Below are 57671 nucleotides of genomic sequence, written 5' to 3' on the forward strand. Positions count from 1 at the left end.
GGCCCAGCAAATAAATAATTCATCACACCGTCAAATTGTGTACCATCCAACCACTCACGGGAATCTCCCCAGACTTCCCCGACAATATAAGCATCAGGATTAATAGCTTTGACTCGTTCGCGAAACTCTTGCCAAAAACCAGGAGTTTTAATTTCAAACGGCACATCTAACCGCCAACCGTCAATACCAAATTTAAGCCAATATTCGGCGATTTCCATGATATATTCCCGCACTTCTGGGTTATCATGATTAAATACAGGCAACGCTCGATTATCAGCCCAACCTACATAGTTAGCGGGTAACTCGCCAGTGTACGGCGCAAGCGGCCAGCCTTCAATTTTAAACCAATTCACCCAAGGGGAATAAGGGCCATTTTCTAAAATGTCATGGAAAAAGAAAAACCCCCGACTGGCATGATTAAATACGCCATCGAGAACAACTTTCATATTTCTGCGGTGGGCAGCGTCTAGTAATTCTTTAAAGGCTGGATTACCCCCTAACATCGGGTCTACTTGATAATAATCATGGGTATGATAACGGTGATTGCTGGCAGATTGAAATATAGGTGTGAAGTAAATAGCATTAATGCCTAAATCTTGAATATAGTCTAATTGCTCCATAATGCCCCATAAATCACCACCTTTGTAACCTTGCAGTGTGGGCATTGCTTCCCAGTCTTCCCAACGTGCATTACGCAACAAGCGTTTACGGGGCTGTTGACTTCTGGCGAAGCGGTCGGGAAAAATTTGGTAGAATACAGCGTGTTTCACCCAGTCTGGTGTGTGTATTTGCATGATTTTTTCTTGATTGCTTTGATAATTATTGTGGCAAATTCTGAAATATTCGAGGTGTTAAGCAAAAAGGGAATAGGGAACAGGGAACGGTGAGGAACCAACCGTTTCCCGTTTCTGTGAAGCACTTGCTCAAGCCTTTGCAAGCCCCCACTTTTAAGCGGATTTAAATCACCTGCAAAACCTACACTGTTCCCGGTTGCCCGTTCCCTGTTCCCTTTTAAATGGTTTTGACCGAGCGATCGCCTACAATCAGACATAGGCGATCGCTGACTAATTATCGACATGGGCATACATCACAAGTAGGGTTTGTAAAATTCCTTAGACATAATCGTTGATCCCCCCTTACCAGCTGCTACATACAGTCCTAAACTGTAGGTGGGATTTGAACGGCAGTTGGGAGAAATCTTGTGAAAAAAGTCTTAGCAATTATCCTTGGAGGTGGTGCAGGTACTCGCCTGTACCCTTTAACCAAACTACGTGCTAAACCGGCAGTACCAGTGGCAGGGAAGTACCGCCTAATAGATATCCCTGTCAGTAACTGCATCAATTCTGAGATTTATAAAATCTACGTCCTCACACAATTTAACTCGGCTTCCCTCAACCGTCATATTGCCCGTACCTATAACTTCACTGGCTTCAGTGAGGGGTTTGTAGAAGTGCTAGCCGCACAACAAACACCAGAAAACCCCAATTGGTTCCAAGGTACGGCTGATGCGGTGCGTCAGTATATCTGGCTGTTGGAAGAATGGAATGTGGACGAATACCTGATTTTATCAGGAGATCACCTCTACCGCATGGACTATCGTCTATTTGTAGAACGCCATCGCGAAACAGGTGCGGATATCACACTCTCAGTTATCCCCATAGACGAACGCCGGGCTTCCGATTTTGGCTTAATGAAAATTGATAATTCCGGTAGGGTAATCGACTTTAGCGAAAAACCGAAAGGCGAAGCTTTAGCTAATATGCGCGTCGATACCACCATTTTGGGATTGTCAGCCGAACAAGCCAAATTGCAGCCCTACATCGCCTCGATGGGGATTTATGTTTTTAAAAGAGACGTTTTGATCAAACTTTTGAAAGAATCTTTAGAACGCACCGATTTCGGTAAGGAAATTATTCCTGATGCGGCAAAAGATTACAATGTTCAAGCTTATTTATTTGACGACTACTGGGAAGATATCGGGACAATTGAAGCATTCTATAATGCCAATTTAGCCCTGACTCGGCAACCATTACCGCCTTTTAGCTTCTACGATGAAGAAGCACCCATTTATACCCGCCCTCGTTATTTGCCACCAACCAAATTATTAGACTGTCATGTGACAGAATCGATAATTGGGGAAGGTTGCATTTTGAAAAACTGCCGCATTCAACACTCAGTGTTGGGTGTGCGATCGCGGGTAGAATCTGGCTCTATCATCGAAGAATCTTTAGTGATGGGTTCTGACTTTTATCAACCTTACGTAGAACGCCAAAGCAGTTTAGAAAAAGGTGAAATTCCCATAGGTATCGGTGGAGATACAATCATTCGCCGTGCCATCATTGACAAAAATGCCCGCATCGGTCACGATGTCAAAATTATCAATAAAGACAACGTACAGGAAGCTAACCGCGAAAATCAAGGCTTCTACATTCGCAGTGGCATTGTAGTTGTTCTCAAAAATGCTGTAATTCCCGATGGCACTATTATTTAGTTATTAGTCATTAGTCATTAGTCATTAGTCATTAGTTAAGATATTTAACTAGGGACTGTTGACTATGGACTCATGACTAAACTACTGTTGCTGATTGGTCTTCCTGGTAGCGGTAAGTCAACTTTAGCAAAACAAATACTCTCACAATGCCCCCAGATGCACCTAATTTCTACAGATGCTATCCGGGGGCAATTATTCGGCTCAGAAGCTATTCAAGGGCCGTGGCTGCTGATTTGGCGGGAAATTCAACGACAATTGCAACAGGCTATTGTTACAAATAAACCCGTAATTTTTGATGCTACTAACGCCCAACGCCGCCATCGTCGGGAAATTATCACCCTAGCCCGTGAAATAGGTTTTACTCACATTACAGGGTTATGGGTGAGAACTCCAGTATGGCTATGTTTAGCAAGGAATAAACGACGCGATCGCCAAGTCCCCGAAGACATTATCTTACGAATGCACCGCCAACTCCGCGACGCACCCCCCAGCCTCGAAGAAGGACTAGATAACTTAATTTCCTACCCCATCCCCAGTCAAGAGTCCCCAAAGTACGGTAATCGCCCTCATGCCATCAGCAACAACCACACTTGATTTTATTGATAATTTGTTAATTTAAAATCAGAATTATTTGTGCTTGGCATTATACCTAGCAAACACAGAATCTCACATCTTAGAAAAAAACTTAAAGAAAATCGCTACAGGAGGCTGGTAGATGGCTGCAACCGACTTCAAGGACTATTACACGATTTTAGGAGTTAGTAAAACTGCCAGTCCAGAAGAAATTAAGCAAGCTTTTCGGAAATTAGCCCGCAAGTATCACCCTGATGTGAACCCAGGTAACAAGCAAGCGGAAGCACGCTTCAAAGAAATTAACGAAGCTTACGAAGTTTTATCAGATCCAGACAAACGCAAAAAATATGACCAATTTGGTCAATATTGGCGACAAGTAGGTGAAGGCGGCTTCCCTGGCGGTGCTGGTGTCGATATGAACGGTTTCGACTTCAGTCAATACGGCACTTTTGATGAGTTTATCAATGAATTACTAGGACGCTTTGGTGGTGGTGCGCCTCGCGGTGGCAGACAAAGCTATTCTTATCGTACCTCTACAGGTAGACCAGGGGGCGGTTATAGTGGGTTTGGTGACTTCGGTTTTCAAGATGTTGGTGCAGCTGGTGCAGGTGGCGCAGCAGATACAGAAGCTTCTATTAGTTTGACATTTGGAGAAGCTTTTGCAGGTTGTCAAAAGCGGTTTAGCTTAGGTAACGAAACCATAGATGTTCGTATCCCAGCCGGCGCGAAATCCGGTACTCGTCTGCGGGTGCGTGGTAAAGGACAATTCAACCCCATGACTCAACAACGTGGCGACTTATATCTTAAGGTAGAATTACAGCCACATTCATTCTTCCAGATTGATGGTGATAATCTTGTCTGTGAAGTACCGATAACTCCCGATGAAGCTGCCCTTGGTGCGTCAATTGATGTTCCCACACCCGATGGTAGTGTAAATGTGAAGTTACCAGCCGGAGTGCGTTCTGGCCAATCTTTGCGTTTACGGGGTAAAGGCTGGCCTCTTTCTAGAGGTGGGCGTGGTGATCAGTTGGTGAAGGTGGCGATCGTTCCACCCAAAGAAATGAGCCAGCAAGAACGGGAATACTATGAAAAAATCCGGGCTATTCGTAGTTACAATCCCCGCAGTCATTTACAGCAAGTTAAACTTTAAAGTTCGGAAAGCTTCCCTAAAAATGTAGAGACGTTGCATGCAACGTCTCTACATACAACGTATTTTATCTGAGTCATTAACGGTAGGGCGATGCACTGGCCACAATCCAAATTCAGGGTTTGAGCAAATTCAGAACATTAGACCTCTTGCAAAAGTCATGATTCTAGCGTCTTTCTTTGCGTCTTTGCGCCTACCCTTCGGGAACGCCTAGCGGCGAATGCGTGAGGCAGAAAAATATTTATGCAAGAGGTCTATTGCCCACCTGACTTTAATTGAACATATTGAGTAAAGTTTCAATACTGGCATTGTGATCTAAAAACGAAAATAAATGCTTGTAGCGGAGTTTTCCTTCTTTATCTAATACAAACTGAGCAGGTAAAGGCGCACCTAGGGCTTGTCCTACTTGATAAGTGCGAAATACTCTGCAACTAGGGTCACTCAGCAAAGGCATTTTTAAGCCTAAGTCTCTCACAACTATTTGGCTTTGCTTTTCGTCTGTACTGGTAATCAGTAAAACCTCTATATCACGCTGTTTAAATTCCTCGTAGTTCTCATTTAAAGCTTTGATATGAGGAAAGCAAAAAGGGCAATATTGCTTTTCGGTAAAAATTCGCGTAAATGCTAGTAAAACAGGCTGCTTGCCGGAAAAATTCGCTAATTTTACTGTGCTGTTGTTGGTGATATCCGGTAATTGAAAATCTGGTGTTTTTACATCCAGCCTTAATTCATTACTAGCTGGAATCGGCAGAAAATTACGAAAGAAACGCTCGTTAAGTAAGCCACTGAAATCTGTTGAGGTTAACATAAATAATTCAAAATTAAAAATTATAAAACCACAGGTAAACACTGCCAATAACACTGATTTTATCTCTGTGTTCAGCTATGTTCATCTGTGGTATGGTTGATTTTCTGTCTGAAAATCTTACCAGCACAAAGGCAGATATCAAACAAAGGTTAGAAAGTTTTTAGCATAAACTTTGTTCCCTTTTGCCTTCTGCCCTACGGGTTCGCCACTTGCTTATGCCGGGAAACCCGTCCACCGCAGTGGCTCACTTCCTGCTTTTTTACACAGCAGCGAAGTAAACTTTAGACTTCACTGGGTCAGGTGTCATGGTTTTGTCGCCGGGTTGCCAACCAGCAGGACAAACTTCATCGGGGTGAGACTGCACATACTGAATTGCTTGCAGTGTCCGCAGGGTTTCATCAACGCTGCGACCAAATGCTAGGTTGTTGATGGTAGCGTGTTGGATAACACCATCTTTGTCGATGATGAATAGACCACGTAAAGCAATACCTGCGGCTGGGTCTAGTACGTTGTAAGCGGCACTAATCTCTTTTTTAATGTCGGAAACTAAGGGATAATTGAGGTCGCCAACACCACCAGACTTACGATCTGTTTGAATCCAAGCTAGGTGTGAGAATTCGCTATCAACGGAAACACCAAGCACTTCAGTGTTAATTTTCTTAAATTCTTCGTAGCGATCGCTAAATGCTGTGATCTCAGTGGGGCAAACAAAGGTAAAGTCTAGGGGGTAGAAGAACAATACAACATACTTACCACGATAGTCGGAAAGTTTGATTGTCTTGAATTCCTGATCCGCCACAGCTGTTGCTGTAAAATCGGGAGCTTGTTGACCAACGCGCAGGCTTCCTTCTGTTCCGTAAGTGATGGACATTTACTATGTTCTCCTTCAACTTATATCCGTTTTCTAGCGTTGGAGTCGGGGTCAGGTAAATCTTACCCCTCCACGCTCTCTCACAGTTTGATTACGATCTGTTACAAATATATCATACTCATAACGATTGTGAGTAGCAAATGGCAGATTTAGATACAAGAGAATGGTTGCTGACTAATGGCTTGGGTAGCTTTGCCAGTGGTACGGTGTCGGATGTGCGGACACGGACTTATCATGGTTGGCTATTTGTCGCCACAAATCCACCGGCTGGGCGTACCCTGTTGTTATCACACTTAGAAGCTAGCTTGGAAGTTGGCGGGAAAGTGGTTTCACTGGGGACGAATATCTGGGGGACAGGTAACATTGAGCCGAGAGGCTACAAACTGCTGCACAGTTTCGAGATTAACCCTGTTCCCCAATGGATTTGGGGTGAGAATGACTGGCAACTGAGCAGACAATTGCTGATGCCGCATGGGATGGGAGGGAGTAGGGAAGAAAATCAGGCGGGCGACTCCCGAATGAGTGATGGGCTACACCCGACCGGAGGTCATCGCCTATTAATTCAATATCGTTATGAAGGTAGACAAACGGCAACCTTAAGACTGCGCTTGCTGATAGGCGATCGCGACTTTCACAGTCAACAAACCGCGACTTCAGACTTACAATTTTCCCAACTGCTGGGACATCAACAAGTGTGTTTGCAAGCCATTAAATCGGGGCATTTTGGTACACCTTGGCAATTGCGTTGGACACAAGGAGAATATCGAGCAGATTCGGTGTGGTATTGGAATTACGAATTTCCCCAAGAAACAAAACGGGGATTAGGCGATCGCGAAGACCTCTACAGCCCTGGTTATTTGACCGTCACACTCAAACCAGGAGATGCAGTCACTCTAGAAGCACGCATCGGTTTTCCTGAGCAAACACCAGATATTCTTACCACCGATACCTTTGCCGCAGCTGTCGCCGCAGAACAACAACGACTATCTGAGATTTTTGGTTGGGAATTAGGGACTAGGGACTGGGGACTGGGGACTGGGGAAGCAGAAATGCCCAATGCCCCATGCCCCCTGCCCAATTCCCAATCCAAAATTTGGCGACAATTATTAAAAGCTGGTGATCAGTTCATCGTCTATCGTGCTTCAATTGCTGGGCCTACGGTAATTGCTGGTTATCACTGGTTTAATGACTGGGGACGGGATACCTTAATCGCCTTACCGGGTTTAACCTTAGTACCTCAACGCTTTGACCTAGCAAAAGGACTGTTACGCACCTTTGGGCGTTACTGTCGTTACGGTTTGATACCGAATGCTTTCCCTGATGTGGACAGTGAACCGTTTTACAACAGCATTGATGCGGCTTTGTGGTGGATTGAAACTTTAGGGCTTTACTTAGAAGCAACCCAAGACTGGCAATTTTTGTCTGAACAGTTCCCTGTAGTCCAACAAATCCATAAAGCTTTTTTAGCTGGTACACGCTACAACATCCAAATTGATGCTACCGATGGATTGGTGGGATGGGATGCCAGAGGTGTGGCTTTAACTTGGATGGATGCAATAGTAGAAGGAGAACCTGTCACGCCTCGACCTGGCAAAGCTGTAGAAATTAATGCACTGTGGTATTCTGCATTATGTTGGATGAGTAACTGGGCAGAATGCTTGAGCCAGTTACAAGTAGGTGATACGGCACGTTTAGCAAAGCAAGCAGGGCGTTATGCTGAACAAGCCCAACAGGTAAAAGCTTCTCTGCAAAAATTTTGGAATCCACAGTTAGGCTATTTGTACGACACCATTGATTTTGACGATCGCCGCCATGCTCAAATTCGCCCCAATGCTGTGATTGCATTGTCACTTTCCCATTGTGGGTTTACTCAACAACAAGGTCGTCAAGTCATAGATTTAGCAACTTATCGCTTGCTGACTCCCTATGGACTACGCAGCCTTGACCCAGCCGATCCACAATATATAGGTAAATATGAAGGTAACTCACAAACACGCGATCGCTCTTACCATCAGGGTACGGTGTGGACTTGGCTAATTGGCCCCTTTATCCGGGCTTGGCAGCGTTTTTTTCCCGAACAACCCCTACCTTTTGATTGGCAACCCCTTTTACACCATTTCCTGAATGATGGTTGCATTGGTTCTATTTCCGAAATTTTTGATGGCGACGCACCACACCAACCCAGAGGCGCAGTAGCCCAAGCTTGGTCAATCGCTGAAGTGATTCGTCATTTCAAATAGTGATTTGAGTGAGCAAAGGTTAATCCTAATTGCTCAACTCACAACTTTTAGCTGATTAATTTATAATATGGCTCAGGTCGGATTTGAACCAACGACCCCAGGCTTATGAGTCCCGTGCTCTAACCAACTGAGCTACTGAGCCTTGTTTTTCACACAATTCTTAATATAGCAGACAAATTTAGATTTGGCTAGTGTTTTGCTAAAAAAAATTTTGGGTTATCGATAGCCCAATTACATCATAACCTTTCAGCCTTGCTCAAAAAAACGCAGAGGGCGACCCCTCGGAGGTTACGCCGTAATTTTCGATTCAGTCGCTTATCCTGAAATTGGGGTCTTTAGCTTCCTTGCGGTTTCATTTCCCTGCTACCATTGCTGGTATCAACACATGATCAATAACGTGGATGACACCATTATCAGCCACGATATCTGTTTGGGTGATGTTGGTATCGTTTACCTTAATCACACCGTTAGTAGAATCAATCGCCAATACAGAACCTTCTAATGTTTCTGCTTCTTCTATCTGCACCAAATCCTCAGCCCTGACATCTCCGAAGGCTACATGATACGTCAAAACTTTTTTCAAAGTAGGGATATCTTTCTGTAGTGCATCTAAAGTTCCATCTGGTAACTTAGCAAAAGCTTCATCAGTAGGTGCAAATAAAGTGAAAATATCAGCACTTTTGAGGGTGTCTACGATTTGGGCAGTTTCAGCCAGTTGTAACAGCTTATTGAACTTGCCAACGTTGGCAGCAGTTTCCACAAGATTAGCCATAAGATGGGGTTAATTAATTAACTTCCTTACCCACTAAGTTATAAAGAGTTAAAAGTAATCAACCTCTATCAACAGAAAGGTTGCCAGCAATATCACCAAGTAGAACATTGATTGAGTGCTGCTAAACTAGGGTATGTCCCCAAGAACCAGTTACTATGCTCAAGCGTTCTAAGTTCGAGACAACCCAATCTCAGATTATGCACCGTGCTGAGGATTTAATTAGTGCAGCGTCTAATCGCTACCGCATTACGGTTCAGGTGGCAAATCGTGCTAAACGCCGACGTTATGAAGACTTTGATAGTGCGGAAGATGCAATGATGAAGCCAGTGCTGAGGGCAATTATTGAAATGTCCGACGAACTGACACAACCAGAAATCATTGGTGAATTATAAGCGGGTGTGAGAGAAGGTAGGATGAGCAAACATTTATCGTTAATTCATCCCCGACTCCATCCTTGGCAGACACTCACTGCTTTGATAGTGGTGAGTGTAATTGTTTTAGGTGCGGGCGTGGATAGATTTACACCAACTACACCCACTAATTTACTCAGTATTCAACCAGCACAAGCCCAAAGGATTAGTCCTAGCGATGTGTGGCAGTTGGTATATCAGCAATTACCGGACTTGCCCAAGGAAAACCAATACATCAGCAGAGAGTCTGGGAAGGTGGCTGAGAATAACACCTTGGCTAGTCGCTTGATTCGGTATCACATTTATATTAAAGAACGCGCCCCCAATTATCGCCTAGATTGGAAGCTGACTTTAGCTGATTATTTGGATGCTAACGAAGTGATGTATGAAAACACCTACCCAGGTAATGATACATTACGACAGAATCCCTTAGCAGGCGATCGCGCCACCATTAAACGCCTCACCCGCCAGCAAAGAAATGCGCTAGCACAAGTCCTTACCAACATCTTTAACCCCAGTCCTGATGGAACGAGTAATTAAAAGCGGTGATGGTTGGCGCATCGGTTGGAACCCCAATGCAGTTGAGTATCAAGGTTTAGTAGGTACTGATGACTGGGCGATAGAGTTAACCGCCGCCGAGTTAGATGTTTTTTGTCGGTTGTTGGCACAGCTAGCCGACACGATGAAACAACTCACAGCCGAATTAATGGATGAAGAAAAAATTGCCTGTGAAGCCGAAAGTGATTTATTATGGATGGAGGTGGAAGGCTACCCCCATCAATACAGTCTGCGCTTTATCCTGAATTCTGGACGTTGTGCAGAAGGTAAATGGCAAGCCTCTGCTGTACCTGGTCTGTTGCAAGCTGCTGGGATGCTAAAAGTTTTTTGAACTTACCCCTTGATTATCCTTCAGCTTTGCGTTATTATAGTAAATCGTGACCGGGGCGTAGCGCAGCTTGGTAGCGCGCCACTTTGGGGTAGTGGAGGTCGTGGGTTCAAATCCCGCCGCTCCGATTGATAAAATCCCTAACCTGCTAATCTTCATGAAAGATTGGTAGGTTTTTTCATGGCTTTGACTCTATGTTTACTTATTGTTGATTTTATGATGGGTAACATGAGTAATCAACCAGAATACAACATATAAGTAAAAGCTTTGTGTAGACTAAATTTCCCTATTATACACTTCCATTTTAGTCTGTTCTAGAATAGATAGTTATTAGGGCGCGTCAGAAGAGATGATTTGGCAAAAACTACCATATTTCCGGTATCTGATGCACCCTACTAATTTACTGATGAGTTACGCGCTAACTCTCAGATGAAGCCAAGGGAGTATTCTGTTCCTGTATTGGGTTTAAACCCAATTTTGTTGTTAATTAAAAAGAACTATAGCAAAACTGAATTGTGAAAATACCAGAAAATATCATAATTCCAGAAGAAAAGATTACCCGCTATCTTTTAGTTCCCCGGATAAAAGATGATAAATCAAAATTTTTAGCCCAAGCGGGATTTACACAAACTAACCCAGAAGAATTATTAACAGCTATTTGGCAACTCGCAACCACCCATGAAGTAGTAGAAGATATTACTAATGAATATGGAACGTTTTACACTATCGAAGGAAACCTACAAGGAGTAAATGGTCAAAATTTAGCAGTAATCACAGTTTGGCTACAATCAAAACATGGCAGCAACTTTCGCTTTATTACCCTAAAACCAAAAAAGGACTAAATTGGATGAAATTAGAACTATATCAGTATGTTGCTCTCAATTGTGATTTACCAGAATATAATCTCAAACGGGGCGATGTTGCTATGTTAATTGATTATGTGACTCATCCTCATGGTGGTGAAGATGGTTATGTATTAGAAGTCTTTAATGCAATAGGTGACTCTATCGCTGTTTTTACTGTTCCTATGTCAGCAGTACAAAAAATGCCTAGCGATGCAGTATTGGCTATTCGTCCATTAGCAGAGTTGAAATAGTTTCTTTAACAATCTATTAGAGTTTTTTATAAATTAATAAAAAAATATAATAGTGGCGTGGCAAGGCTAAGATAGTGAATTAGAAGTAGGTTGGGTTAAGCGCAGCACTTAACCCAACCTACTTCTATCTGTCGCCTATCAACTGTCGCCCATACTCTATTGACCTGTCTGCAAGTTAAAATCCTGTATGAAACTAAAAACTTGCGAGAAGAACTTATGCCACTAAAAAAAGGTAATATGGTGCGGGCTGTCCGTGAGAAACTAGAAAATAGTGTGGAAGCAAAAGCTAGTGATACTCGCTTTCCGGCTTATTTGTTTGACTCTAACGGTGAAGTGGTAGATATTAAAGGTGATTATGCCTTGGTGAAGTTCGGAAAAGTACCCACCCCTAATATTTGGTTACGTTTAGATCAACTGGAAGTGTCTGAATAAGCCTTTAGGCTGGGGATAAGTGCTGTTTATCCTTTGGTAGAATTTGCTTGCACTACAAAATTGTAGGGTGGATATCTTCCATCCTACATAGTGAATTTTCTAACTCTAGTGACAGGCGATCGCAATCCTAGCTGTTAACCTGAGTGGTGTAAAGATTGCATTGTCTAGCAGAATTATGTCTTCTTCTGTTGTCTCCCCTATTCTGTCTCGTTTACCGCGTGTCTCTATCATCGGTGCTGGTAGAGTTGGTAGCACCTTAGCGCAACGCATCGCTGAGAAAAATCTCGCTGATGTCGTATTATTAGATATTGTTCAAGGAATGCCTCAAGGTTTAGCTTTGGATTTGTTGGAAGCTAGAGGCATTGAGTTACATAATCGTGAAATTATAGGCACAAATGATTATACTGACACGGCTGGTTCACAAATCGTCATAATTACCGCCGGACTTCCCCGCAAACCAGGTATGAGTCGGGATGATTTGCTCAAAACTAACGCGAAGATTGTTGTAGAAGCAGCCAAGCAAGCGATCGCCTACTCTCCCGATGCTATTTTAATTATTGTCACCAATCCCTTAGATGTGATGACATATCTAGCTTGGGAAGCCACGGGTTTACCTCGTCATCGTATTATGGGTATGGCTGGGGTTTTAGACTCAGCCAGATTTGAGACTTTTATCGCCTTGGAGTTGGGTGTATTACCTGCTGATGTCAAGGCGATGGTGTTAGGTAGTCACGGTGATTTGATGGTTCCCTTGTCTCGTTACGCGACAGTTAATGGTATTCCCATCACAGAATTATTAGATGCAGATACAATTGAACGTTTGGTAGAAAGAACCCGCAACGGTGGCGCGGAAATTGTCGAATTAATCCAGACTGGTGGAGCATTTTTTGCGCCAGCTTCCGCTACGAGTGTGATGGTAGAATCGATTGTATTAAATCAGTCCAGGTTGTTACCTGTGGCGACATATTTGCAAGGTGAATATGGTTTAAAAGATGTGGTGATTGGTGTTCCTTGTCGCTTGGGTGCGGCTGGAATTGAGAGTATTTTAGAGTTAAATTTGAGTGAAAGTGAAAGAGAAGCTTTGCATATTTCGGCTGAATCTGTGCGGAAAAATATTGCGCGATCGCAAGAAATTTTAGGGGCAATAAGTTCTATATAGTAATAATTGATAAGCGTGATTGGTAGACGCGATTTATCGCGTCTTTACAAGGGGTTTATTGATGGTTATTCGTCGTCGTCTTCATCATCGTAGCGGCTTCTGCGGGAACGACGCATACTACCATAATCTTCTTCATCTTCTTCATCATAGCGGTCTTCACGGGAGGGTGGAAAGTTGCGATTATACTCCTCGTTTTCTTCGTCTTCTTCCCATTCTTCCCGATCTTGGCTTCCCCTACGTCCCCGATACTCCCGATAATCAGTGTCTTCCTCTCTTTCTTTGCGTCTTGAACCACCGATAAAATCCTTTGCTTTTCGCAAAAAATCATCTACCATAATCTCTTTCCTCCCTGAAACACAGGAGTAGGATACAAGTTAATTTTGAGAAAGGTTGTATTCACCCTCTGCTATGATGAGGCGATTTTTTTAGTCTTCCGTCCTACTTTTGAAAGAGTTTGCATTACTCCCCAGAAATAGATTTTTAGTTAGGTGATTTTGGCAGAAAAATAGTGAGCGATCGCCGCATTTTTTTATCTGATTGTCATTTTATATAAAATTTTCTGCCGTTTTAATACCATAGGCTAGAAACAATATTTCAAGAAAATATTTCATTACTGTATTTTAAATCACATAAAAGCTGCTTTGCTAGTTCTTGAATATTGCTGATTTTATTGAAAAATTGAGTTTTTTGATTAAATATGAAGATTTTCTTAATACCACTTACATAGACTATGTAAGAAAAAGCAAACTATAATGTGGTAATAATCAGTTAAATAGGCTACATCACATGGGTTCAGGCAAAGATAGTTTACAGAGTGCCAAAACTAAAACTCGTCTTCTGCTGGCTTTGTGGGATTTGGGAGGAACTCAGCAGGAAGTGAAGAAAGGGCAACTCAACAAACGAATTTTATCGAAGGGCAAGAAGGCGGCAGACTATCAGGCTGAATTTGAGGAATTAAGCAACCAGGGAGTGATCACAATTTCCAAGCAAGGATACTCTCTAACATCTCCCAAGGGTTTAGAGTTTCTGGGTGAGGCTTTGAGAAGTGGCGAGTTTAAGTTTGATGGCACTATTGTTGGTACTTGGGCAGCAAATGCGTTATTGAAGTGGATTAGCCAGATTGATGTTGCGGCAGTTAGCACATCTGCACCAGCTAATGGCAAGAGTGCGATCGCAACTTACGACGAGTTTAAATCAGTGGTACTGGAAGTCTACGACAAGTTGAACCAGAACTATAACTTTAATGATTTAGTGCCAATTTACCGCATCAGGAGAGAAATAGGCGATCGCGTTAGTCGTGAACATTTCAATGCGTGGTTGCTGGAAGTGCAAGCTAACGACATTTTTCAGCTAATTGCTGGAGAGATACCAGACTTCACTCCTGATAAAAGAGAAGATTCAATCACCATCGCTGGTGTAGGATTACGCTCTTACGCTAAACGCTTGAGCTAATCAGATTGATACTAAACCCTGTGTAGTGCCTCACACCCTAAAGAATCACTATGACGAATAACTCCACCTCTCCTATAGAAGCCGTCAATGCGGCCATTCACAGTCACAATCCATTTACCAATGCTGGGATTGTCAAAGAACAGGATATCTGGGGGAAGAAATCCCTAGACGTACCTACCTTAAATGCTCATGCTTCTGATGCGGTTTTTCAGGCGATTGAATTGGTGCGAACCAGCCAATCTAGTCATGATAAGGTGACTTCAATTGCCATAACTGCACAACAGGGAGTTGGTAAAACCCACCTCCTCAGTCGCATTCGTCATCAACTGGAAAAAGATGGTGGTGCTTTATTCGTCTATGCAGGTGGAAATAACTATACAGATTTAAATCTGATTAAGTATCAATTTCAGCAAACCTTGGCAGATAGTTTGAGCAAAACAGGTAGTCAGTCGGTTATGCAGTGGCAGGAAGTAGCAGCAGCCATAGCAAACGAAGTTAGAAGTGAAAATTCCCCCACTCCAGCAGACTTAGTTAAAAAATTTGACCAAGCCTATGCAAATAGTTTGGCTAAAAATAAAAACTTAATGAATGCTCTGCAAAAACAAGTTCTCAAAAACAAACCCAATGCAGATCCCTATATTCTTCGGGCTATTTTGTGGACGCTTTCAGAAACTCAAGCACCTTTTGCAATCAAATGGTTATCTGGCGAAGAATTAGCTCAATTCAACGCTGATGAATTGGGATTACCTAATCCTAGCAAAACAAATCAAGATAGAGAAGCTGAAGCTCTCAAAAATATTCAGCAAATCTTGAATTTGGTTAGTTTCTATAATCCAGTTGTAATTTGTTTTGACGAAATAGATGTTAAAAACAACTCTACGGATGATGGACTGCCTACAGAAAGTGTAATTGCTAATTTTGTCAAAATTATTCATGATACCCTTGAAAACTCTGAACTTAGTCAAGGTGTGGTTATTCTCACAGTAATGTTACCTGAAACATGGAGAGATAAAGTTAATTCAATTCCAGGGGGTACACCTGATAGAATTTCAAAATTTACACAACGAAAACCTATAGATTTAAAATACGTTAGTGGCGATTCAATGGTTGAATTAGTCAATGTTTGGTTGCAAGAGTTTTACGGAGCAAAAAACTTAATTCCTCCTCATCCACTTTACCCATTTGAAGAAAGTCAGCTAAGAGAATATGGCAAAGTAAGTAAACCAAGTGTCAGAGAAGCTTTGCGGTGGTGTGCAGATAACTTTAAGATTGATGAAGAACCTCTGCCATCTGAGCCATTAGAGAGATTTGAACTGGCATTCAAAAGGGAAAATGAGGCATATATTGGAGATTATCTAGAAGATAGTTCTCTAATTGCTGAAGCTCTATATTTTGGATTTGAGACTTTAAAAGGTCAGACTTTAGAAGGAGTATTCATTGAAGAAGTTATAAGAGATATCCAACCTAAAGCACACAATATGCCTAGCTCAATGGATAAAAAATTTATCAACTTCAAAATCATTGCTACTGAAAATGGCAGACAAGCAAAAATAGGTGTTTCGGTAATACAATACTCGCAACTTACATTAACAGCAGCATTAAAACGTTTAATTGACTATGAAACATTTGAACTAACTCGTGGTTGTTTAGTTCGTTCCCAATCTAAGATAGAACAAATGAAGAAGCACTCAGAAGCATATAAACTTCTGAACGAACTTATATCAGAAAAAGGTGGGGAACACGTCGATTTGATAGAAGAGCAAATTCGCCCGCTCATCGCAGTTTTAGGTGTTTATCAAAAGCAGCAGCAGTATCAATTAACAGAAGAGTTGATTTTTGATGTAATTGATAAAAACAAGATTACGTCTGATAATCTCTTGCTTCGAGAAATTTTAAGCAATCCATCTGGTGATATGCCTGCTGTTGATGATGAAGAAGATAATGAATTAATAGATGAATTATTTGGGTCTTTGAGTACAAGTGAAACAGACGACTCAGACGACTTAAGCGAGTTGTTAAGTTAAAAATGAGTGAATCAGTGAAGATTTATAATGCCTTATGTCTACCCGCCCCTGATGTTGAAGCTTTAATACAGGGGCGAATGATTGCTGCAATGCCTCGAAAGTTAATCAATTCGGGGCAGAAGTTTGCTTTATACCCCACAAGTGTATCGACTAATTTACTCCCTAATGAAGAACAATATCAATCATTTTTTTTACCATTTGCACAACAACTTATTAATAACATAGATGTTGAAAAAGCTGTAATTAAAGCTTGGGCGAGGTGCGAATGGTGCGAAATGCTTGATAAATCCAAATCATTAAAGTCTGTATCTTGTTTAACGATATGGACTGCACAGGCATTAGAGAAAATTCTTGCACAAAGACCTTATATTTTTTTGGCTTATTTGCGTGTATATTTGCTATCTGAACCTCTAGAGATTGCATTAGAATCTCAAAATCGTCAGTTTGTGGATTTACCTAACTCTCTAACTGTGAATGAAACAAAGCCAGTCTTGAGTGATTACATATTTATTCAACGCAAACAGCAACTAGAAAAATTAGAACCGCCACAGCATCCTGAATTAGAAGAATTACAGAGTGCTTTAACACAAATTTATCAGGTTAACCCAGCCGCTAAAGAATTAGAAGATGATATTAAAAGACTTCTTGGTTGGAGTAGTGAGAGTCAGCAAACTACACTAGATTCAGATTTAGTCTGGATTGAAAAAATTGCTGAAGTTGGCAATTCTAGCGACGGACATACATTTGAAAAATTAGTGCGTCGAGGTTTAGTAAAATTAGGCTTTACTGGTTCAGGAATAAATCCCGATGCAACGGGTGGTGCTGGAGGTATGGATTTTTATGCTGAAGCACCTTTCCCAATAGTTGGAGAATGCAAAGCTACTAAAACAGAGAAAGTTTCTGATGGTACACCTGCACAATTACTCAAAATAGGACGAAATCATCTCGGTAAATTCCAGTATGAACAAGCGATTAAATTAATTGTTGCTGCTGGAGATTTAACTAACTACGCTTTAAGAACTGCTACGGAAGAAGAAATGAATATCATTCGCCCGGAAACTCTACAAAAATTAGTTGAACTGCAAACACGCCATAAAAATTCTATCAATTTGTTAGAATTAAAAGATTATTTGCAACAAGCACCCTTTGGTTTAGCTGACGATAAAGTTCAGTCTTATATTGATCAAGTTGCACAAAATATTAAATTGCGATCGCACCTAGTCAACCTTGTTAAAACCTATCTCCAACACTCAGGTATAACCTCTGCTGGTGTTGACGCTTTACATGGTGCTTACTTCGGTTCAAATCCGCCACAGCCCCTAAAACCAGAAGAAATGCACGAAATTTTAATTGAACTTGCTTCACCCTTAACAGGCTATTTAGGCAGAATTAAAGGTAGTGATTGGACAAGCGATCGCTTTTACTATCTCCGCGATTTACCACTCAACTAATCATCTTAACCCAATACATCAAGACACAGCCTGTATTGATGTTTAACGTTGTGTCTACCAAAACTATCATTAATAAAACTTAACATAAAAAATGAGCGATCGCATCTAATTGTTTGTAGCTTTTTCAACTTTAGTTAATAAATTAAACGTACTATTGAGCATTTTTTATGCTGAGTTTTTGAGTAGTTATATTTACCAAAATCTGAAAAATAATACTGTCGATAACTAAGGATATACGGATTACACTGAAAATCAGAATAAATAAGCGTATTTTTAATTTTCAGGAAAAATGAATCATGTATTACCAGCTTTGGAATTTCTTTCTCAAGGAGCAAGAATATTTAACTTGGAAAGAAAAGATAAAAAACCATAGCCAATTCAATAAGTTTACATGGCAGAAAATCAAAGACTTTTTAGTATTTGTCGAGCAAAATGTCTGCATCAAACACCAACTAGGTGAAGCTTATAACCTTGAGGATTTTATTAACATTGCCAAACAAAACGGTTATATTTTAACTCCTGAAGAACTAGCTTGGTTTGTAGTGACAAGAAAGCAGATTTGGGAATTCCTTGATTTAGCACAAAAAACACCAGCACTCAAAGATAAATTGCTAGCAGCGAAAAACCCGAAGCAGTTCATCAATATAGCCGCTAATTATGGTTATTCCTTTACTGTAGATGAATTAGCTTGGCTCTTAACTGACATCAAAGCATCACCTGAATTAGTCCCCATCAATAACAGTGTTGGGGAAATAGACACCGTATCAAACTACGGAAAAATAGAAATCGGATATTGGATTTGGTTAGCGGAAGAATGGGGACTTGTACGACCATTTTGCCACAAAGATCAACCCTTAGTTTTCCTATCCCAATATACTGATGATCCTTTCTTACTTGATCGATGCTTTCTACCCAAAAGCTACTTTATGCAACACTTCGTCAGTCAAAACCTATAGATAGGGAATAGGGAATAGGAAAAAGTTGATTAAGTAGGTCAACATAATTAAACATAAAATGATGATGGCATATATCCCCGACTTCTCAAAGAAGTCGGGGATATGGGTATTACATTTTTTAAAGATAAAATAAAGCATCCTAAAAATTAGGATGCTGGTAAAAATAAATCTTTGTTGAACAATACCGTGATAATTCAGTGAGAGTTTCAGCCCAGAGAAACTTTTAAACTGCTGGGTTGTGCAAGATTTCCCTGGAAGACTACACCGCGTTGATTAGCTTGCAAATGACGCAGAATTTTGTAGATAGCTTCAACTTGATCTGCCGCACCCACTTTGTTGGCGATTTCTGCCAAAGATAGGGCGGTTTTTTCGGTTTGCAGTAATTTTACTACTTTGGTTTGCAGATCAAGAATTGCCGCCGCCGCTTTTTTACCAGCTTCTACCCCTGGTTGATGGTAGGCGTTGATGTTGACTAGGCTAGCATATAAACCCACAGCACGGTCATACAAAGCAATTAACGCGCCGACAGTGCGGGCGTTAACTTGGGGAATCGTGACTGTAATCGAATCGCGCTGATTTTCATAAAGGGCTTGACGAGTTCCTTGCAGAAAACCAGAGAGATAATCACCAGATGTTACACCTGGTTCTACTTCTGGAGATACACCTTGACGGTCTTCTAAAACTTCGATTAGAGTAGCAAAGAAATTGGGTACACCTTCACGCAACTGCTGTACATAAGCGTGTTGGTCGGTTGAACCTTTGTTACCATAAACAGCAATACCTTGATAAACAGTATTACCATCTAAGTCTTTCTCTTTACCCAAGGATTCCATCACTAACTGTTGCAAGTAACGGCTGAACAACAGCAAGCTGTCTTTGTAGGGTAAAACAACCATGTCTTTTTCACCCTTACCGTTACCAGCAAAATACCATGATAAAGCCAGCAACGCCGCCGGGTTGTTTTTCACATCAGCGACACGGGTAGCGTCATCCATTTCTTTGGCACCGTCTAGCATGGCGCGGATATCAATCCCTTGCAATGCGGCGGGAACTAAGCCCACAGTGGACATTTCGGAAGTACGTCCACCCACCCAATCATACATGGGAAATCTTGCTAGCCAACCTTCAGATGTTGCTAATTTATCCAGGTTACTATCAGCACTGGTGATAGCTACTGCATATTGAGCAAAATCTAAATTTTGTCCAGCATAGGCTTTTTTGACTTCAATCATGCCGTTGCGGGGTTCTGGTGTGCCGCCAGATTTAGAGATAACTAACACCAAAGTGCTAGAGAGATGATTTCTTAGTTGAGTAAGAACTCGATCTATACCCGCAGGATCGGTATTATCGATAAAGTGAATTTTCAGGGGTGGAAATTCTGAGGCGAGGGCTTCAGCGACAAATTGAGGGCCGAGGGCAGAACCACCAATGCCAATAGATATAATATCGGTGAAGCGGCTGGCTTTGGGGGGATGAATCGCACCTGTGTGGATTTTTTCCGCAAAGGCTTCGATTTGTTCTAAGGTTTGGACAATTTCTTGTGTAATTTCTGGAGTGGGTGCTAAGTCTGGGTTTCTTAGCCAGTAGTGTCCAACCATGCGGTTTTCATCAGGATTAGCGATCGCACCCTTTTCCAATTGAGCCATATCCGCAAACGCCTTGTCAAACTTCGGCATTAACGAATTCACGAAGGCATCATCAAAACGCATCCGACTGACATCTAGATACAGTCCTAATCCCTCGTGGAAATATAACCAATCTTGGTATCTTTGCCAAAGTGCCTTCGCATCCATAGGGAAATCTCTTGTAAAGTGTCCTTCAAACACCAGTTTAATTTAACGGTAGACCCATCCCTGCTTTGTCTTATACAGTTTTAAGTCTGGAGAAACTCCTCACCCTAAACATCTGGCATAGGTATAACGCGAAGAAATTTGACAATCTCACCCCTAATTTCTATGCCAATCAGATAATTATCAATAGTAAACCGATGAAATATTCCTTCCTCATCCAGTTGTCGCAGTTCTGGTAGGGAATGCAAAGGCCACTTTTCAGCAAACTCATTAAACACAAACTCATATACTCGCTGATACGCAGCAGGTTCTAAATTTTTCAAGTCTACTAAAAAAGACATAGCATAGCGCATTTCTAGATTCACTAAACTCACCTTAGAAAGTCAGAGGGATGAGAGGGATAAGGGGGATGAGGGGGATGAGGAGGATGAGGAGGATGAGGAGGATGAGGAAGCAGGGGAAAAATAACTTTTACCCAGTACCCAGTACCCAGTCCCCAATCCCCAGTCCCTATTCCTAAACAAACATCAACATCCTAACGGCTTCATCATAAGTTAATATATCCCACGGTTGCAGCGATCGCTGGGCTTGTTGTATAGCTTTACGCATATAAAAGTCACAATGCAACGCGTGGATATCATGCCAAACGCTTTCCAGTTCTTCATCCCCTAATTGTTCAATTAAGTGATGGATTCTAATTCTTAGCAAGTTCATCTACTCTTTACATTACCCACAACACAAAAGTATTGTTCCCAAAAATTGGCAACTGTTAACGGCGATAAATGAGTCTCATCAAGCTAATGTATTGGAAAGAGTAAGGAGTAGGGAGTGGATAGTGCAGAAGCAGAGGAAGCGGAAGAGGCAGGGGGGCAGGGGGCAGGGAGAAAAGGAAATTCTTCTCCCCCTTGCACCCTGCACCCTGTTCCAATTCCTCTTGTATGCCCAATGACTAATGACTAATGACTAATGACTAATGATTGAATATCTAATTTTCTTGGCAATTTCTACAGCCACCTTTGCCCTGTTTAGTTTAGGACTGAATTTACAATGGGGTTTTACAGGGTTAATTAACTTTGGTCATATCGCTTTTATGACCTTGGGGGCTTACACTACTGTATTGTTGAGTTTACAGGGTGTTCCGTTATTGATATCCGCGATTGCTGGGGCAGTAGTCGCTTCTTTGCTGGGCTTGGTTATCGGTTTGGTAACGTTGCGTCTACGGGAAGATTACCTAGCGATTGTCACCATCGGCACAGGTGAATTGATTCGTTTGGTGGTGAATAACCAAGAATTACCTGTAGGTAATACCTGGGTATCTGGGGCGTTTGGTGTCCAAAGTTACCCTATTCCCCTATTGACACCGCCTAATTTGTGGTTTCGGTTGGTGATGATTGGTTTGCTAACGCTGTTGTTGGCGATTACTGTGTTTTCTTTGTGGCGGTGGATTCGTACCGCCCAAAAATTACGGTTTGCTGATCAGACTGCTAGAGTCGGTACTAAGGGAGAATTTACCACTCGTTTAGTCGTAGGCGGTGTTTTAGGTTTATTGGCAACGGCAATTTATATTTCTGGAGTAATCACACTGTATAACTACATTCCCAAAGCGGGTTTAATGTTGTTATCGCTGTTGGTGTTAGCGTTTGTGTTTTGGCGGTTAGAGTATTTAGTGCGATCGCCTTGGGGTAGAGTTCTCAAAGCTATCCGTGAGGATGAAGAAGTCCCCAAAGCTGTGGGTAAAAATGTCTTTTGGTACAAGTTACAATCCTTAATGTTAGGGGGTGCGATCGCCGGTGTCGCTGGTGCTTTCTTCGCTTGGCAAATCAGCGCGATTTACCCGGATAATTTCCAGCCCCAGCTAACTTTTGACGCTTGGATTATGGTCATTTTAGGCGGTTCTGGTAATAATGTCGGCACTATTTTAGGTGCTGTCATTTACTTTGCCTACGATGCCATTACTCGTGAAGTTTTACCAATAATTATTCCTCTGGATCAAGCGCGTTTAGGTGCATTCCGCATCATGGTTATTGGTTTAATTTTGATGGTGCTGATGATTTGGCGGCCTCAAGGTATCTTAGGGAAAAAGGAGGAACTCACCCTTGGTAAATAACCAATCATCCCCACTTCCCCTGTTAGCAGCTAGTGGACTTTGTAAAAACTTTGGTGGTATCAAAGCTGTGCAAGAAGCACACATTGAAGTCGCTAAAAGTAGCATCACAGGCTTGATTGGCCCCAATGGTGCTGGTAAAACTACTTTATTTAATTTACTCTCAAACTTTATTCGTCCCGACAAAGGACGGGTAATATTTGACGGTGAACCGATCCAAAATCTGCAACCCCACCAAATCGCCCAGCAGGGTTTAGTCCGCACTTTTCAGGTAGCCCGCACACTCTCCCGCTTATCGGTGTTAGAAAATATGCTGTTAGCAGGGCAGAAACAAACAGGAGAGAATTTTTGGCAAGTACAGTTTCAACCGCAGGTAGTAGGGAAAGAAGAAAAGCAATTAAAAGAAAGAGCAATGTTTTTGCTGGAATCTGTGGGATTAGCCCATAAAGCTTACGAATATGCTGGTGGTTTGTCGGGTGGACAACGTAAGCTGTTAGAAATGGGTAGGGCTTTGATGACTAACCCGAAGTTGATTTTGTTGGATGAACCAGCCGCCGGGGTGAACCCTAGGTTAATTGATGATATATGCGATCGCATTCTCCAATGGAACCGTGACGACGGCATGACCTTTCTGATTATTGAACATAATATGGATGTGATCATGTCCTTGTGCGATCGCGTTTGGGTATTAGCTGAAGGTCAAAATTTAGCCGACGGTACTCCCGCAGAAATTCAAACTAATCCCCAAGTTTTACAAGCTTACTTGGGACAATAATTACATAAATCTAATTAGACATACTGCTAATTAGATTTATGATCAATCCAGAAACACTATTAGAGTTTTTAAATCTCTATCCCCTTAACTAAACTGCTCACCTACATCTAAATTGAATAACATTTGTAGGGTTTGCATACAGCGTCTTCTAGCTTCAACATCTTGTTGCGCTCGCAACTGCACCATCGGGTCATGTAAAATTTTATTAACAATACCTCTTGTTAAGGCTTCTATTACCTCTTGATGTTTGTCGCCAAATTCTGAACCTAATCTGGACAAAGCTTTTTCTAATTCTTGTTCCCGTATAGTTTCGATTTTATTCCGCAGACTGCTAATTGTAGAAACTGTTTCTAGACTGCGCCACCAAATATCAAAAGCCTCTATTTCTTCTTCTAACAGCCGTTCAGCTTCTTGAGCCATTTTTCTGCGGCTTTCGTAGTTTTGGGCGACTACCGCCTTTAAATCATCCACGTTGAACGCATGGACATTAGGCAAATCATTCACGTCTGAGTGGACATTTCGCGGTACGGAAATATCAAATAACATCAGAGCTTGGTTAGGTGCTAAAACCATCTCTAATTTAGCCCGATCTAGTATTGGCTCAGTTGCGGATGTGCTAGTAAATACCATATCACTATCGGAAATTACTTCCATCATTTCCGATAGTAAATGTGTGCGGATGGGTTGTTCAGAAAACTGCTTTGCTAATTCTTGGGCGCGATCGCGGGAACGATTGACAATACTAATTTGTGTAGCACCTTTAGAAATTAGGTGTTGTACCAACAGCCGGGACATCTTCCCAGCACCGAGAATAGCCACTCGACAGGCAGCTAAATTTTCTACCTTTATTTGTGCTAGTTCCACAGCCGCCGAACTAATAGAAACAGCACCAGTACCAATGCTAGTTTCTGTACGGACACGCTTACCAGCTGTAATTGCTTGTTTAAATAATCGATTCAAAATTGTTTTTATACCGTTATATTGCTGCCCCAGTTTGTGAGTATTTTTCACCTGAGCTAGAATCTGTCCTTCTCCCAGGACTAAGCTATCTAAGCCAGCAGCAACCCGCATCACGTGCATGACTGCATCTTCATGCAGCAGTACAAATAAATGTTGTCGGAGAGAATTTACAGGTAATTTGCTGTATTCAGATAGAAACTGAGTGACTTCCCGGATGCCATGATCAGTTTCAGCAGCAACAATGTAAATTTCTAAGCGGTTACAAGTGCTGAGAATTGCAACTTCATCAATGTGGGGATAGCTGGTTAGGTGAGCGATCGCGCTTTCTGTTTGTGGTTCTGGAATACTCAGCTTTTCCCGAATTTCAACTGGGGCTGTTTTATGGCTTAACCCCACCACTGCAATATTCATTTCTTATCGGTAATTAGTAATGGGTGATTAATGATTGGGGATTGGGGATTGGGGATTGGGGATTGGGTACTGGGGATTGGGGATTGGGCGAATGGCATGGGATTTTTCTTCCCCTGCCTCCCCTGCCTCCCTTGCTTCCCTTGCTTTCCATGCTTTCCCAGTCCCCAGTCCCTAGTCCCTAGTCCCTAGTGCAGTTGGACAACTTTGGGTTGCTCGAACATGTGAATGGTGTCTACAAAGCGAGCAGTTTTAGACTGACTGGAAATAACCAGACTTTGAGTTCTTGCGCCGCCGTGGAAGAAGCGCACACCTTGCATCAGGTTTCCAGAGGTGATACCGCAAGCTGCGAACAGAACAGTTTCGCCAGATGCTAGTTCATGAGCATCATAGACCTTATCGGGGTCAGTAATACCCATAGACTTCAGACGCTCAATGTTGGCTTCTTTGCTTTCGCCAATCAAGCCAGTTTTGACTACTTCTGGATCGTAGATCAGTTGACCTTGGAAGTGTCCACCTAAAGCACGCATTGCGGCGGCGGAAATCACACCTTCAGGAGCAGCACCAATACCCATGAGCGCATGAATATTAGTACCAGCAAAGCCGCAAGAAATAGCAGCACCTACGTCACCGTCGGAAATCAACTGTACTCTTGCACCTGCTTCACGGATTTCTTTGATTAAATCGTTATGGCGATCGCGCTTCATCACAACTACTACCAGTTCTTCAATAGCGCGGTCTAGACACTCAGATAGAATCTTGAGGTTTTCCGTGGCTGACTTGTTGATGTCTACTTTACCCTTAGCTGCTGGTGGTGCGGCTAATTTCTTCATGTAGAAGTCAGGAGCCGCGAATAATCCACCTTTTTCAGAAATAGCCAGCACAGCCATTGAACCAGGCTGTCCATAAGCTACCAAGTTTGTACCTTCGCAGGGGTCAACCGCAATATCAATTTCGATTAATTCATCGGGGTTACATAAATCTTTAGCATCTGGACGGGCGCAGATACCAACTTCTTCACCGATGTACAGCATGGGCGCATCATCACGTTCGCCTTCACCGATGACAATGCGACCACGCATCTGAATTTTATTCATCCGCTCCCGCATTGCTTCCACTGCTACCTGGTCAGCAGTGTTTTTCTCGCCTTTACCCATCCACTTCGCAGATGCGATCGCGGCTTGTTCTACTACCTCAATAATCTCTAATCCAAGTGTATTTTCCACAGAGTCGCCCTCTCAACTGCTTGACTTTTGTGTCTTTTCATCTGGCCATTTCAGTTCTTAAGTCTACCAAAGGGCGGATACCTGTGGAAAATAGTATTCACTCACATAAGTGTTAAGTTTTGCTGCTAATTTAGATTAGGGAGGCTTGAGCAGAGGATTTGCCCAAATGCGATCGCTCTTAAATTAATAAAATTAACCTTGAGTGGTAAAACAAAAATTACTGACTCATTTACAATCTTCAAAAAACCATAAAATAAAAACCTATGTTTGACTTCCTCAATCCTATACTTGGTCGCCATCCCGAACGAATCAAAGCCAATGTAGAAATCTATACTTGGCAAACTTGCCCTTACTGCATTAGAGCCAAAATGTTGTTGTGGTGGAAAGGTGTAAATTTCACCGAATACAAAATCGATGGAGACGAAGCCGCAAGAGCCAAAATGGCCGAACGTGCCAACGGTCGCCGCACAGTACCCCAAATTTTCATCAATAACCAACACATTGGCGGTTGTGATGACCTTTATCAACTAGACACCAAAGCTCAACTAGACCCGATGTTAATACAGTCAGCTTGAGTGAGTGCTGAGTGTTGACTACAGTGGTCTAAGTCAGGTGGGCATTGCCAACAACTTAAAACTCAAGGTCTTAGCAACTGGCAAGCAATGCCCACCCTACAAATATCTAATTTTGAATTTTGAATTTTGAATTTTGAATTGATTAGTCCCCAATACCCCGACTACTCCGAATATTTAATTTACCGCCACTGGATGAACCGAGCCTTAGAGTTGGCAAAAATCGCTGGGGATGCGGGGGAAGTTCCTGTAGGTGCGGTAATTACTGATGCTGATGGTAATTTAATTGCTGAAGGGGAAAACAGAAAAGAGCGTGACCATGACCCAACAGCCCATGCAGAAATTATCGCCATTAGAGCCGCCACCCAAGCCTTACAAACTTGGCGGCTTCATAATTGTACTTTGTACGTCACCTTAGAACCTTGTCCTATGTGTGCAGGGGCGATAGTACAAGCACGTTTAGGCAAGCTAGTCTATGGAGTGGACGATACTAAAACTGGCGCAGTTCGTACTGTTATCAACATCCCCGATAGTGCTGCATCTAATCATCGTCTGCAAGTTGTCGGAGGGATTTTAGAATCAGCTTGTCGCCAACATTTACAAAGTTGGTTTGCCACTAGGCGACAGGATAAAACTAACGGACAGAGGTAGAACTGTCCAGTGTAATCACACAAATTCACAAAGAAACTCTACGGTGTGATTATACCAATCATTTATCGCCTTATTCTACCGCTTAAAGCAGCTACCGTCATGATCGATATTTACTCTGTGTCTCATCCCTGCACAATCAAACCCACAGAAAAACCTATAAATTCCCAGGTGGCTGTTAGTAGTGGGCGAATTTCACCTTGGTTAACTCCTCTAGCCTATTTTTTGGGATATCACATCGTTTTACCCGGCTATTTTGGGCAAATTCAAGTTACGGGACAAGAAAATCTCCCCCAGTCTGGGCCTGTAATTTTAGCACCCACCCATCGCTCACGTTGGGATTCAATACTTCTACCCTATGCCACAGGTCGTTATGTTACGGGTAGAGACTTACAATTTATGGTAACTCTGACTGAATGCCAAGGGTTACAAGGTTGGTTGGTACGTCGCATGGGCGGATTTCCTGTGGATACCAAACACCCGGCGATCGCAACTCTCCGTCATGCGGTAGAAGTCCTACATCAAGGACAAATGTTAGTCATTTATCCCGAAGGTAATATCTTTAGAGATGGCAAAATCCACCCCTTAAAGCCCGGTATAGCTCGTTTAGCTTTAAGTGCAGAATCCCATCATCCCGGACTGGGGGTAAAAATTCTACCAGTTGGCATCAATTACAGTCAGCCTTATCCCAGTTGGGGTACAGATGTCAGCATCAACATTGGTTCCGCCATTGATGTGCAAGATTATATCAATGGTCAAGTCAAACAAAACGCCAAACGGTTAACAGAGGATTTAACCAGGTCGCTACAACAATTAAGCACTCAACAACTAGCTGTGAGTCATCATGCTTTGGCAGAACTTCCCAATTCTTGATGGTATTAGGGACTAGGGAAGCGGAGGAGAAAAACTAATGACTAATGACTAATAACTAATGACTAATAACTAATGACTAATGACTAATGACTAATGACTAATAACTAAACCCCTAAACTCAATTCCCAACTGTTGAGTTTACCGACATCTTGGGGTGCGTAGTCAATTAGCCATAACTGCCAAAGTCCTTTAGCAGACTGGGATAGTAACTGTTTGAGAATGGGGTGCGATCGCAGTGTAAATCTAGTATTTAACTGAGTCCGACATCCCAAAGTGCGATTTTGCAGCAACACCTGTTGATGATTCGGAGCAATTAAATAAATTTCTAAATCACCTAAAAAATCGTGCTGGATATTAACTGTAACTTGAATATCTTTAACTGCACTCGTTTGAGAAATAGCGATCGCACTCTTAATACCCTGTCTATTATTATCTGGTATCTCTATGGGGCGAGTATTACTCACCTTAATTTGTTGACTAGCAACTGATTTATTCGGCTGCATTTGCAAAGCAGCTTGTACAGCCCTAGCCGCATTCACCTTACCGTAACCGAACCACTGAGAATGTCCATTTTGGTTGTAAGTTCCTTCACGTAAACCCAACTGCGGGTCAGGGTCAAGGTCTATAATTTTATCTGCCGTTGTTTCTAAAATGCGTTTGACTTGTGCGGCTGTTAAGTCAGGATTTGCTGATAAAACTAACGCCGCTACTCCTGCTACTACTGGCGTAGCACTAGAAGTACCACCAAAGTTTTCTGTAAAGTTCCCTGGATCATAACCTGCCGCGCCGATTTGATCAGTTGTCAACATTCCCCTTCCCATTAGGGAACTTTGGATCATGGGTTGCGTATACAAAAAACCCTTCTCTGGAAATGACATACCCGGAGGAGCATTGTTACTAGGCGCACATACAGAAATATTAGCTCCCCAATTACTGTAGGCGGCTTTTTTGTTCATGCTAGTGGATGCCGCGACTGTCATCACATCAGGATGCACCGCAAAACCACTGAGCCAATCTGTTAAACCTCGTAAAACATTATCCGGCCAATTCTGCTCATACACAGTACCGCTAATTGGGCGGTTGGCGTTACCTGCCGCAAATAAAACTACACAACCTTTACCATTGCGTCCTTGTGTAGCGGCTCTGGTAATTGCCGCCCGTTGACGCAACGATAAGGGAAAGTAAACAGCAGCTGCCCCCCAACTACAAGAAATCACACTCGCACCTTTTTCAATTGCCCAGTTGAATATCTGCTCAATTGACTCATCATCTAAAAATCCTGTAGTACGGATGGGCATCAATGCACAACCAGGCGCAACGCCCACAATTCCCGCACTGTTTTCTTCAGCTACCGCTATCCCTGCACAGGCTGTACCGTGACTATTCGCCTTACTACCATCAGGCAAAGGTAAAAAGTCGTTTTCCCTTAAATCTCTGGGCGCGACAACTTTACCAACACCTTGAAAATCTGGGTGGTTTAAATCAAAAGAATCATCCACCACAGCCACAACCACAGAACGCACACCGCGTGTCATATCCCAAGCCTGTTCTACTGCGATATGAGAACCCGCGCTTAACTCATAACCACCGTTATGATTGAGATACCATTGCTGAGTGTAAAGGGTGTCACGGGGTTGGTAATGGGGTTCTGTTTGTATAAGTATATTCGGTTCTGCTACTAATACTTCTGGGATACCTTGCAATTGATTAGCGATTTTAACAGGGTTTGCTGTGGCGTGTTTACTCACCACAAAGACAAAAGCATTGGGTAAACCCTGGATGGGTTGATGTTGGATGAGGTGGAATGTAGCAGCAATCAGATTAATCTTGACAGTATCTACTCCATCGGCAAATTGAATTGTAATTTGGTCGCTTAAATAAACGTAAGTTCCTGGGTTATCCTGGAGTGTGTAAGCATGACTGGCAAAAGCTACATTCTCATCAGCACGAGCTTGGGCGATCGCCTCCTCGATGTGGTCAGGCGTTACCTGATATAGTTCTAGTCGAGCTTGGGTAATACTGCGCTGCCAAATACCCCAACTAACCTGCGATAATTGTTGCACAGGAAAATCGGGGACAAAACGGACGGTGAAGCAGAAGACAGCTTTCTCTAAGATTAATTCTTCCCCACCCCGTTGGAGAACTAATCCCAAGCTACTTGCTGGTACACCTGTGGTTGAAGAATCAGAGGAGTGATTGCGAGGGTTCATGACGATTCTAGTAGTTGCAGAAGCTATGGGAACTCTATAAAACCGATTTTCAGTCTAAATCACAGAAACTCAGTACGTAGCTTCGTTTTGTGAAAAACCAAAACAGAGTTAAGATACCCGAAGTTTCTCTACCTTGTTCTATTTTTTAATAGTTGTTGCACAAATTCACCCCATGAAAGTCGCTGCTCCTGCTTCTTTAGTTCGTTTAACTTCTCTATCGGTGATAGCAGTTCTTAGTCTGCTAACTCCTGTCCATGCTCAGAACCAAGTACAGCCTATCGATCCTAATAGTCCGAATAACCTACGTCCTACTGCTCAAAATGACAGCCTGTTGAGCATTGCTGGTGGAGAACGTTTGATGAAAGAGGCGGAGCAAGCTGTGGCTGCTCAAAATTACACCTTAGCTGCTAAAAAACTGCAAGAAGCACGTCAGGTTTATAATCAACTATCCAATTTCTACCAAGATTTAAACTCTAGCTTCTCTGGGATTGATATTCGCGTTTCTGATTCCCAACGTCAAAAAGCTCTCATGACTGCCCAAAAGCGGGATGAGGCAACCTATCAGTTAGCATTGGTACATCGCGCGCAAAATCAGCCAGAATTAGCTGTACCTTTGTTGATTCAAATTATTAAAAGTCAAAACCCTACACGAGAATTAGGTAAAAAAGCCTATCAGCAATTGTTTGAATTGGGTTTTGTTGATGCTCCCTATCCCAGACAAGGCGGTAGTAGTTCCTCATCCCAAAGGTAAGTAAGTCAGTTCTGTATCATTTTCTGGCTGACTGTACAAGTGGGGATTTTCTCAACTGGAAATCCTTTCCCCAGCAATTTCGCATCAGCATCTGTTCTATGATTTGCTAATATTGACACTCTCACCGCTAATTGCTAACGCAATGTAGCGGGAGATTCTTGCTTCTCAGAAACACGCTTTTTGGTACAAGTACCAACGAGTCTTACTGCTTCTCCACAAGCTTGAAATTCTGTGTGTCCCACAGTATTTGTTGTTAGTATTCTTATCCCTTCTGCTCTCAAGTTCCGTGAAGCATTTTCATCTCTGTCATGGGTTGTTTGGCAACTTGGACAAATCCACTCACGGATACTTAAGTTCAGCAAATCATTCTTATATCCGCAACAGAAACAAAGCTTTGTACTGGGAAAGAATCTGTCAACTTGGATAAATTTACTCCCCTCTCTCTCTAGTTTGTAGCTAATGAAATTAAGCAGTATACCAAAACCAGCATCATGTACAGTTAAAAAATTACGTTGAGAAACAAGAACAACCAAAATAATGATTCGCTGCGCTCAATTTTTATGTTGGTCGCAATTCATCATCCCGTTAAGTCTAGCGACTGTAACGGGAGTCCTCTTGCTCCATTAAGATAGAAAAGTAAGTTTTTCAGGAATTGCGATGATTACTCCGCAGCAGGTTGAGACAATGATCAAAGCGGAACTGCCAGATGCTCAGGTTCAAGTGCAAGACTTGACTGGTGGTGGTGATCACTATCAGGTGACAGTCGTCTCATCGCAGTTTGCAAGTAAGGGACTGGTGCAACAGCATCAGTTAGTCTATGGTGCGTTGCGTCAAGCTATGTCTACTGAAGCTATCCACGCCTTGGCATTAAAAACCTATACTCCCGAAGCTTGGCAAGCAACAGCCGCTTCCTAGAATCAATAGTCCAATATTCCAGTTTGATCGCTGAAATCTCGACTATTGACTATTTATGCTCTTGACTCTTGACTATTAACAAAACTAGGAAACACAAAAGCCATGACACCAGAAACCAAAGCGAAAATTGATAACTTAATCGCACAAAATAAAATTATGGTTTTCATGAAGGGAACCAAGTTGATGCCTCAATGCGGTTTCTCTAACAACGTTGTGCAGATTCTCAATACTCTGGGAGTTCCCTTTGAAACCTTTGATGTCCTTAGCGACTACGACGTTCGTCAGAGTATTAAAGAATATTCCAACTGGCCGACTATTCCCCAAGTATATATTGATGGTCAGTTCATCGGCGGTTCTGACATCATGATTGAACTCTACCAAAATGGTGAGTTGCAACAAATGGTAGAAGTCGCACTAGCTTCATAATATTTTTTATGGACGGGGAACTCTTAACAGGACATAGGGAACAGGAGATATCTGTGTAGACACGCATAGCGGGGCTTCTCTTAGAGATGGGGGTTTAAATCCCCCATCTAGACTTGCCGCCTGTGGGTGGTGACTCTAACCCTAGCCTGGGGAGAGTTAACTTCCCTTGCCACAAGTTTTTCCTTCCAACCCTATTTCTTCTCTGTTCCCTGTTCCCTGTTAAGAGTTCCCTCTCGCGCAGGGAGATAACTTTTTGATTCCCAAAATTCACACTAGCGTAGTGCTTGACCTGTGCAGATAATATGTTATAATCATCTGCGGCTAGAGAGGTGATTTACACCTTTGAGTAGCTGTTAATAATAATCAGGCTGTGGTTGTGGTTGTACCATGACGAAATTTGAAGCATCGTACAGGTAGCGGCTAGCTTCTTCCTCCAAACGGTGAATCAGATAAGGTTCAATCACGTTACTGTGTCGCAGCGCGGCTAGATATCCATCCAAATACATCCTCATGTCATCCGTGCGATAACCGCGATTCCATAACTCGACGAAGGCATCGGTAATGCGTTGGTAGTAGCGGATGGTTTGTGTGTCTTGGAGCATAACTGCTTTTTGATCTCTTTGGAATGAGAATTGTAATTGATTCAGACTAAAAAGTGAAGTGTTATTTATTCTTGGAAATCGATAACAATTGTTTGGATCTGCTTGTGGCAATCTCTCCAGCAGCTACAGTATAGTTAAATCCTATTCCATAAAAATCGCAACCAGATGTTGTTATAAGGTATTTTTATAGTTAGTTTTGGTACAGTAGCCAGAGTGGATGAGACTGTGTAAGTATTAATTCATTCAGAGCGCAGTTAGCTCTAGAATGGCAAAGATTGGCTGGGCTTATAGTAGAGTTTTGGCAAATTGTCCTCATTCAAAAGTAGGATGTTTACCGGAAACAACCTTTGATTTAGTCTAACAAAAATTGCCGAATATGACTAACTCAGTCTTGGGTAAGAGATGAATTCACCGAATCACCAACACTTCTGATCAGGAAATGTCAAGGGAATTGCACTTGGAGTAACAAAGACTACAAAACCTTGAGCATGGGCTTGTTACTTTGAAATTCATCGACGCTAAGGGATTTTGCAGCCGTGGGTTCGGTTTGTATTGAAATCGTAGAGGGGAATCCCCATCTAAGGTCGTTGCTGGGCTGGCACTTGCAACAGTTGGAGTATAGGGTACATCAGGCAGCTAGCATATATCAAGCAAGAGAACTGTTTTTAAGCCATCAACCGACTTTAGTTATTTTAGATGCTGATTTGCCAGATGGCGACGGCATGGAGTTTTGTCGTTGGTTACATCGCCAGCAACAGCCTTTAATCTTAATGCTATCTGCTCGGAGCAACGAAGCGGATATTGTGGCAGGTTTAAAAGCTGGAGCCGATGACTATTTGAGTAAGCCGTTTGGAATGCAGGAGTTTTTGGCGCGGGTAGAGGCTTTAATTCGCCGTAAGCGCACACCAACAGCACCTGCTTATTTGGATTATGGGAGTTTGCAAATTGATTTAGTGCAGCGACGGGTTCGTTTCCAAGGGGAGTTTATTGATTTAACGCCCCAGGAGTTTAGTTTACTGTACGTTTTGGCGCAAGCTGGAGGAGTGCCGTTAAGTCGCTCGGAACTATTGCGCCGTGCTTGGCCGGATGCTATTGATAATCCACGTACCATTGACACTCATGTTTTATCGCTACGCAAAAAAGTAGAACTTGATCCCCGTCAACCTAGCCTGATTCAGACTATCCGTAACGTGGGATACCGATTTAACATGGAAATTTTGAATGCTAATCTTCCCCAAACACAAACTAAGTTAGCTAAGGAGAGGTTTAGTAATCCACGCTCGACTTTGAGTGGACAAATATCATAGAAAAAAACCGTCAATTGCTGCGCCCAGGTTAATTTAAAATTTCAAGGTCAGGAGGCAAGAGATTTTTGCATTTTTAAGTTATCTGCACATTCGAGATTACCAGACTAGAAAATTGCCAAAAAAATCAGCCTCACTGCTTGTGAGTTTTAAATGTTGAGTGTTGGGACTAACTCCATTCTGCATCTGCTTGCGCTGTGGCGTGCATCAACCTTTGTCGCAAGTCAACCCAGTCAATGTTAGCGGCTGTTTGATTTACTAATACACGTCCTTGCTGTAGGTATAACAGCCGATGACAAAACATCTGGGTGAAGTCGAGTTGGTTATTCACCATCAAAATTGTTGTTTGATGGGTGTGTGTGAGTTGGGTTAAGACTTGCATCAGATGGGAGGCGGTATTGATATCTAAAGCAGAGGTTGGCTCATCTAACAGGAGAATTTTCGGTTGAATGACTAAAGCACGGGCGATCGCTACTAGCTGTCTTTGTCCAACCGAAAGTTGTAATTCAGTGCGTCCTAACCAATCATGGGGAATTTGCAGTTGTTCTGTCCAGTGATTGACTCTTTGCTGAATTGTCTGTTTAGGTAAACCACGCAAAACTAAAGGATAAGCCAAGGCTTGCTGAACTGTCATCCCCAGTAGCCTTGGCTCTTGTAATACCAACATCACCATCTGGCGCAGTTGAACCGCCGGGATTTGGCGATATTCTTGATTTTCTAGATAAATTTTGCCGCTATTGGGTTCACTGAGGCGGTTAATTAATCTTAATAAAGAAGTTTTACCGGCACCAGTAGGGCCGACAATGGCTAAACGTTCTCCAGATGATACCTCAAAGGAAATATCTTGCAATATGGGGTATCCCTGGAGTTGAGTTTTGAGCTTGGCAAATAAATTAACTTGCTCTAGCTGTATTTGGGCTGTCACGTCGCTTCGCTCCGAATTCAAAATTCTCTCATTCAAAATTCAAAATGAAAGTCTGGTGTAGGGTGCGTCAGCAGCGAGAATTGGCGAAACAATCACAGATTTTCTACATCTGACGCACCCTACTAATGTGCCAGTGGCGTAAGTCCTGGTTTAGCTGAAACTATTCCTAACTGGAGCGAACCAAGCTAGAGATTGCTTGCACTAAATTGTTTGGCTCTATTGGCTTAGAGATATGCTTTTGGAAACCAGCTTTTAATGCTTGTTGCTGATTCATTTCCCCGGCGTAAGCAGTCAGAGCGATCGCTTTTATCTGCCCACCTTGCTCTGATGACAATTTTCTCACTTGCTGGATGAACATATAACCATCCATATCAGGCATTCCGATGTCACTCAGTAACACATCAGGTTGAGACTGTGGCAAAACCAGGAGTGCTTCAGATGCGGAAGACACAGATGTGACACTCGCGCCATAATTCTCCAACAGGATAGCAATGAACAGTCGTGTGTCGGTATCGTCATCCACTACTAAAACTTTTACACCACTCAAATCTAGAGATGGATCAAGTAGTTTACCATCCTGGTTGATTGTCGATTGAGTAGGCATTAGGGGTATGCGGATTGTAAAGGTTGCGCCTTGCTCAATACCGGGACTTTCTGCCTGAATTGTTCCACCATGCAATTCTACCAAGTGACGGGCGATCGCTAACCCTAATCCCAGCCCTCCAAACTTTCTGGTAGTAGTAGAATCTGCTTGGCGGAAGTAGTCAAACACATAGGGCAGAAATTCAGCATCAATACCCTTGCCTGTATCGCTGACGGTAATTTGAGCATAGGAGGATGTAGAAACAGGGAGGCGTGTTGAGGCGGCAAGTTTTTCTAGATTCGCGTCTTTAATTTGTTCCAAGCGGATGCTGACTTCTCCCCCTTCAGGCGTGAACTTCACAGCGTTTGAAAGCAGATTCCAGATTACTTGTTGTAGCCGAGTCGAATCACCCGCCACCTTACCCACATAGGGTTGAATCACTGCTTGCACCTTGATTGATTTAGCTTGGGCTGCCACTTGTACAGTTTCTACAGCCGCAGCGATCGCAGTTGCTAAATCCACCGGAGCCACATTCAAGCTGAGTCTGCCCTGTAAAATTCGGGAAACATCGAGAAGATCCTCAATCAGTTCCGATTGTAACTTGGCATTGCGTTCAATGGTTTCCAAACCTTGCGCTATCTTTGCTTCATTCAACTTTTGTCGGCGAAGTAAATTAGACCAACCCAGAATAGAATTAAGGGGGGTGCGTAACTCGTGGGAAAGTACCGCCAAAAATTCATCTTTGACACGGTTTGCCGCTTGGGCTTGTTCCCGTAGTGCTTCTGCTGCTGACCTTGCTTGCTGCTGTGCTTCGTATAACCGGGCATTCTCAACGGCGATTGATGCCATCTGTGCCAACTGCACAAGAATAGCTTCATCGGTGGCGTTAAACTCACCTTTACATTTATCTGAAAGCTGAATCAAGCCGATATTATGCCCGTCTCGTCCCATCAGGGGTGCTGCCAGCAAGCCCCGCAGAGGCGGATGATGTTTGGTTTCCTGGCCGAAGTCTTCCCACAGGGGATGAGCGTTCAGTTCGGCTTGTGTCATCCGCATCGGGCGATTGGAGTGACAAACACAGCCGTAGATTCCCGACCCGTTTGGCTTTTCGTGGTAGTCTCGCCAATGTGCATACTTATCAGACAGGTAAACAGCGTTAATTGCCTGCGCCCAATTTTCGTCAATAGTCATGCTAGTGACAGCTTGGTGAGTGCCAATAATTGATGCTGCCTGATCGGTGATTACTTGCAAAACTTCTTGAATAGAAAGAGCCGAATTGATTGCCAGCGATGCTTTTGTCAATCCCTGCAATTGGTTGGCATAATTTCGTTCACGGGCAAAGAGTTTTTCGCGCTCGGCTTCTGCGTGTTTGTGGTTGGTAATGTCAATAAATAACCCATCCCATACGTCTCCTTCTGGTGTTGGCACAGCACGGGAATTGCCCTGAATCCATTTGGATTTACCTGATGGCGTGATGATCCGCCCTTCCCACCGCCAGGGTAGGAAGTGCTGGACAGCATAATCCACAGAGGTTTCAAATGATGGTAAATCCTCTGGATGAATTAAGCTCACAAAGGAATCGGCATCTTGTAAAATGGTTTCTGGCTCTAGTTCCAAGAGTTCACGGGAGCAAGAACTCACAAAACTAAACCGATGCGGAGTATTCGCATCAACTTTAGGCGAGTAGCGATATACCATACCTGGCACGTTTGCCACCAGTGCCTCAAACCGAGTTTGACTGTGTTGCAGTGCTTCACGGATGGCTTTCTCTTGAGAGACAGCTTTCATAGCCGTTTGGCGTAGATGCTGCATACTTTGTAAGGCGGAGGCGGTAAATCTCGCCAAACTGTTCATCAGCCGATGATCCTCAGCATCAAACCGTCGTGCCTCATGATGGGAACAAATCCACAGCACACCCAATGGTTGCTCGTTGACAAATAGCGGAATTAGCAAACCTTCAACAATGGGAAACTGCGGATGGTGCAGATAGGTAAAATAGCGTTCAGGATAGGTGTAAAGTTGGGTCTGTTTAGATTGAATTGTGCTACTACAAGGACTAAAGTTACCTGGTATGATAGTTTGTTCTAGAAACTCTAATGAGCCAGCGATCGCTACCCAGCAAAATCTAGATTCACCATTGGGTACTGTTTCCAGTAAGCTGACTCCGGCACTATCAGCTTGACATAGCTCTACTGCAATCTCCACAAGACTTTTAAGTATAGATTGCGGCTCATCCATCAGTTGTTGAGCAAGCCTATGCAGGGCTTGATTTTCAACCGCTAAATCTGCCTGTCTCGCTGGACGACTAGCTAGTGCTGCTGTAATCAAAACGTCAGCTTCCGTAATTCCCGAAATATAGTTTTGGGATAAACGCATTAATATATACGCAACCCGACTGCGTTTAACTGAAATAAAAACTTATAAGTAATTATTATGATAGCAAGTTAATTCCTACATATTCGGATATTATGGAATTATCTTTGGTTAAAAAAAATTAATTTAGTTAGTTTGTTAAATTATTTAATATTAAGTTTTTTCAGTTTCAGAGTATCGTAGACTCCGCGCTCAACAGGAGTAGCGCGGAGTAGTTGACTAGATAGCTAAAGCTGTGGTGATAGTCCAAGCATCAACCAACAACAACAGTAATGTAAATCCTAGTAAAATTAGATACATCCAAGGTTGCGCCAACGGGCGAACATCTGTAGTATCTATACCTGTTTTAGCTTGGACTATATTTACTAACCGGGCAAATCCCGCTACTCGCATCGGTAGTAAATAAGCCTTGCCATCTTGACTGAGAAAATAATAAACTAATCCTCCTTGACCAGTAGAACGAGGTTTGATTTGTTTTATCTCTGACCAAGGTAAAAACCAACCCTTGCGGAAGAAAGAAGGAACCCAAACAGGGTAAGCAACCTGTATTCCTTGTTCATCTAAAACTACTCGTTCCGTCAACACTGCATATAAACCCACAAAACCAATGCAAATTCCCACCCATAACAAAGCGGGGGGTGTGGGTGCGGCTGTGGCTTCGGCTAGAAAAGGTAATGGTACTGTGAGTGCTACATAAAGACTCAACAGTGTAATCCGAATTAAGGGAGATAAACGAAAAATAGACGCTGAAGCATTAGCTGAGTTTACTGTCACGGCTCAATCATCAATTATAAGCTTTTAACTTCAGTCTAACTAGGAAGTGGGCAGTTATTAGTCATTAGTCCCCCCACTCCCTCATCCCCCTCATCCCTCTGCTCCCCTGCTCCCTCATTTCTCTCAAGGTAAATACTTTTGTACTACACTCCAGCCAGTGAGTGACACCCAAGCAAAGCCCAAACATAGAATAATATTCACACTGACGTGTAAACGTCTAGCCCAAGGGCGACTAGGACTAATTTGTGTTGCACTCACAGCCGACACCAGAACTAATACGACGACGGTTAAACCAGCCGCCAAGTGTGGCGAGTGTCCTAATGAACCAAAGTGACCTAAAGTACCAACAATACCAATAGCTAGGAGTAACAGCACTAAACTAACCATGCTGATACCGATGATATAGTGGAGCGATCGCCATTCGCGTAGCGTCCCGCAGGGAAGGCGGGGCGCAGCCCATCGCACTCCGGTTCTATTAACCTGCCAAAAATTACTGACATTGTGATCATTTCTCACCAGCCACATCCAAACGCCTGTAACTGCTAACAGCAAATAAGCCAGTATCGACAATCCCATCGACCAAGCAGCTATTTTCCACAACCAGAGAAATGAAGGTAGGTGCATAAAGTTTTATTTTACAGGAAACTGGGGACTGGGGACTGGGGACTGGGGATTGGGGATTGGGGGGACTAATGACTAATGACTAATGACTAATGACTAATGACTAACCAATAAAAAAGGCTGCTGAATTCAGCAACCCTTGAATGAGCAAAACTATTTTGTTAATCAATTGATGATAAACCAGCTGTTGTTAAGGGTTTCGTTGTATCACCGAGTTTTGTATTTTTTGACGGCACAATCGATTGTGTACTAATCGGGTCTGCACCTATTGTATCTGTATTAAACTCACTACTGCTCGGCTCGTCAATGATCAGGCGATCGCACGGGATGGTATCTGATAAAATCGCACTTGCCATCATTCCCGTATGAATCTCCATCTGAGCATCTAGAGGAGCTTCAAACACGAGGCGTTGTCCAGGAAAAACCACCCTTTCAAAATACCAGTTTGGAATATTGGAGATGCGAGCCACCTGAATTTTGCTCGTGGCATTAACGTAGCAGCAGAGAATTTTCCCCGATTGCTCAGGTGGTAGAGGGTCTAATATTTGAGCCATAACTGCTGAGGAGCTTTACGCCACAATTTTACATTACACCAGCAAAGTTAACACTTGCTGATCCCCATCTGCTGTAACTCCGACTACCAACTGAAAATTTCTACGTTATTTCTATCTAAAGATATGTTCAAGTTATGAAATTTTTATACAAAGAAATTTATTCCCAATAATTATACACTATAACTGAAATTTTGTTGAATTTTCTGACTGAATTAAGCAACAGTTCATTCCCACTCGCCACTATTGAGAGTCGATATCGTGATGATTTGTTTTTATCTATCCCACAACTGAGGAGCAGGGATCATCGCTTAACAAATGAACTCAATGTTATGGTAAAGATATATGAAAATTTTCCTCATCAGACCTCATCTATATTAATGATGTCAAGCAAATCGCATTATCAGGAATCTGCCAAAAAGTCAAGCATGACTGAAGCAACTGGCACAACCAACCCATACTCAAGGAACTAATTCTTGAGACTTTCCCCGACAACTGGCAAGATGGAAGTTAAAACACCGATGATGGAAAATAGAATTCTCTATGTTCGCCTTCCTTGTAACCCCATCTTTCCCATTGGGGTTGTATATTTGAGCGATCATGTCCACAAAGTTTTTCCCAATATCGAACAACGGATTTTTGATTTGGGAACTGTACCACCTTTAGACTACGGCTCGGCACTAGATCGTTGTATTGATGAATTTCAACCAACTTTATTAGTATTCTCTTGGCGGGATATACAAATTTATGCCCCAGTGGGTGGGCGTGGTGGCAATCCTCTACAAAATGCGTTTGAATTTTACTATGCCAAGAATCCCCTGATTAAATTACGGGGAGCATTGGGTGGTTTACGTATCTTTATCGCCTATTATGTAGAGTTATGGCGCAACCTAGGATTAATTAAACGCGGCTTAAAACGCGCCCGCCAATATCATCAGGATGCCCGTGCTGTTGTCGGTGGTGGTGCAGTCAGCGTATTTTACGAACAGTTAGGTAAAAGCTTACCCGCAGGAACAATCATTTCTGTAGGTGAAGGTGAAACCTTGCTGGAAAAATTCCTCAGTGGCAGAGAGTTTCGTGACGAACGTTGTTATGTAGTGGGAGAAGATAAACCACGCCCTAGACTTATTCACGAACAACCCACCCCACTAGAAAAAACTGCCTGTAACTACGATTACATAGAAAGCATCTGGCCAGAGTTCAACTATTACCTGCAAGAAAAAGACTTTTACATTGGTGTACAAACTAAACGCGGTTGTCCCCACAATTGCTGTTACTGTGTTTACACCGTTGTCGAAGGTAAACAAGTACGCATTAATCCAGCCGACGAAGTGGTGGCGGAAATACGTCAACTCTATAATCGCGGGATTCGCAACTTCTGGTTTACTGATGCCCAATTTATCCCGGCGCGGAGATTCATCGACGATGCTGTAGAACTATTACAGAAAATTGTCGATTCCGGCATGACAGATATTCATTGGGCAGCATACATCAGAGCCGACAACTTAACACCAGAGTTGTGTGATTTGATGGCAAAAACCGGGATGAATTACTTTGAAATCGGTATTACTAGCGGTTCTCAGGAACTCGTGCGAAAAATGCGGATGGGGTATAACCTGCGTACCGTCTTGCAAAATTGCCGAGACTTGAAAGCAGCTGGTTTTAATGATTTAGTTTCCGTCAATTACTCCTTTAACGTGATTGATGAACGTCCCGAAACTATCCGCCAAACCATCGCCTACCACCGGGAACTAGAAAAGATTTTCGGCGCGGATAAAGTCGAACCAGCGATTTTCTTCATCGGATTACAACCCCACACCCATCTAGAAGAATATGCCTTCAAAGAAGGGATACTCAAACCAGGGTATAATCCCATGAGTTTGATGCCGTGGACAGCTAAAAAACTGCTGTGGAATCCTGAACCCCTGGGTTCATTCTTTGGTGAAGTTTGCTTACAAGCTTGGCGACAAAACCCCAATGACTTCGGCAGGGAAGTCATGAAAATCTTAGAAGAAAGATTGGGATGTGCCGATTTAGAAGAGGCTTTGTCAGCACCCATTCAACCGAAAGAAAAACAGTTAGCTGGCGTATCTTAGAATTAGGGATTGGGGACTGGGGACTGGGGACTGGTGACTGGTGACTGGTGACTGGGTAAAAGTTTTTCTTCCTCTGCTCCTTTGCTCCTTATCCCCCTCATCTCCCTCATCCCCCCTTACCCCCCTGCTTCCTCTGCTGTTCTTGCCACTAAAGCTTATGTTAGAAGGTTCGATTTTACAACAACTGGAAACAGCCCATCGTCAAAGTATTAGGCCGATTCGCTTGGGGGTGTATTACAAAAATACCCTGGTTTCTTTGTGCCATGCTTTAGAAGACCATATATTAAGCGATGACAGTACACCGTTGGTAATTACTGCCTTCCAACGGGGAAAGTGGTACTTGCAAGAAGCAGAAAGATATGCAGACATTGCTAAGTCTAGCCGCCAGATTGTGATTATGGCAGCACCGGAGACAGGCTTTGCTGAACATCCTACTAGCCAATTGCCAAATGTGGACTTGGTAGGATTAGATGAGGCTGATCCGGTAGCGCAGGAATGGCATTTAATTATTCTGTCGCCGAAATACACAGCTATGGTACTTTGTCAAGAGTTATCGGCGGCGGATTATGGGGTAGGGGGTGTACCTAGTTCGGATTTAGAGCGTAAATTCTATGGCTTGTGGACATTTGAGCCGGAATTGGTGAGAAAAACGGCGGAGTTAGCGATCGCCCACATTCAGCAGTACAATCCAGAATTAGCGGCAAAACTGACAACTTTACACCAGGCAATTTCACCGTCTGTAATTACCTCACAAGACTTGAGTACAGTTGTCTCCCGTGTTGTGGATTATCTCCAGACAGGGCAAGAACAATTATCTATACCCACAGCAACACACCAGCACGCCCTAGATAAAAACTTGCTTTCCAACGAAGTACAAGCATTTTTGCGGATGGCTCAGTTGATGGATATGGCAGATGTCAACAACCCAGCCGCCGCCGCAGAAGTCGCCGCCCTAGCTGAAACAATGGGGCAACTTTTAGATTTACCTGCATGGCAAATCAAGCGACTAAAACTAGCAGCATTATTACACCGCATAGATCCACTCCGCACCACCAAAAGCGTGCTGACTCCCGGTACATCCAAACGCCACGACGAAACAGCCCCCAGTTTACCCTTGAGTTGTCCTTTAGTACCAGGGGCGCAAGTTTTGCGAACGATGCCCAGACTGCGAGCGGTGGCGCAAATTATCACCCATCAAACCGAATGGTGGAATGGTACAGGAGAACCAGCCGGGTTAGCTGGCGATGAAATTCCTCTAGAGTCGAGAATTTTGGCTTTAGTTGCCGAGTTTCAGGAGAAAGTTCATCAGAAAAAATCTTTACAACTGAGTCGAGAAGAGATATTTACCCAAGCTTTGGCTGAATGTAGGCAACAAGGCGATCGCTTTGATCCTAAACTGGTAGATGCCCTAACTGTATTAGTAATGGGCTTGCAACAGGGACTAGACTTACCCCTAATGACAAGCAAAGTCAGCACAGGTATGTGGTTGTTAGATTCCCGATGGGATAGCCAAAACCAGAGAAATCAAGAGATTAGTAATTACCGCCAATGAATATAGAAGCCATTAGACAAGGAAAAATTAAACAACTGCCAGGGGCTAATTTAGAAGATGAAGAACTATCTCAATTAGATTTAAGCCGCATCAATTTAGCTGGTGCTACCCTTGTCGGTACTAATTTTGCAGGTTCTAAACTCGAAGGCGGACATTTAGAAGGCGCGAATTTGATGGGCGCAAATCTCCAAGCTACCGACTTACGGGCGAACCTCATGGGAGCTAACCTGATGCAAGCCGATTTAACAGGCGCAGACTTAAGAGGCAGCAACTTGAGAGGTAGCAGCTTAATGGGCGCGACACTCAGCGAAGTGTCTTTAGCTGGTGCATTCTTGAGTGGTGCGAACTTAATGAATGTTAACCTACAAGGCGTTGACTTGCGTGGTGCTGACTTAAGGGGTGCTAACCTCACAGGTGCTAATCTCAAAGGTGCAGACTTAAGCCGTGCTGACTTGCAAGGAGCGTTGTTAAGTGAAGCTAATTTAGAAGAAGCTGACTTACGCGGCGCGAATTTAGCAGGAGCAAATTTAACAGGTGCTAACTTACTTTGTGCAGAATTAGAAGGCGCAAATTTGAATGGTGTTAATTTAGCAAAAGCCTGTGTAGTAGGTACGATGCTGGAAAAAGTTTCTTAACTCAGTAGAGAGATAATATCTGGTATCTTTGGAAATTCCCACAAATGCTACTATTATTGGTTATTTCTCAGCTTTTCAGCCAAAAAAGCTCAAGTATAAATACTTGAGCCTCTACTAAGTCAAATTAAGTTCTTGAACTAAATCTGTAAACCTTAGTAACGGTTACGTCCACCGTAGTTACCTCGGTTGCCACCAAACGAACTTCTATCTTCCTTGGGTTTAGCCTTGTTTACTTTTAAGTCTCGTCCCATCCATTCCGCACCATCAAGAGCGTCAATGGCGGCTGTTTCTTCAGCATCGCTACTCATTTCCACAAAACCAAAGCCGCGTACACGACCTGTTTCACGATCTGTAGGTAACTGAACGCGCTTTACAGTACCATATTCTGCAAACACAGCGTTAAGACTATCTTCTGTAACTTCGTAAGAAAGATTGCCTACATAAACTGACATAGATTGTCTCCGAAATCATAAATGTGTAGAGATTTAGGTTTCGGAGAAAAGTTTGTAAATACCAAAAACAAAAAGCCTGTCAATACTAAAAACAAACGCTATTAACCGAATTAACTCTCATCTCCTATAATGACATAGCAGAGAAAATTCTGGGGGGAAATTCAAAAACTTTACATAAATTCATATAAACAAGTAACACTTAAGTATCAAAGACTATTTGTAATTTTTTGGTAGCGAATAGTTTGTTTATACTATTTTCACTACAAAAATCGGCGTTGCTCCCATCAGACAACTACTTTTTGAAAAAACTACAAATCACTTCACCGGGACTATTCTGAGTAAATTGAATTACCTTGCCATCTTTTTGCAGCTTAAATCTACCGCGACAATTATAAATTTCAACAGGTGTTTTCACACCATCAACACTTACAGATGCCTGATATTCCCAATATTTTTTGGCACTACGTTTGATACTAAGAATACAAATTTCATGCCCTTCATAATTGCGGCACATCATCGCCCAAGCTGGAGATGTCCAAGAAACAGAAAATACAAATATTAGTAAAATTACCATATATTTAATCATAATTAACCTTTAATTGTTCTCCCGCGCATCCATAAAGCTAATATACTCATAAATAGTACCCCCATTAACCCTTGTAGGGGATTATTATTGACTCCAGTTACCCAGTCAGGAACTTGTCCCGAATATTTAATTAATCCTCCCACATTAATCATGTAGTAACCCCAAACTAACCCACCATGTAAACCTATGGGTAAGCCTAAACGTCCCCTGCGCCAACGCTTTCCCCATACTTGCGTTAAACCCAGCAATACTAAAGCCGGAAATTGGGGAAGGGTTTGGATAATTGCTGCTAGTGGTTTGATGAAATGCAACGCTGCAAACACTAAAGCATCTGTCCACAATGCTACACTTTTGCGATAGTCCCGTTCTAATTCATCCAGCAACCAACCGCGAAACAGTAATTCTTCTGCAAACCCGACACCTAAACCGACAAGAAACCCTTCGACAATTATTTTTATTAATAAGATGGTTGGTTGTTGCCATACTAACCAACCTAAAAAACCTTGTACACCAAATAAAATTACAATGTTAATCAATCCTATAGCTAAACCACACAGCAGTTCTACGCCATTACGCCGTGTGAATTCTAAGCCATAATCCCACAAAATTTGAGGTTGCTGATAGACATTTTTACCCCATAGCCTCAGCAGTGTAATAAACTCTGCATATAAAATCACCATTGTCAAGATACTGACTAAGTTAGCATCACGCACTAACAGATAAATTGGTGCGGCTATGGGCAACCACAACAATAATAAGGTGAAAATGAAACAACCCAGCCGGATAGGGGCAGGGCGTTCAGCTAAATTGACAAGATTAGTTTTCATGATACGTTTAGTTAAAAGTCATAAGTCAATAATTCCAGATTATGACTTATGACTCATAACTATTCTTCAGGTTCTATTGTGCTGCTTAAACCATGACTTTTTAACGTTTCACAATAAAACTCTGCGTGTTCTTGGGCGCAAGTAATGACGAGGGCTAACCCGTTAGTGTGGGCTTCCATCATGATACTAACAGCTTGGGGCTGGGTAAGGCTCGGCACTGTAGTTAGTAGTACCTGCACAACATACTCCATAGAGTTGTAGTCGTCATTATGGAGCAAAACACGATACCGAGGCGCAAGCTTACGGGATGTGGAACGCTTCTCAATGGTTTCGACTGACACAGCTTTTGCTCTTTATACTTTTGATTTACTACAACAGAGTTTCTGCACTAGCGATCGCTTAACAGTTATTTACCCATTTTATAGCATGATCACCAAAACTTTATAGCCAATCCAAATTTTGCTGCCGCTAGTCAACCACTTTCTTGGAGCAGACCGGACTCGCACTTTTACAATAAAGGTACAGGAAACCGCAACATAACCCGTGCTATTACCCTGACTAGCTGATGATCAACATGAGTGTCGAATTTCAACCAGGACAAATTGTCTCTTTAGAGCATAGTGACAGGAATCTATATGCAGAAGTGATTCAATTTGTGGTTTCCCGCCAACTATGCTGGGTACGCCCACTGCTGTTAGTCACTCATACCCCAGAACAGCCCATAATTACCGACCTGCGAGATGGTTCTGATTTATTATGGCCTAGTGAGTTATTTCGCCCAGCCCTAGATACAGAAGTGATTACTTTGTTAACTCAGATTTTGGTGAAAGAACCAAAGCCTGAATTACACGCCCTAGCCAAGCAGCAACTTCATCAGTTTATTAACCAACTTTGGCAAGCATATCAGGAGGGAGTGGGGAGAAATTAATTCAAAATTCAAAATACCCTACGGGAAGGCAAGCCTACAAAATTCAAAATTAAAGAATTGTGGGGAAATGGGGATGAGGGGGATGAGGTAGAACTTGTTACCCAATTGCCCAATGCCATAACGCCCTATGCCTAAGCATAGCGAATTCCTGCTTGTTGCATTCGTTGCATGGCTGCTTGTAAGCGTTCATCGGGGATGGTGAGGGCGATTCTAATATAACCTTCTCCTGATGCGCCGTAACCATGACCAGGGGGAACCATAATACCGCATTTATCTAGGAGCAAGTTGGCAAATTCGGTTGAGGAATATCCTGGGGGAACGGGAACCCAAATGTATAAGGTGGCTTTTGGTGGTGCAATTTGCCATCCTAAAGCTTGTAATCCTTGAATCACTATGTCCCGTCGATTTTGGTAGACTGACATCAGGCTTTGTAGTTCGGCTGCATCAGTCTGATATGCTGCGATCGCCGCTTTTTGAATGGCTTTAAACACCCCTGAATCGACGTTAGTTTTGACTTGGCTTAAACATTTAATCCCCTCGGCGTTACCCACCACAAACCCAATCCGCCAACCTGTCATGTTATAAGCTTTTGACAAACTGTGAAACTCAATTGCTACATCCTTAGCGCCGGGAACTTGTAACACACTCGGCGGTTTGTAGCCATCGTAAGCCATTTCTGAGTAAGCATGATCATGGCACAGCAAAATATCATATTGCCGACAAAACGCCACTAATTCCCCAAAAAACTCTAAACTCGCGACAGCCCCCGTGGGATTATTCGGGTAATTAATCCATAATAGTTTGGCTTTCCGGGCTACTTCTTCAGGAATCAGATTTAAATCTGGTAAAAATTGATTTTCTGCCTTCAGAGGCATTGTGAAAGGTTCGCCCCCTGCGAAAATGGTCGCAGTGCGATACACAGGATAACCCGGATCTGGTATCAGTACATAGTCCCCCGCTTCTACGAAGGCTAAAAAAGTATTATGTATTGCTTCCTTGGAACCGATAGAAGATATCACTTCTGAATAGGGGTTTAATCCCGTTACCCCAAACCGTCGTTCCATCCACTCAACTGCTGCTTCCCGAAATGCTGGCATACCCTGATAAGGTGGATAGTTATGATTGGCAGCGTCATCAATCGCTGCGTGCATTGCCTGGAGAATATGAGCAGGAGTTGGTTTATCAGGATCACCCACTGCCATATTAATGATGTCAATTCCTTGGGCAACAAGTTCTTCTCTTTTACGGTTAATTTCCGCAAATAGATAGGGAGGAATTTTTTCTAAACGTTTAGCGGGCTGCATGGCGACTTGTTACTAATGCAAAAGTGGATGCTCATTAGCACAGTTTACGGCACACCATGTAACTAAATACTAAACATCACAGAAAAGCACCGGCAATCAACACTTGGCTTGGACTAAGCATTGTCCCATAAGCAAAATTCAAGTTGTTTTCGTGTAAATACACCAATTTTGACGTAATTTAGTATCCCCAACTCGGAACCAGCTGCACCCGCCCGGCATCCATCTCTGCCATTAATAATTCCAGGGCTTCGTAATCAACGTCAGAGATGTAACCCTGTTGAGTCAGTTCTGAGTTGATTTCATTTTCTATCTCTGGAGTTAATTTTTTAATATCAAGTGCTTTTTCTACCAATTGACGAATTACGTATTTAGTTCTCATAACTAATGAACCTGCATTCAGTAATACTAAATTATCTCAGATGGAACTAAGTATAAAATGTGATGTAAATTTTGTAGTACCAGTGATTTAAATCACAATTTAATTCGGTAGATGATTTCTGATGAAATTTGCCAATCAACTGCGCTCAATACACCGGAACTTTTGCGGAATGCTGGCTGAATCGCTTGTAGTCCTAGATTAGCCTGACTTTTCAGCATAATTGTGGATGACTTTTGCGCTGGCTTGTGCTTCCGGGCTGTCTATGTCGATTTTTTGGGAACTCAAATGAAAAAACAGTATATACAAACACAATTCATCCTAAATTTAGGACAATCTTTAAACACACCCGGTAAAAAAATAAAGATTTAGCAAAGAGACTTAGGACGTATGGTCGATGTGAAACCAAAAAGTTTATGTTCAAATAAATTCCAGCTTCACGGTTCAATAACTCTGATTAGGATGTTGATATGCCAGCAGTAATAGAGAGTCCGAACATTGCAGTTATTCGTCCTCAAGGTTATTTGAATGCCACTAATGCCTTAGAATTGGAGCGAGACTTGTCTACAACTTTGTCTCAAGATGAGGTTGCCAGCTTGTTAGTAGACTTGTCAACGGTAGAATCTCTAGATAGTGCCGGACTAATGGCTTTAGTATCTGCTCTCAAATCAGCGCAGAGTTTAGGCAAAGGTTTCCGGCTGTATGCGGTTCCCCCAGCTATTAAAATTATTTTTGAGTTGACCCAATTAGATCAAGTTTTTGCAATATCTGAAGCCAAACTTGAGTAGGCAGTAAGATAATTCTTTGCAAATCTGGCACTGTATACTAACACGAGCTACGCTTTTGAGGCAAGGGAGTGTAAAGGAGTTGTAAGTTACGGCAAGAAATCCTACCGAATGAGCGAATCAATGCTAATGTTGGAGGTGAGTAGCTGTAATTAAAGTAGCTCGAAGTTAGCACAGTGGCTGTTGCATTTGAAAAATTAATCACATCGGATATCTTGAAGCCAGCACGTTATTTGGGTAACGAACGGCTGGCGGTACATAAACCTTGGGATACGGCAGTAATACGCTGGGTATTAACTTACCCGGAGGTATACGAAGTAGGAGCATCAAATTTAGGGCATATCATTCTGTATAACATTTTGAATGCCCAGCCCAGACAATTATGCGATCGCGCCTACCTACCCGGTACAGACTTAGCTAGCAAACTCAGGGCAACAAACACGCCCCTGTTTGCGGTTGAGTCGAAGCGCGAACTACAAGAATTTGACATCTTAGGTTTTAGTCTCAGTTATGAACTAGGAGCAACCAACATTCTGGAAATGTTGGATTTAGCGGGAATACCCCTCACATGGCAAGAAAGAGCGCAGGGTGATTATCCGCTTATTTTCGCCGGAGGACAAACAGCAACGTCAAATCCTGAACCCTACGCCGATTTCTTTGACTTTTTCGCCTTGGGAGACGGTGAAGAACTCCTCCCAGAAATCGGTATGGTTTTGGAAGAAGGTAAACAAGCTAAATTAAGTCGGGAAAAACTCCTGCTAGATTTGGCGCAAATTCCTGGCGTGTATGTGCCGCAGTTTTATGACATCACAGCAGACGGTTCAGTACAACCGCTACGCTCAGATGTTCCCCCTAGAATTTTGCGGCGAGTTGCTACCCCCATCCCGGCTTATTCCATTGGCTTAGTTCCCTACGTCCAAACGGTACACGATCGCCTGACAATTGAAATTAGACGGGGTTGTACCCGTGGCTGTCGCTTTTGTCAACCGGGAATGCTCACCCGCCCAGCTAGGGATGTAGAACCAGAGCAAGTGGTGGACGCAATCGAACAAGGGATGAGAGCCACCGGTTATAATGAGTTTTCACTGTTGTCTTTGAGTTGTTCCGATTATTTAGCCCTCCCTGCTGTGGGGATGGAAATCAAAAATCGGTTAAGAAATGAAAATATTTCCCTGTCACTTCCTAGCCAGCGTGTAGATAGGTTTGATGAAAATATCGCCAACATTCTCGGTGGTACACGCCAAGGTGGGTTAACCTTTGCCCCCGAAGCCGGAACTCAAAGAATGCGGGATATCATCAACAAAGGTTTAACCAACGAAGAATTATTACGAGGTGTAAAAACCGCTTGGGAACAAGGTTGGGATAAGATAAAATTGTATTTTATGATCGGCTTACCCGGTGAGACGGATGCCGATGTTTTGGGCATTGCCGAAACAGTTAGCTGGTTGCAAAGGGAATGTCGAGGTAAAGGTAGAAGACCGCTTAACTTTAATTTGACGATTTCTAACTTTACGCCAAAACCCCATACACCATTCCAATGGCACTCAGTTTCTACTGCCGAATTTCAGCGTAAGCAAGACCTATTAAGACAAGCATTCCGCCGGATTCGGGGATTGAAAGTTAATTTCACCGATATCCGCATTTCGGCAATGGAAGACTTTATTGGTCGAGGCGATCGCACTTTAGGAAAAGTAGTCCGTCGCGCCTGGGAATTGGGCGCGGGGATGGATTCTTGGTATGATAGTTTAGACAAAGCTTTTGCCGCATGGGGTGAGGCGATCGCACAAGCCGGTCTAGATTGGAAATACCGCCAAGTCGAAAACGGTGAATGGAATCTGTTCTCAGCACCGCAGGGAGAGAGCGGAGGAAGCGGAGGAGACAAGGAAGAATTTGTTACCCAGTCCCCAATCCCCAGTCCCCAATCCCCAATCCCCAATCCCCAATCCCCACTCCCTTGGGATCATATAGATACAGGCATTGATAAACAATGGCTGATCGATGACTTAGAACGCGCTCTAGAAGCAGCAGTTGTTCCAGACTGTTCTTTTGAAGGTTGTTCTCACTGTGGCGTGTGTGGTACTGATTTCGGTCACAACATCGTCATTGAACCACCAGCTATCCCAGAATTTGCTGGTGAGTTTGTCCCCAACACAACTAAAACCCAAAGATTAAGGGTGTGGTTTGGTAAACAAGGTGACATGGCTTTGGTTAGTCACTTAGATTTAATGCGCTTGTTTGACCGAGTAGTGCGGCGAGCCGGCTTACCAGTAGCTTATACAAATGGATTTCACCCCAGCCCCAGAATTGCTGTAGCAAGTGCTTTAGCTTTAGGGGCTACCAGTAGCGGTGAAATTGTTGATTTTGAGTTAACTGAGCCAATAGCAGTTAACATCTTTCATGAAAAACTCGCCCAAGAACTACCACAAGATATCCCTGTATATCGTGTAGAACAGGTAGACTTAAAAGCTCCCGCCGCTAATAAAATATTAGAACAGGCAGAGTATTTGATTACTGTCACAACCCAAGACGAGGTAACACCTGCACAATGGCAAACTTGGATTGAGGCAATTAAAACCGAAGATGAAATTTTGGCGGAGCAAACAACCAAATCAGGGAAAACTAAAATCGTAAATCTGCGCTCACTGTTGTTTGAGCTAGAATTAGTATCAACTGATAATCATGACGGAGAATCAACAGCTGTTCTACGTTATGTTGGTAGTTGTCGCCAAGACGGTTTGTTATTGCGTCCTGAACAAACCCTGTCTATGCTAGAAATAGTCGCTGGTGAAGTTCCCCACCAAAGGAGTCACCCCACTCCCCCAACAGATGCAGAAGCATCAACGAACTTCACAAAATTTCATCTTTCACAGATCCACCGCAATCAGTTGCTTTTAGCTGTATAATCCCAAAGGGCAACTTGCTAGTAGTTGCCCTGTTGTAGCACATCATGGGAATTGATTTTTAGCAAGGTTGCGTTAGAATAGAATCAAGAGAAATTTTCTGGCGCTGCATTGAACAAACTGGTTCACTACTACCCTGGTAATCAGGGAGCAAGAGCAAGATATTAGAGTGTAATTTCTAGGATCTTATCCCAGACAAACTAAGGCGAATTAAAAAACACTCTCTCGATAGCTACCTTGTGAATCAGTGATTAACAGCAGGCTAAGTCGGCTTCTCTATCTATGCTTTTACAACTGCTGAATGCCTAAACCCCGGAGGGTAAAGGTATTACATCAAAAATCAACCAAGGACGGTTGATTTATTTGCTTAAACAATATGCAGCCGTTCTGGAATAATCAGGCGTGTCAACGCAATTCCATAGTCAATAGCTCTTTAATTTTGAAGCTCTGCTTCACAATTTTTATTACTAACAGCGTCTTTGGAGGCTGGCAGGGGCGAGAGGCATAACAAACCTCCAAGCCCGTTGACGCTGCCGATTTTTGAGGAAATTGAATGCCAAAACAAATTATTATCGCGGAGCAGCATCAGATCGCTGCTGTGTTTTCGGAAGATCAAATCCAAGAACTGGTTGTAGCCACAGGCCATCATCAAATCGGTGATATCTATTTAGGTGTAGTAGAAAATGTATTACCTGGGATTGATGCGGCGTTTGTAAATATTGGTGATCCAGAACGTAATGGCTTTATTCATGTTACTGATTTAGGGCCTCTCAGGCTAAAACGCTCATCTGCGGCAATTACAGAACTGTTAACACCACAGCAAAAAGTGCTGGTGCAGGTGATGAAAGAGCCAACGGGAACCAAAGGGCCGAGGCTCACAGGTAATATCACTATGCCTGGACGTTATGTGGTATTGATGCCCTATGGTAGAGGCGTAAATTTATCCCGGCGAATTAAAAGCGAAACTGAGCGTAACCGCTTACGGGCATTAGCTATTTTAATTAAACCCGCAGGAATGGGTTTATTAGTGCGGACAGAAGCAGAAGGCAAGCCAGAAGAAGCAATTATTGAAGATTTGGAAGTGCTGCAAAAGCAGTGGGAAGCTATTCAACAAGAAGCTCAATCCACTCGTGCGCCAGCGTTACTCAATAGAGATGATGATTTTATTCAGCGCGTACTGCGAGATATGTATGGCGCGGATGTGAATCGAATTGTGGTGGATTCCAGCACCGGGCTGAAGCGTGTAAAACAGTATTTGCAGAACTGGAGTGGTGGACAGACACCGCAGGGATTGTTGATTGATCACCATCGCGATCGCTCACCAATTTTAGAGTATTTCCGCATTAACGCTGCGATTCGCGAAGCCCTGAAACCAAGAGTAGACCTACCTTCTGGTGGTTATATCATCATTGAGCCAACAGAAGCCTTAACTGTAATTGATGTTAACTCTGGTTCGTTCACGCGATCGGCAACCGCCAGAGAAACCGTATTGTGGACAAACTGCGAAGCTGCAACCGAAATTGCTCGTCAACTGCGTTTAAGAAACATCGCTGGGGTAATCGTCGTTGACTTTATTGATATGGAATCACGGCGTGATCAATTGCAGGTTTTAGAACATTTTAATAAAGCCCTGAGAGCAGACAAAGCTCGCCCCCAAATTGCTCAACTAACTGAGTTAGGTTTAGTCGAGTTAACCCGCAAACGCCAAGGTCAAAACATTTACGAATTGTTTGGTGACACTTGCCCCACCTGTGGCGGTTTAGGACATACAGTCCGCTTACCTGGAGAAACTGAAAGCCGCTTGCCTACACCCGTAGAAGTACCAGATAGATTTGTATCTTTGCCACAGCAAAGAGAAAGAGAACCCCGTTTACCTGTGAATCGCCTCACAGATATGCGCGAAACCTATGATGGATTTGGCGAAGGATTCGAGGGTGAGTCTGATTTGGGTGCTTTAAATCTAGTTAATCATCCCAGTTATCAAGAACTCAACGAACAAAACAAACGTCGTACCCGCACCCGTCGCAGTCGCATTGGCATCAATGGTACAAATGGCAAAGACGAAACCCGAATTATTAACAGTCCCTTGGGTTTCATGAATGACTCAGATTTAGACTTAGATGGTGATGTAGAACTGGGTACAACACCAGAACTTCCAACTCCGAACTTAAGCAAATCTAGTTGGACTGAAAGGGCGGAACGTACCAAAGTCATTAAAACAGAACCAATTAAACCTGTGGTAGAACCACCGGAAATTAAAACTGTAGAAATGTCGCAACCAGAACAGGATATTTTTGCCTTAATGGGGGTTTCGCCGCTAATTAAGTTAGATCAGGAGGTAAAAAATCCTAAATCTGTCATTATTAATGTTGTGCAGCCAGGGCAGAAATCAACAGAATCTTCTGAAGTAACTCCAACTCCAACTCCTGTGTTGAGAGAAAGCACAGAAGTGAGTACACCAGAAGTGAAGTTAGTCAGGAAAACCTTGCCCACTCCTAAAGCTGAACCAAAAACTGTTGTAGCTGATACGGCAGAACGCTTCACTAACACTGAAGATACTGAAGCCAATACCGGCACTACTATTAATCGTCGTCGTCGTCGTCGTTCCTCTGCATTGGAGTCAGACAACGGCTCTACAGAGGACAGTTAATCTGTCTGTATGGTTAAAATGGAACGTACTGCTGAATCACTCCTGGATGAAACTGGTTGGCTAGAGTTTTCCTCGGCTTTTGCAAAGATTCCAGGGTTGATAGCAGGGGTAGATGAAGTAGGGCGGGGCTGTTTGTTTGGCCCTGTAGTCGCAGCAGCAGTTATACTACCAGCCTGTGCTTTGCCTGAACTGATAGCAGCTGAAATTAGAGATAGTAAAAAGCTGTCGAGTTCTCGCAGAATTTTGCTAGCGCAACAAATTTGTACGCTAGCAACAGACTGGAAAATTGGTTATGCTTCCACTGCGGAAATTGACAAAATAAATATTTTGCAAGCCACACTGTTAGCGATGAAGCGGGCTGTACAAAAGCTTAAGGTACAGCCTGAACTTTGCTTGATAGATGGTAATCAGTTGGTGAAAGATTTGGCTATACCACAACAAACTATCATCAAAGGAGATGAGCGATCGCTTACCATAGCAGCAGCTAGTATTGTGGCTAAAGTTTGGCGTGATGATTTAATCATGCGTCTAGCTGCTAAATATCCCATGTATGATTTAGATAATAACAAGGGTTATGGCAGTAAAAAGCATCTGTTAGCCTTGCAAAAGTACGGCCCTTCATCTCTACACCGTAAGTCTTTTCGTCCTTGTCAAGTCCGATAAGTAGATTAACTAATTAATATTTTGGTGAGGTGTATTCTACCGAACAAATAATTGAACGCAGATGAACGCGGATGTAGCTTGCTTCTCTTACGAGACGCTACCGCGAACCCGAAGGGTACGCAGATGAATTTGGATTCTATCCGGTTGCAATCTGCTATAGCTCACTTGTAAAAAATTATTCAATATTCAGCATTGGCAAATTAGCACCCTCATCAATCAAGCTTTGGTCTTGAGTTTGTAAGATGACCCATTGACGATAATCTACTAACAGTTGGTGCATTAGTCGCTGCTTAACTGTTAATAATACACTCTTGAGTAAACCATTACCAGTTGCTTCGATAATTGGTTTAGGAGTCAGAGAAAAAGGTGGGGGTAGTTCAACTTGCACTTCTAAATCGGCTCTACCTTTTAACCGGGTATCATTATTTACTTGATAGGGCGATAAATGTCCTTGTAAGTTTAAAGAAAATCGCTGGTTAATGTACTCAAAACCCAGAATTTCACAACCAACAGATCGCAGATAAATTATGCCGTTTGATTCTGCCCAAACTCTCATATCTACAGTCGGCTGAATACTGAGTGACATAAAAGCTAAGGGACGCATTTTCAAGCGAAAAACTTCTTCAGAAAGCTGCTGAATGCGCTTTTGATCAACCAAAGCATTAACTAGGCGTTGCGGCTGACGTAAGTAATGCTGGATAGGAATAGGCTGATGTGGAACAGCAATTTCTACCGATTGGGAGGCTGTAAACTTGGTAGCCATGAGTTATGAATACTAATTGTTTGTTAGCTTTACTATTGATTTAATTACGATTTGATTTTTTGATTGATTCAAAATTATTGCAATGCTACTTCATAGATTATAAAAATATATTTTTTTATGGATATGATTAATTATTAAAATGATTGCTAATATTATATTTTTTGTGCTTACGTATATTGATTATATCTTAAAACCGGATGTTTTCTGCACAAAAAAAGTCTAACTTTTTGGTGAGGTGCGACTTTAGTAATATTTAAGACTGTTGAATTTAAAACAACAAATACATCTCAAGTGATGCTTGATGACTAAGAAGCCTGAAACATCGGCATGAAATTTATTTTTCCTCACCGAGTCTAAAGTCAGTAATTACCCTATAAAGTATGTATGATAAAACTCTAAGTTGCTGTCATCGATAGGGCAATTTTTTTGACAAAATTACTACTCAATGCCTGAATGAAGAACAAATATCACCTATTGCTACTGCTGCTATGGTTAGCTATTGGTACAAGTCTACGCTTTTGGCGTTTAGAAGTCTTGCCCCCTTGGACTGATGAGTGTGCCACGATGGTTTTTAGCTTGGGGAATAGTTTTCGCATTGTTCCACTCAATCAGATAATTAGTTCAGATGTTTTATTACAACAACTCGTACCTACGCCCTTAGTAGGGTTCACTACGGTAATTCAACATTTGTTAAATGAGAGTACCCATCCACCTGTATATTTCGTACTAGCTCATTTGTGGATGAAAATCTTTTCACCGACTGGGGAAGTTGCTTCTATTTTAGCAGCGCGATCGCTCAGTGCTTGTCTAGGCATTTTATCAATTCCTGCCATGTTCTGGTTTGCCTATGTGGCTTTTCGTTCTAAATTGGTGGGGCAAATAGCCGCAGCGATGATGGCAGTTTCACCTTACACTATTTTTTTAGCAAGAGAAGCCCGTCACTATACTTTAGTCATGTTGTTGGTGATTGCTTCTCTGTGTTGTTTAGTCAAAGC

At 42.7% G+C, this 57671-nt stretch carries 60 protein-coding genes, 2 tRNA genes and 1 pseudogene (1 of these 63 cut by a window edge); 35 read left to right on the plus strand and 28 right to left on the minus strand.

From position 1 onward, the window contains the following. A partial coding sequence (locus tag A3775_RS24975) for a glycoside hydrolase family 13 protein (protein WP_231866962.1) occupies positions 1–794 on the minus strand: 794 nt, incomplete at its 3' end. Beyond that, positions 767–1084, minus strand: coding sequence for a hypothetical protein (locus A3775_RS24080; protein WP_156481575.1), 318 nt, complete (start codon positions 1082–1084; stop codon positions 767–769). The genes A3775_RS24080 and A3775_RS24975, both read right to left, overlap by 28 nt. Before the next feature lie 117 nt (positions 1085–1201). Here A3775_RS24080 and A3775_RS07255 point away from each other — a divergent pair, with 117 nt between their 5' ends. The 3 genes from A3775_RS07255 (at position 1202) to A3775_RS07265 (ending at position 4214) form a co-directional block, all read left to right on the plus strand. Continuing rightward, positions 1202–2491, plus strand: coding sequence for a glucose-1-phosphate adenylyltransferase (locus tag A3775_RS07255; RefSeq protein WP_066377964.1), 1290 nt, complete (start codon positions 1202–1204; stop codon positions 2489–2491). 72 nt (positions 2492–2563) lie between these two features. Continuing rightward, a complete protein-coding gene (locus A3775_RS07260) occupies positions 2564–3085 on the plus strand; it encodes an AAA family ATPase (protein WP_066377962.1) in 522 nt (173 codons plus the stop codon). Positions 3086–3206: 121 nt separating this feature from the next. Then, complete coding sequence (locus A3775_RS07265; RefSeq protein WP_066377961.1) at positions 3207–4214, plus strand: DnaJ C-terminal domain-containing protein; 1008 nt, start codon at positions 3207–3209, stop codon at positions 4212–4214. A 268-nt stretch (positions 4215–4482) separates the two neighbouring features. Here A3775_RS07265 and A3775_RS07270 read toward each other — a convergent pair whose 3' ends face one another. Next, on the minus strand, positions 4483–5019 hold the full coding sequence (locus A3775_RS07270) for a peroxiredoxin (protein ID WP_066378217.1): 537 nt from the start codon (positions 5017–5019) through the stop codon (positions 4483–4485). 259 nt (positions 5020–5278) lie between these two features. After that, on the minus strand, positions 5279–5890 hold the full coding sequence (locus tag A3775_RS07275; protein WP_066377959.1) for a peroxiredoxin: 612 nt from the start codon (positions 5888–5890) through the stop codon (positions 5279–5281). A gap of 140 nt (positions 5891–6030) precedes the next feature. Between A3775_RS07275 and A3775_RS07280 the strand changes: the two genes are divergently transcribed. Continuing rightward, a complete protein-coding gene (locus A3775_RS07280) occupies positions 6031–8130 on the plus strand; it encodes an amylo-alpha-1,6-glucosidase (protein WP_066424372.1) in 2100 nt (699 codons plus the stop codon). A gap of 68 nt (positions 8131–8198) precedes the next feature. Here A3775_RS07280 and A3775_RS07285 read toward each other — a convergent pair. Together A3775_RS07285 and A3775_RS07290 are read right to left on the minus strand one after the other, a co-directional pair. Then, positions 8199–8272 (minus strand) — tRNA-Met (locus A3775_RS07285). A 210-nt stretch (positions 8273–8482) separates the two neighbouring features. Further along, positions 8483–8902, minus strand: a complete 420-nt coding sequence (locus tag A3775_RS07290) for a fasciclin domain-containing protein (protein ID WP_066424373.1) — start codon at positions 8900–8902, stop codon at positions 8483–8485. 155 nt (positions 8903–9057) lie between these two features. Here A3775_RS07290 and A3775_RS07295 point away from each other — a divergent pair, with 155 nt between their 5' ends. From A3775_RS07295 to mdh, 8 genes are all read left to right on the plus strand, one after another. Further along, positions 9058–9294, plus strand: a complete 237-nt coding sequence (locus tag A3775_RS07295; RefSeq protein ID WP_066377950.1) for a DNA-directed RNA polymerase subunit omega — start codon at positions 9058–9060, stop codon at positions 9292–9294. Between the two features lie 21 nt (positions 9295–9315). Continuing rightward, positions 9316–9852, plus strand: a complete 537-nt coding sequence (locus tag A3775_RS07300; protein ID WP_066424374.1) for a hypothetical protein — start codon at positions 9316–9318, stop codon at positions 9850–9852. After that, positions 9836–10201, plus strand: a complete 366-nt coding sequence (locus tag A3775_RS07305) for a DUF1818 family protein (protein ID WP_066424376.1) — start codon at positions 9836–9838, stop codon at positions 10199–10201. The genes A3775_RS07300 and A3775_RS07305 overlap by 17 nt, the downstream gene beginning before the upstream one ends. A gap of 51 nt (positions 10202–10252) precedes the next feature. After that, positions 10253–10326: transfer RNA gene (locus A3775_RS07310), tRNA-Pro, on the plus strand. A 387-nt stretch (positions 10327–10713) separates the two neighbouring features. Then, the gene (locus A3775_RS07315) at positions 10714–11040 is read left to right on the plus strand and encodes a DUF6883 domain-containing protein (RefSeq protein WP_066424377.1); all 327 of its coding nucleotides are present in this window, start codon (positions 10714–10716) and stop codon (positions 11038–11040) included. Between the two features lie 5 nt (positions 11041–11045). Beyond that, the gene (locus tag A3775_RS07320; RefSeq protein ID WP_066377944.1) at positions 11046–11294 is read left to right on the plus strand and encodes a DUF4926 domain-containing protein; all 249 of its coding nucleotides are present in this window, start codon (positions 11046–11048) and stop codon (positions 11292–11294) included. 216 nt (positions 11295–11510) lie between these two features. Continuing rightward, on the plus strand, positions 11511–11726 hold the full coding sequence (locus A3775_RS07325; protein ID WP_066377943.1) for an NAD(P)H-quinone oxidoreductase subunit O: 216 nt from the start codon (positions 11511–11513) through the stop codon (positions 11724–11726). A 175-nt stretch (positions 11727–11901) separates the two neighbouring features. Continuing rightward, positions 11902–12885 carry a malate dehydrogenase gene (mdh, locus tag A3775_RS07330; RefSeq protein ID WP_066424379.1) on the plus strand — a complete coding sequence of 328 codons (984 nt, stop codon included), beginning with the start codon at positions 11902–11904 and terminating at the stop codon, positions 12883–12885. Positions 12886–12950: 65 nt separating this feature from the next. Here mdh and A3775_RS07335 read toward each other — a convergent pair whose 3' ends face one another. After that, a complete protein-coding gene (locus A3775_RS07335) occupies positions 12951–13220 on the minus strand; it encodes a hypothetical protein (protein ID WP_066424381.1) in 270 nt (89 codons plus the stop codon). Between the two features lie 451 nt (positions 13221–13671). On the opposite strand from A3775_RS07335, the gene A3775_RS07340 reads away from it, so the two are divergent. The 4 genes from A3775_RS07340 (at position 13672) to A3775_RS07355 (ending at position 18768) form a co-directional block, all read left to right on the plus strand. Beyond that, complete coding sequence (locus A3775_RS07340) at positions 13672–14337, plus strand: hypothetical protein (protein WP_066424383.1); 666 nt, start codon at positions 13672–13674, stop codon at positions 14335–14337. A gap of 224 nt (positions 14338–14561) precedes the next feature. Next, on the plus strand, positions 14562–16361 hold the full coding sequence (locus A3775_RS07345) for a P-loop NTPase fold protein (RefSeq protein WP_339373760.1): 1800 nt from the start codon (positions 14562–14564) through the stop codon (positions 16359–16361). Positions 16362–16363: 2 nt separating this feature from the next. Further along, entirely contained in the window at positions 16364–17812 is a 1449-nt protein-coding gene (locus A3775_RS07350; protein WP_066424387.1) for a DUF1802 family protein, read from the plus strand. A 296-nt stretch (positions 17813–18108) separates the two neighbouring features. Beyond that, positions 18109–18768: a Nif11-like leader peptide family natural product precursor gene (locus tag A3775_RS07355; RefSeq protein WP_066377939.1), complete on the plus strand. Its 660-nt coding sequence runs from the start codon at positions 18109–18111 to the stop codon at positions 18766–18768. A 206-nt stretch (positions 18769–18974) separates the two neighbouring features. On the opposite strand, the gene A3775_RS07360 is transcribed toward A3775_RS07355, so the two are convergent. The 3 genes from A3775_RS07360 to A3775_RS07370 form a co-directional block, all read right to left on the minus strand. Continuing rightward, a complete protein-coding gene (locus A3775_RS07360; protein WP_066377937.1) occupies positions 18975–20561 on the minus strand; it encodes a glucose-6-phosphate isomerase in 1587 nt (528 codons plus the stop codon). A gap of 104 nt (positions 20562–20665) precedes the next feature. Next, positions 20666–20923 (minus strand): cytotoxic translational repressor of toxin-antitoxin stability system, encoded by a 258-nt coding sequence (locus tag A3775_RS07365; RefSeq protein ID WP_066378216.1) that lies wholly within the window; start codon positions 20921–20923, stop codon positions 20666–20668. Between the two features lie 151 nt (positions 20924–21074). Then, entirely contained in the window at positions 21075–21272 is a 198-nt protein-coding gene (locus A3775_RS07370; RefSeq protein WP_066377936.1) for a hypothetical protein, read from the minus strand. 259 nt (positions 21273–21531) lie between these two features. Here A3775_RS07370 and A3775_RS07375 point away from each other — a divergent pair, with 259 nt between their 5' ends. Both A3775_RS07375 and A3775_RS07380 read left to right on the plus strand, forming a co-directional pair. Then, positions 21532–22665 (plus strand): branched-chain amino acid ABC transporter permease, encoded by a 1134-nt coding sequence (locus tag A3775_RS07375; protein ID WP_066377933.1) that lies wholly within the window; start codon positions 21532–21534, stop codon positions 22663–22665. Continuing rightward, positions 22655–23437: an ABC transporter ATP-binding protein gene (locus A3775_RS07380; RefSeq protein ID WP_066377932.1), complete on the plus strand. Its 783-nt coding sequence runs from the start codon at positions 22655–22657 to the stop codon at positions 23435–23437. The genes A3775_RS07375 and A3775_RS07380 overlap by 11 nt, the downstream gene beginning before the upstream one ends. Positions 23438–23521: 84 nt before the next feature. On the opposite strand, the gene A3775_RS07385 is transcribed toward A3775_RS07380, so the two are convergent. Then, positions 23522–24808 (minus strand): glutamyl-tRNA reductase, encoded by a 1287-nt coding sequence (locus tag A3775_RS07385; RefSeq protein ID WP_066377931.1) that lies wholly within the window; start codon positions 24806–24808, stop codon positions 23522–23524. Between the two features lie 185 nt (positions 24809–24993). Further along, positions 24994–26031 carry a class II fructose-bisphosphatase gene (gene glpX, locus A3775_RS07390; protein WP_066377930.1) on the minus strand — a complete coding sequence of 346 codons (1038 nt, stop codon included), beginning with the start codon at positions 26029–26031 and terminating at the stop codon, positions 24994–24996. Between the two features lie 263 nt (positions 26032–26294). Here glpX and grxC point away from each other — a divergent pair, with 263 nt between their 5' ends. From grxC to A3775_RS07405, 3 genes are all read left to right on the plus strand, one after another. After that, positions 26295–26606, plus strand: coding sequence for a glutaredoxin 3 (grxC, locus tag A3775_RS07395; protein WP_066377929.1), 312 nt, complete (start codon positions 26295–26297; stop codon positions 26604–26606). Between the two features lie 192 nt (positions 26607–26798). After that, the gene (tadA, locus tag A3775_RS07400) at positions 26799–27254 is read left to right on the plus strand and encodes a tRNA adenosine(34) deaminase TadA (protein ID WP_066378211.1); all 456 of its coding nucleotides are present in this window, start codon (positions 26799–26801) and stop codon (positions 27252–27254) included. Positions 27255–27353: 99 nt separating this feature from the next. After that, a complete protein-coding gene (locus tag A3775_RS07405) occupies positions 27354–28124 on the plus strand; it encodes a 1-acyl-sn-glycerol-3-phosphate acyltransferase (RefSeq protein WP_066424389.1) in 771 nt (256 codons plus the stop codon). A gap of 104 nt (positions 28125–28228) precedes the next feature. On the opposite strand, the gene A3775_RS07410 is transcribed toward A3775_RS07405, so the two are convergent. Further along, on the minus strand, positions 28229–30334 hold the full coding sequence (locus tag A3775_RS07410) for a S8 family serine peptidase (protein ID WP_066424391.1): 2106 nt from the start codon (positions 30332–30334) through the stop codon (positions 28229–28231). Positions 30335–30506: 172 nt separating this feature from the next. Here A3775_RS07410 and A3775_RS07415 point away from each other — a divergent pair, with 172 nt between their 5' ends. Then, complete coding sequence (locus A3775_RS07415; protein ID WP_066377924.1) at positions 30507–31085, plus strand: hypothetical protein; 579 nt, start codon at positions 30507–30509, stop codon at positions 31083–31085. 287 nt (positions 31086–31372) lie between these two features. On the opposite strand, the pseudogene A3775_RS24980 reads toward A3775_RS07415, so the two are convergent. Beyond that, positions 31373–31618, minus strand: a pseudogene (locus A3775_RS24980) (zinc ribbon domain-containing protein); the annotation flags it as partial. 124 nt (positions 31619–31742) lie between these two features. Between A3775_RS24980 and A3775_RS07420 the strand changes: the two are divergent. Together A3775_RS07420 and grxD are read left to right on the plus strand one after the other, a co-directional pair. Then, positions 31743–32000, plus strand: a complete 258-nt coding sequence (locus A3775_RS07420; protein ID WP_066377922.1) for a BolA family protein — start codon at positions 31743–31745, stop codon at positions 31998–32000. 102 nt (positions 32001–32102) lie between these two features. Further along, positions 32103–32426 (plus strand): Grx4 family monothiol glutaredoxin, encoded by a 324-nt coding sequence (gene grxD / locus A3775_RS07425; RefSeq protein ID WP_066377921.1) that lies wholly within the window; start codon positions 32103–32105, stop codon positions 32424–32426. A gap of 353 nt (positions 32427–32779) precedes the next feature. Here the strand turns inward: grxD and A3775_RS07430 are convergent, their stop codons facing one another. Then, a complete protein-coding gene (locus A3775_RS07430) occupies positions 32780–33028 on the minus strand; it encodes a DUF6761 family protein (RefSeq protein ID WP_066377919.1) in 249 nt (82 codons plus the stop codon). Positions 33029–33564: 536 nt separating this feature from the next. Between A3775_RS07430 and A3775_RS07435 the strand changes: the two genes are divergently transcribed. After that, positions 33565–34335 carry a response regulator transcription factor gene (locus A3775_RS07435; RefSeq protein WP_066377918.1) on the plus strand — a complete coding sequence of 257 codons (771 nt, stop codon included), beginning with the start codon at positions 33565–33567 and terminating at the stop codon, positions 34333–34335. 166 nt (positions 34336–34501) lie between these two features. Here the strand turns inward: A3775_RS07435 and A3775_RS07440 are convergent, their stop codons facing one another. From A3775_RS07440 to A3775_RS07460, 5 genes are all read right to left on the minus strand, one after another. Continuing rightward, the gene (locus tag A3775_RS07440) at positions 34502–35257 is read right to left on the minus strand and encodes an ATP-binding cassette domain-containing protein (RefSeq protein ID WP_066377917.1); all 756 of its coding nucleotides are present in this window, start codon (positions 35255–35257) and stop codon (positions 34502–34504) included. Between the two features lie 166 nt (positions 35258–35423). Continuing rightward, on the minus strand, positions 35424–38216 hold the full coding sequence (locus A3775_RS07445) for an ATP-binding protein (protein ID WP_066424392.1): 2793 nt from the start codon (positions 38214–38216) through the stop codon (positions 35424–35426). Between the two features lie 216 nt (positions 38217–38432). Beyond that, the gene (locus A3775_RS07450) at positions 38433–38987 is read right to left on the minus strand and encodes a hypothetical protein (protein ID WP_066377913.1); all 555 of its coding nucleotides are present in this window, start codon (positions 38985–38987) and stop codon (positions 38433–38435) included. A 123-nt stretch (positions 38988–39110) separates the two neighbouring features. Continuing rightward, positions 39111–39611 (minus strand): DUF4079 domain-containing protein, encoded by a 501-nt coding sequence (locus A3775_RS07455; RefSeq protein WP_066377911.1) that lies wholly within the window; start codon positions 39609–39611, stop codon positions 39111–39113. A 158-nt stretch (positions 39612–39769) separates the two neighbouring features. Then, positions 39770–40162 (minus strand): DUF1830 domain-containing protein, encoded by a 393-nt coding sequence (locus A3775_RS07460; protein ID WP_066377910.1) that lies wholly within the window; start codon positions 40160–40162, stop codon positions 39770–39772. Between the two features lie 500 nt (positions 40163–40662). On the opposite strand from A3775_RS07460, the gene A3775_RS07465 reads away from it, so the two are divergent. From A3775_RS07465 to A3775_RS07475, 3 genes are all read left to right on the plus strand, one after another. Next, positions 40663–42255, plus strand: a complete 1593-nt coding sequence (locus tag A3775_RS07465) for a photosystem II high light acclimation radical SAM protein (protein ID WP_066424393.1) — start codon at positions 40663–40665, stop codon at positions 42253–42255. A gap of 157 nt (positions 42256–42412) precedes the next feature. Next, positions 42413–43807, plus strand: coding sequence for a DICT sensory domain-containing protein (locus A3775_RS07470; protein WP_066377908.1), 1395 nt, complete (start codon positions 42413–42415; stop codon positions 43805–43807). After that, positions 43804–44442 carry a pentapeptide repeat-containing protein gene (locus tag A3775_RS07475; protein WP_066377907.1) on the plus strand — a complete coding sequence of 213 codons (639 nt, stop codon included), beginning with the start codon at positions 43804–43806 and terminating at the stop codon, positions 44440–44442. The genes A3775_RS07470 and A3775_RS07475 overlap by 4 nt, the downstream gene beginning before the upstream one ends. Before the next feature lie 152 nt (positions 44443–44594). Here the strand turns inward: A3775_RS07475 and A3775_RS07480 are convergent, their stop codons facing one another. The 4 genes from A3775_RS07480 to clpS all read right to left on the minus strand — a co-directional run bounded on the left by A3775_RS07480 (position 44595) and on the right by clpS (position 46648). Continuing rightward, a complete protein-coding gene (locus tag A3775_RS07480) occupies positions 44595–44894 on the minus strand; it encodes an RNA-binding protein (protein ID WP_066377906.1) in 300 nt (99 codons plus the stop codon). A 292-nt stretch (positions 44895–45186) separates the two neighbouring features. Continuing rightward, positions 45187–45480 (minus strand): hypothetical protein, encoded by a 294-nt coding sequence (locus A3775_RS07485; protein WP_066377904.1) that lies wholly within the window; start codon positions 45478–45480, stop codon positions 45187–45189. A 2-nt stretch (positions 45481–45482) separates the two neighbouring features. Then, positions 45483–46307: a CPBP family intramembrane glutamic endopeptidase gene (locus A3775_RS07490; protein ID WP_066424394.1), complete on the minus strand. Its 825-nt coding sequence runs from the start codon at positions 46305–46307 to the stop codon at positions 45483–45485. Positions 46308–46366: 59 nt separating this feature from the next. Continuing rightward, complete coding sequence (gene clpS / locus A3775_RS07495) at positions 46367–46648, minus strand: ATP-dependent Clp protease adapter ClpS (RefSeq protein WP_066377901.1); 282 nt, start codon at positions 46646–46648, stop codon at positions 46367–46369. Here clpS and A3775_RS25225 point away from each other — a divergent pair. After that, positions 46632–46754, plus strand: a complete 123-nt coding sequence (locus A3775_RS25225) for a hypothetical protein (protein WP_255362874.1) — start codon at positions 46632–46634, stop codon at positions 46752–46754. The genes clpS and A3775_RS25225 overlap by 17 nt on opposite strands. 127 nt (positions 46755–46881) lie before the next feature. Next, the gene (locus A3775_RS07500) at positions 46882–47235 is read left to right on the plus strand and encodes a hypothetical protein (protein ID WP_066377899.1); all 354 of its coding nucleotides are present in this window, start codon (positions 46882–46884) and stop codon (positions 47233–47235) included. 131 nt (positions 47236–47366) lie between these two features. On the opposite strand, the gene A3775_RS07505 is transcribed toward A3775_RS07500, so the two are convergent. The 3 genes from A3775_RS07505 to A3775_RS25230 form a co-directional block, all read right to left on the minus strand. Then, positions 47367–48539 carry an LL-diaminopimelate aminotransferase gene (locus A3775_RS07505; protein ID WP_066424396.1) on the minus strand — a complete coding sequence of 391 codons (1173 nt, stop codon included), beginning with the start codon at positions 48537–48539 and terminating at the stop codon, positions 47367–47369. A 178-nt stretch (positions 48540–48717) separates the two neighbouring features. After that, a complete protein-coding gene (locus tag A3775_RS07510) occupies positions 48718–48918 on the minus strand; it encodes a hypothetical protein (protein WP_066377896.1) in 201 nt (66 codons plus the stop codon). A gap of 92 nt (positions 48919–49010) precedes the next feature. After that, positions 49011–49136, minus strand: a complete 126-nt coding sequence (locus A3775_RS25230; protein WP_255363855.1) for a hypothetical protein — start codon at positions 49134–49136, stop codon at positions 49011–49013. A gap of 249 nt (positions 49137–49385) precedes the next feature. Between A3775_RS25230 and A3775_RS07515 the strand changes: the two genes are divergently transcribed. The 4 genes from A3775_RS07515 (at position 49386) to A3775_RS07530 (ending at position 55913) form a co-directional block, all read left to right on the plus strand. Beyond that, entirely contained in the window at positions 49386–49703 is a 318-nt protein-coding gene (locus tag A3775_RS07515) for an STAS domain-containing protein (protein ID WP_066377894.1), read from the plus strand. 173 nt (positions 49704–49876) lie between these two features. Next, positions 49877–52603, plus strand: coding sequence for a TIGR03960 family B12-binding radical SAM protein (locus tag A3775_RS07520; protein WP_066424398.1), 2727 nt, complete (start codon positions 49877–49879; stop codon positions 52601–52603). Positions 52604–53153: 550 nt separating this feature from the next. Beyond that, on the plus strand, positions 53154–55250 hold the full coding sequence (locus A3775_RS07525) for an Rne/Rng family ribonuclease (RefSeq protein WP_066377892.1): 2097 nt from the start codon (positions 53154–53156) through the stop codon (positions 55248–55250). Between the two features lie 9 nt (positions 55251–55259). Beyond that, entirely contained in the window at positions 55260–55913 is a 654-nt protein-coding gene (locus tag A3775_RS07530) for a ribonuclease HII (RefSeq protein WP_066377891.1), read from the plus strand. 175 nt (positions 55914–56088) lie between these two features. On the opposite strand, the gene A3775_RS07535 is transcribed toward A3775_RS07530, so the two are convergent. Continuing rightward, positions 56089–56676, minus strand: coding sequence for a DUF1997 domain-containing protein (locus tag A3775_RS07535; RefSeq protein ID WP_066377890.1), 588 nt, complete (start codon positions 56674–56676; stop codon positions 56089–56091). 453 nt (positions 56677–57129) lie between these two features. Between A3775_RS07535 and A3775_RS07540 the strand changes: the two genes are divergently transcribed. Then, a protein-coding gene (locus A3775_RS07540) for a phospholipid carrier-dependent glycosyltransferase (RefSeq protein WP_066424402.1) crosses the window boundary here: on the plus strand, positions 57130–57671 show its 5' end (the start). Its footprint extends 1138 nt past the window's final position; 542 of the gene's 1680 nt are visible here — the first part of the coding sequence; its start codon is at positions 57130–57132; its stop codon lies beyond the right edge, outside the window.

The sequence above is a fragment of the Anabaena sp. 4-3 genome, assembly GCF_001597745.1.
GTDB lineage: Bacteria > Cyanobacteriota > Cyanobacteriia > Cyanobacteriales > Nostocaceae > Trichormus.

What these genes read in the sequence shown, in the direction of transcription:
- A3775_RS07340 (WP_066424383.1), top strand. Translation starts at nt 13,672, where the DNA reads ATGGGTTCAGGCAAAGATAGTTTACAGAGTGCCAAAACTAAAACTCGT.
- A3775_RS07490 (WP_066424394.1), bottom strand. Translation starts at nt 46,307, where the DNA reads ATGAAAACTAATCTTGTCAATTTAGCTGAACGCCCTGCCCCTATCCGG.
- A3775_RS07385 (WP_066377931.1), bottom strand. Translation starts at nt 24,808, where the DNA reads ATGAATATTGCAGTGGTGGGGTTAAGCCATAAAACAGCCCCAGTTGAA.
- A3775_RS07420 (WP_066377922.1), top strand. Translation starts at nt 31,743, where the DNA reads ATGATTACTCCGCAGCAGGTTGAGACAATGATCAAAGCGGAACTGCCA.
- A3775_RS07465 (WP_066424393.1), top strand. Translation starts at nt 40,663, where the DNA reads ATGGAAGTTAAAACACCGATGATGGAAAATAGAATTCTCTATGTTCGC.
- A3775_RS07265 (WP_066377961.1), top strand. Translation starts at nt 3,207, where the DNA reads ATGGCTGCAACCGACTTCAAGGACTATTACACGATTTTAGGAGTTAGT.
- A3775_RS07375 (WP_066377933.1), top strand. Translation starts at nt 21,532, where the DNA reads ATGATTGAATATCTAATTTTCTTGGCAATTTCTACAGCCACCTTTGCC.
- A3775_RS25225 (WP_255362874.1), top strand. Translation starts at nt 46,632, where the DNA reads ATGGTTTCGACTGACACAGCTTTTGCTCTTTATACTTTTGATTTACTA.
- A3775_RS07350 (WP_066424387.1), top strand. Translation starts at nt 16,364, where the DNA reads ATGAGTGAATCAGTGAAGATTTATAATGCCTTATGTCTACCCGCCCCT.
- A3775_RS07515 (WP_066377894.1), top strand. Translation starts at nt 49,386, where the DNA reads ATGCCAGCAGTAATAGAGAGTCCGAACATTGCAGTTATTCGTCCTCAA.
- A3775_RS07430 (WP_066377919.1), bottom strand. Translation starts at nt 33,028, where the DNA reads ATGCTCCAAGACACACAAACCATCCGCTACTACCAACGCATTACCGAT.
- A3775_RS24080 (WP_156481575.1), bottom strand. Translation starts at nt 1,084, where the DNA reads ATGCCCATGTCGATAATTAGTCAGCGATCGCCTATGTCTGATTGTAGG.
- A3775_RS25230 (WP_255363855.1), bottom strand. Translation starts at nt 49,136, where the DNA reads ATGCTGAAAAGTCAGGCTAATCTAGGACTACAAGCGATTCAGCCAGCA.
- A3775_RS07370 (WP_066377936.1), bottom strand. Translation starts at nt 21,272, where the DNA reads ATGAACTTGCTAAGAATTAGAATCCATCACTTAATTGAACAATTAGGG.
- A3775_RS07355 (WP_066377939.1), top strand. Translation starts at nt 18,109, where the DNA reads ATGTATTACCAGCTTTGGAATTTCTTTCTCAAGGAGCAAGAATATTTA.
- A3775_RS07525 (WP_066377892.1), top strand. Translation starts at nt 53,154, where the DNA reads ATGCCAAAACAAATTATTATCGCGGAGCAGCATCAGATCGCTGCTGTG.
- A3775_RS07325 (WP_066377943.1), top strand. Translation starts at nt 11,511, where the DNA reads ATGCCACTAAAAAAAGGTAATATGGTGCGGGCTGTCCGTGAGAAACTA.
- A3775_RS07260 (WP_066377962.1), top strand. Translation starts at nt 2,564, where the DNA reads ATGACTAAACTACTGTTGCTGATTGGTCTTCCTGGTAGCGGTAAGTCA.
- tadA (WP_066378211.1), top strand. Translation starts at nt 26,799, where the DNA reads ATGAACCGAGCCTTAGAGTTGGCAAAAATCGCTGGGGATGCGGGGGAA.
- A3775_RS07505 (WP_066424396.1), bottom strand. Translation starts at nt 48,539, where the DNA reads ATGCAGCCCGCTAAACGTTTAGAAAAAATTCCTCCCTATCTATTTGCG.
- A3775_RS07335 (WP_066424381.1), bottom strand. Translation starts at nt 13,220, where the DNA reads ATGGTAGATGATTTTTTGCGAAAAGCAAAGGATTTTATCGGTGGTTCA.
- A3775_RS07480 (WP_066377906.1), bottom strand. Translation starts at nt 44,894, where the DNA reads ATGTCAGTTTATGTAGGCAATCTTTCTTACGAAGTTACAGAAGATAGT.
- A3775_RS07290 (WP_066424373.1), bottom strand. Translation starts at nt 8,902, where the DNA reads ATGGCTAATCTTGTGGAAACTGCTGCCAACGTTGGCAAGTTCAATAAG.
- grxC (WP_066377929.1), top strand. Translation starts at nt 26,295, where the DNA reads ATGTTTGACTTCCTCAATCCTATACTTGGTCGCCATCCCGAACGAATC.
- A3775_RS07470 (WP_066377908.1), top strand. Translation starts at nt 42,413, where the DNA reads ATGTTAGAAGGTTCGATTTTACAACAACTGGAAACAGCCCATCGTCAA.
- A3775_RS07510 (WP_066377896.1), bottom strand. Translation starts at nt 48,918, where the DNA reads ATGAGAACTAAATACGTAATTCGTCAATTGGTAGAAAAAGCACTTGAT.
- A3775_RS07405 (WP_066424389.1), top strand. Translation starts at nt 27,354, where the DNA reads ATGATCGATATTTACTCTGTGTCTCATCCCTGCACAATCAAACCCACA.
- A3775_RS07485 (WP_066377904.1), bottom strand. Translation starts at nt 45,480, where the DNA reads ATGATTAAATATATGGTAATTTTACTAATATTTGTATTTTCTGTTTCT.
- A3775_RS07455 (WP_066377911.1), bottom strand. Translation starts at nt 39,611, where the DNA reads ATGCACCTACCTTCATTTCTCTGGTTGTGGAAAATAGCTGCTTGGTCG.
- A3775_RS07305 (WP_066424376.1), top strand. Translation starts at nt 9,836, where the DNA reads ATGGAACGAGTAATTAAAAGCGGTGATGGTTGGCGCATCGGTTGGAAC.
- A3775_RS07360 (WP_066377937.1), bottom strand. Translation starts at nt 20,561, where the DNA reads ATGGATGCGAAGGCACTTTGGCAAAGATACCAAGATTGGTTATATTTC.
- A3775_RS07445 (WP_066424392.1), bottom strand. Translation starts at nt 38,216, where the DNA reads ATGCGTTTATCCCAAAACTATATTTCGGGAATTACGGAAGCTGACGTT.
- A3775_RS07295 (WP_066377950.1), top strand. Translation starts at nt 9,058, where the DNA reads ATGCTCAAGCGTTCTAAGTTCGAGACAACCCAATCTCAGATTATGCAC.
- A3775_RS07270 (WP_066378217.1), bottom strand. Translation starts at nt 5,019, where the DNA reads ATGTTAACCTCAACAGATTTCAGTGGCTTACTTAACGAGCGTTTCTTT.
- A3775_RS07475 (WP_066377907.1), top strand. Translation starts at nt 43,804, where the DNA reads ATGAATATAGAAGCCATTAGACAAGGAAAAATTAAACAACTGCCAGGG.
- A3775_RS07320 (WP_066377944.1), top strand. Translation starts at nt 11,046, where the DNA reads ATGAAATTAGAACTATATCAGTATGTTGCTCTCAATTGTGATTTACCA.
- A3775_RS07275 (WP_066377959.1), bottom strand. Translation starts at nt 5,890, where the DNA reads ATGTCCATCACTTACGGAACAGAAGGAAGCCTGCGCGTTGGTCAACAA.
- A3775_RS07460 (WP_066377910.1), bottom strand. Translation starts at nt 40,162, where the DNA reads ATGGCTCAAATATTAGACCCTCTACCACCTGAGCAATCGGGGAAAATT.
- mdh (WP_066424379.1), top strand. Translation starts at nt 11,902, where the DNA reads ATGTCTTCTTCTGTTGTCTCCCCTATTCTGTCTCGTTTACCGCGTGTC.
- A3775_RS07415 (WP_066377924.1), top strand. Translation starts at nt 30,507, where the DNA reads ATGAAAGTCGCTGCTCCTGCTTCTTTAGTTCGTTTAACTTCTCTATCG.
- A3775_RS07535 (WP_066377890.1), bottom strand. Translation starts at nt 56,676, where the DNA reads ATGGCTACCAAGTTTACAGCCTCCCAATCGGTAGAAATTGCTGTTCCA.
- A3775_RS07280 (WP_066424372.1), top strand. Translation starts at nt 6,031, where the DNA reads ATGGCAGATTTAGATACAAGAGAATGGTTGCTGACTAATGGCTTGGGT.
- A3775_RS07530 (WP_066377891.1), top strand. Translation starts at nt 55,260, where the DNA reads ATGGTTAAAATGGAACGTACTGCTGAATCACTCCTGGATGAAACTGGT.
- grxD (WP_066377921.1), top strand. Translation starts at nt 32,103, where the DNA reads ATGACACCAGAAACCAAAGCGAAAATTGATAACTTAATCGCACAAAAT.
- A3775_RS07300 (WP_066424374.1), top strand. Translation starts at nt 9,316, where the DNA reads ATGAGCAAACATTTATCGTTAATTCATCCCCGACTCCATCCTTGGCAG.
- A3775_RS07410 (WP_066424391.1), bottom strand. Translation starts at nt 30,334, where the DNA reads ATGAACCCTCGCAATCACTCCTCTGATTCTTCAACCACAGGTGTACCA.
- A3775_RS07500 (WP_066377899.1), top strand. Translation starts at nt 46,882, where the DNA reads ATGAGTGTCGAATTTCAACCAGGACAAATTGTCTCTTTAGAGCATAGT.